Raw genomic sequence first — 57671 nt, forward strand, 5'->3', positions numbered from 1 at the left:
TCAAGGTAAGGTTTACAGAGCTGTTGCACACTATGAGTAAACATGCTCTAACAAACAATTGTAGTCGCCCGCAAGCGGGCTGGGACCTCCGCTGCTACGCAGCTCCGACCCCTAAATTGGGCGTTATGTGCCCGAGTTACCCACGAACAGTAGACACCTTCTATAGTTAGGTTTACGCCTGACGGGGAGGTGTAAGATGGCCAGGAAAAAGTATCAGCACTATACGGAAGAGTTCCGGCGCGAGGCGGTCAAACGTGCGGACCAACCCGGAAATAATCAGAGCGTCGCCAATCAGTTATTTCGTACACGTCGAGACGTCGACGCGCCGTTGCGAGGTGAATTGCTTGAACCAGCTGTAGCCGTAACCTTTGATTACAAGAGGTACAGCGCCGTGATCTCAAGGATCGTGCAAGGGCTACACTGGATAGAGCACGGAACAGCGTTAGGTGACGAGATCGATGTTCGGGTAATCCAGCCCAAGGTATGGATAGAAAGCTGTTTCTGTCTATGAATAATCTTATGGATTGCTTGCCGCCGAAATATCTGAACAACTAAACGTTTGCGTATAAGTTCCACAAGTCGGATGAAGGAGACACCGTATGGGGCATGCAATTTTTCAAAAGGCACACGGTCTTCGCGTATGTTGACGCGCCGGAAACATATCAAGTGCAGCCAGAAGGAGCGCCTACTCGCCGCTTCGCTCTGTTCCGGCGTCTTCTGCTGCATACTTATGTAAATTAATGAATCCTACTATTGAAGTTTCATGGCTAGCTAAACTATTTCGCCGGCGGATTTATTGGACATGGGCAACATTGCAAACAACTCTTTGCCGCGAATCATTTGCTCAGCGTTGCTCGTAATCACCGCTATGGCCGCACACGGCGGTGAACTCGTCAAACCCAACCCAGAGAAGTGGCTTATGGAGGCCGAGGCCGCCTACGACAGGGTTGAAACTTACACCGCCATTTTTCATAAACAGCAACGGATTTCGGGCACTCTTCTTGACGAAGAGAACATATTCCTCAAGTTCAGAAAAAAACCATATTCCCTGTACATGAAATGGGTGACAGAACCCCACAAGGGGAGCGAGTTACTGTACGTAGAGGGCTGGAATAAAGGCCGCATCAGGGCACACAGGGGCGGTTTTTTCAGCTTGATCGTTCGCAATCTCGATCCAAATGACCCGATGCTCATGGACAATAACCTTCGCCCGGTCACCAGCACAGGGGTTGGTTTCCTACTGAAGACTGTTGCAACAAACATGCGCAAGGCGATCAAGGCTGGTGTACTCACGTTCACTGATCGCGGACAAGAAAAGGTCTACGGCAGGGACACGCAGGTTATGGAAATGGACATACCTTCCGAGAAAGCGAAGGACTTCGATGGTGCGCACTTTGTTATCAACCAGGATATCGAGACCAAGATCCTGTTAAGGATCAGAGTCTATGACTTGGGCGGCCAACTCATCGAGAACTACGGGTACGAGAACCTGAACCTTGATGCGCATCTGTCGGACGCCGACTTCGACCCAAAGAATCTTGACTATGACTTCTGAGTTTTACCCATTAAGGTCAGAAAGAGGACCTTTGTCGGCATAGCGTCTCTATGGGGAATTTGCACATAACAGTCGTTTTCAGCCGACGCGTTTGCCGTCGCTCCGCTCTGTCAAACCCACAGCTGAAGTGGGTCGTTAGCATACCGAGTTACCCACGAATAGTAGACGCCTTCTATATTTAGGTTTACGCCAGACATTTTAGACTCGCTTCATCGATATATTAGCGCTGCTTGAGTGATTTTATCAGCGTATATCCACTCTCCAGTAGCTTATGCTATTTGTAACTGCTATGTGTCTTTTATTTAAAAATCATCCTGTTGTGGGTGTGCTAAAATTATAAGAGTTGCTCTCTTAATGAAGGCTATGAATCCTGTAGGTCCATTAGCAGTTTGGTTGAGATAAAAAATAAGGGGTTTTCGATAAATTTTTTAAAAACTGGCGGAGGATGTTTCGATTATCGATGCTGGTTTAAAGGAGGAAAAGTATGAGTAGGAAAGAGGCGTATCAAAAGAAGCTCCAAGCGCAGCTAGATGAGTGGGATGCGGAAATTAACAAGCTCAAGGCGAAGGCAGATGCTGCCGAAGCTGATACACGACTTGAATATTACAAACATATCGATGAGTTACGGTCTATGCAAGAGTCGGTTAGGAATAGACTCGCCGAGCTAAAGGCTTCCAGTGACGATGCGTGGGACGATATTAAAGCCGGCATTGACAGCGCATGGGACTCTCTTAGTAACGCATTGAAATCAGCTGCGTCGAGATTTAAGAAATAACTATTTTTGATTTATGTAACCTATTACGGAGGTTTAAAATGCATTTGCATATATCGACATTGATGCTGCTAGGCATACTCGGTGCTGTTCAGCCCTGCTATGCTCAAGCTGAAAAAGACAGCACGACAATAGAAGAGGTTAAGAAAGAGACTCAGGATTTACTTCAGTCTATCGGCTCATTTACTGCTGACAAAAAGGATCAGGCAGTCGAGCAGGCGAAGGACAGCTTGAACAAGTTGGATCAACGTATCGATGCGTTAGAGGCGAAAATCGATAAAAACTTTGACGAAATGAATGATGCTGCCCGTGAGGAGGCGCGTGAAAACATGAAAACCCTTCGCAAACTGCGAAATAAAGCCGCCGAATGGTATGGCAGCATGAAAGCCAGCTCGGCGGATGCATGGGAGCAGATGAAAAAAGGGTTCTCCGATGCCTATAAAGATCTTACGGAAGCCTGGGAAAAGTCTGAAAAAGAGCTTGGCTCCGGTAAATAGAAATGTCCAACAATGGTATTAATGTGAACGATACGGAAGAGTCTGGACGATAGGCGGTTAGACCTGCATGGCTGAGCTGACTCCCGCTATGCCTTTGAGCCGTTGGCAGGCTTGGGGCCGTTGAGAGTGTCACATGAGGAAGCCATGTCGGATTTCACATCGAGATCCAAGATTAGCTGCGAGATTCGTTGTGTGGACCTGGACGGGGTCGAGACTGTCATGAAACGGCTGCCCCCAGCGGGTGCTGAGTGGATGGCATATACATGCACAATCTCCGGCAAGACAGAAGCGATTCTTCTGATCGGTGACGCTATGGCATCCCGGCTGACCGGATCCTTGCCGGCGGCCGGAGATGCCAATGGGTTTTCGCGCTTGGCAGGGCTCTATTCTGCGGCGCTTTACGAGTGTGACATTTAGGCTTTGATGAGGCTGCCATTTGAGCAGGTCATCCGTCAGTTGGAGCGATTTTTTGCGCTGGGTTGGTGCAGGCTGTTATTACAGCTGTTGAGAAACCACTGATTTTGTGATGTGGTTTAGTTATTGCAGCATACCCGGTTCGCTAGCAGTTTTGTCGTTTGAATAGCATATTGTTTGGCAATAACTTCAATACCGGCTGTGCCAGTGAAGTTGCCAATGTCGCATAAGACCCCCAAATCTTCTGTTTTAATGGGGGTAATATCTTCTATGTGTTGCCTTCGGCTTAGTGAGATTTAGGTTAGTACCTTTTTGTTTTCTTCACGACATGGGCTATTTATGACAAACGATTCTGAGCACACGTGGCAAGAAAAGCCGTTCAGCGATGCCTTAAAACGCGAAGATAACCCCCACTGGCTTCAGATGTGGCGTGACGATCGCATAGAAGATTTTCACCAGAAAGCCGTTAACCCTCTACTCGTCCAGTATTGGCACAGCCAGAACCCCAAAAAACATAGCCGGATACTGGTGCCGTTGTGCGGTAAGAGCCTGGATATGTTATGGCTGGCAGAGCAGGGGCATAGTGTTGTGGGCATTGAGCTTAGTCCCATAGCGGTTAAAGCATTTTTTAGCGAAAACCATTTGAAGGTCAAAAAAACACGCAAAGGCAACTTTACCTGCTGGAAGTCGGGTCCAATTGTAATTCTGTGCGGCGATTTTTTCTCATTACAAAAACATCATCTCGGGCGCATCGATCGAGTGTTGGATCGGGCGGCGATGACTGCATTACCTGAAGGTGTCCGTGGACAATATGTCGAACAGCTTCGAACGCTGATCGATGATGATGTGGGGATATTTCTGTTGACCGTGGAGGATGTTGCAAAAAATAGTGGGCTGCAGTTAAACCATATCGACAACGAATTGGCCGAGCTATACCGCGAGTACTTTGAAGTTGAGCTCACCTATGCGCAGCGTCAGGATGCGGTGCAAGATGGTTCCTCGGCACCTGGTTTTTATATCGATAATAAGGTTTATCAAATGCGTCAACATCCGTGAATTCGGGTAAGTTTTTATGACATGACGAGGATTTACAGCAAGATGGCGCAGTGGTCATGAAATCGGGTCATGAAGGCGGGTAACTTGCTGCGTGTCAGGGGCGGCGAATGACCGGCTTGCCAGGGTCATCGGCGCATCGGATACTGCACGAAGTGGTGGCGAGATCAACGCCGATAGTTGAAACAGAGATGAAACTCCTGCGATTGATCGCTGCTTATGCCCGCAGGTAAGCGCGGCACCTCAACCCAGGGCGGGGGAGTCCATTTCAGTCGTTACACGCCCGGCAAAGATAGGATAGTAAAATGTCAGATTGCGGCTGTGGAGCAGAACAGGCAGAGGGATTAGAACGAAAAGTGCTAATAGTTCTTCTGTCGATCAATGCGTTTATGTTCGTCACGGAACTGACTTTGGGTTGGTTCGCGCAATCTACGGGGCTTATAGCGGATTCACTCGATATGCTGGCGGACGCGTCGGTCTATGGCCTGTCGCTTTATGCGGTTGGCAAAGGGATCGTAAAGCAGGCAGGGGCGGCAAGGGTCAGCGGCTATCTACAGATTATATTAGGGCTTGGCGTGTTGCTTGAAGCGCTGAGGCGGTTGCTGTTTGGTAGCGAGCCTCAGAGCACCCTCATCGTTGCTGTCGGTGCTGCTGCGTTGATAGCGAATGTGCTCTGCCTCGTGCTTATCTCCAAGCACAGAGAGGGTGGGGTACACATGAGGGCGTCTTGGATCTTCTCGACAAATGATGTCATCGCCAATCTGGGGGTTATTGTATCCGGTGTACTCGTTGGAGTTATAGGGAGTCGGTATCCAGACTTGGTGGTCGGTACGGTAATCTCGGTCATCGTGATCCGTGGCGGTTTGAAAATTCTGCAGGAAGCCAAGGAGTCTCTGGACCCTCCCAGATGTGCCTGACGAACAGTGGCAGGGTGCCTGAGTTCATGGCAGGTGGTAATGCAAAGGGCTCTGACGTGGCAGTAGAAGAGGGGAGATATTCCTATGAACGGGTTGTTGCGCTTCATCCCCGCAGTCGTTGTGATCATGACGCTGTGCGGTTTCTCGCTCGAGGCGAACGCTGAGGGAGTTCCAGAGGCACCGCCGTTGCGACAGATACCGGGCATTATTGCACCGGATCAGTTTCCACAGGGCTGCGTTGATTGCCACGTGAACCGTCCCGACTTGAAGAGGGACGTGCGGCTGAGCACCGTCATGCGGCATTGGCAGGATAAGGTCGACCCGATGTTCCTTGCCAGGATCAGGCCATTCGTTCCGGTGAACATGGAGCTGGCGGGGAAGCATCCGGCCTTTGAGGCAGAGTCTGCCGATATACCGCAGGCCTGCTTGCAATGCCACGAGAATACGTCGGAGCCCGCACCACCCCTGGGGCCGTTGCTGCACGGACTGCACCTTGTCGGCGGCGAAGAAAACCATTTCCTGTCAAAGTTTCAGGGCGAGTGCACGCTTTGCCACAAGCTGAACGCGCAGACGGGAGAATGGTCGCTTGGGAGCGGCAGGGAAGGTGAGTAAAAGTCGACTCGACTTCAGTGCAAGCCGGCAAGGCGTGCTTCATCGGTTGGGGGCGCCACATGCCGTCAGGGTAAGTACTGGTACTGCGGTGCAACACGCCCCTTATGTTTTCTATTCCAGCAGGGTATCGATCGTTGCGCGGGCACTATTGCTAGATGACCTTGTTGCAATAGGCGTGAATGATACCAAACCGAACTGGTTGAAGACTGATACCTTTATTCGTGCCGAGGTACCGCGGGGAGTCGTGGATATTTCCGCTGGCCCAGCTGCGCACCTGCTAGTGTCGAAAAAGCAGTGGCGTTGCGTGCCGGATGACGTTGGTTATTTTGGGGGTTGGGGTTCGTTTTCCGGGCAGGATCCTATCAATGAGCTCGACGAATCCACCGGATAAATTGAAATAGACAGGCGTCGGTTGTTACTTCCTAATTAGCCTCAGGGTATAGCGGCGTGGTAACGAGACGTCATCACGAAAGGAGGCTCCATTGGCGAAGAAGATTCAAGGTTCATGTCTTTGTGAAAGCGTTCGGTTTGAACTGGAAGGTGAGTTCAGTGCTTTTTATCTCTGTTACTGCAAGCGCTGCCAGAAAGGCACTGGTTCCGCTCATGCCGCAAATCTATTTTCACAATCGGCGAAATTGAGGTGGTTGCAGGGAGAAAACGTCATCAGCACCTACCTGCTGCCAAAGAGTCGACATGCCAGGAGCTTTTGCCAGAACTGTGGCTCGCCTGTGCCCACGATTTCAGAAGAACCGGGAATGGTGGTTGTACCGGCAGGTAGTCTTGATGAACCGGTAACGATTGCTCCGACTGCCAAGATATTTGTAGCCAGCGCTGCCGGCTGGTCAACAGATTTGAGTGCTGTAACAAGCTTCGAGCTGCTGCCGGATCAGGTGAACAAGTAAACACATTTGAACTTCTGCCGGCATCGCGAGATTGCTGCTTTTAGTGACAGGAAACTACCCCTCGAAACAGGTCAGCGATGAAATGAAAAAGTTACTCCTCATTATTCTTGCTGGCTTTGCGCTGTTCAGCGTTCTGGAAAACAATCCCAGCTTCTTTCAGTCCTACAGGCAACAGAGCAGCGGTACTGATCAGGCCATTGCCGATGCCTATGACAAGCAGCAAAGCGATATTCAGGTGTCGGGTGCCGGTGTCGTCATTCGCATCCTGCCCGATGACAACGATGGCAGTCGGCATCAAAGGTTTATTCTTCGCTTGGCCTCCGGCCAGACGCTGCTGATCGCCCACAATATCGATCTTGCGCCCCGTATCGATGCTTTGCGTGAGGGCGACAGGGTCGAGTTTTACGGTGAGTATGAGTGGAACGCTAAAGGTGGTGTGGTGCATTGGACTCATCATGACCCGGCAGGGCGTCATCTGTCTGGCTGGCTTAAGCACGATGGCGAGATCTATCAATAGGTGCATCAATCAAGAGGTATCCCGGCAGCCTGCCCGGTTATCGAATAATTGCCGTTTGTGCCGCCTGGCGGAACAGCAAGGCGGGTGACCACGCCGGACAAGACCATCGTGATCTCCGGCGATACCACCTACAGAGAAAAGGTGGCCAAGATATCAAAGGGCGCGGATATTCTGGTGCATGAGCTGATCGAGGCAACAAGGAGTGAGCGCCCCAAGGGATGACTGACGTGGGATTAACCCCTTGAGCGAGCAGATTAGGCAACAGGGTACGCTACCGGTGAGAGCCGTGCAGATGACGGTATTAGCGCCATCTGCCTGCGTTAGAGTAGGCGGCCCACGAGATTGCGTGTCGCTTTGCCGGCTCTCGGACCGACACTGCTATGCCTTCTTATACGGATTAGGTAGCTTGATGTTGAAGCGTATGGCCAGCGCTCTGAGCACGAAGGCGACGCTGAATCCGCCAATCAGGTCATAGCTGTAAGGGACATTCAGGCTGTTTAGCGTCAGATAGACCACAGAGCCTGCCAGCGCCGTGGTGATATAAAGCTCCTCATTCATCAGCGTCAGGTTACTGCTGCAGAGCACGTCACGGGCGATACCGCCAAAGGAGGCGGTCATCACGCCCATGCAGACGGCGATCAGCGGCGCGGTGCCGAAGTTGAGTGCCACCTCGGTACCGACCACCGCGAAAAGGGCCAGACCCACTGCGTCCATCCACAGCAGGGCACGTGACAGCGATGCCAGTTTCGGCGCGATGAAGTAGGTGGCGGCGGAGGCTATCAGGCAGACGCTGATCCAGATAGGCTCGCGGATCCAGAACACCGGCAGATTTCCCAACAGCAGGTCGCGCAGGGTGCCACCACCGATACCGGTAACTGTACCGATCAGCATGAAGCCCAGTATGTCCATTCGGTGACGGGCGGCATCCAGCGCGCCGGAGATGGCGAATACGGCGACCGCCGCTAAGCCCATGAGGTTGACTGCAGCGGTGATATCGAAGGGCATGCTGATCCTTAATAGTTATTGAGTCGTCGATTGTTTTTTAATTGTTCTGGTTTTCTCAATGGCGGGCTCTGAACAAGCGCTCCTCCGGGCCCATCTCATTGCGTACCGCCTGGCGGATCGACAGGTCGATGCTGGCATCTTCGCAGTCATACAATCCGCACAGCGCCAGCGCCTTGCGGATCCGCACCTCCTGCCCCAGATATTCGTACACCACCCTAGCACAGCAGGGCATCCGTTCACTGTTGTCCGATACGCCGATCTTAATCCCGGTCAGTCGGGAAATGCGGTTGCGAAAGCTGGGGAAGAGGATGGTCTGGGTGATTTCGTGATGGTTCAGGGTCTCGTGATCGATAAGGAACAGCCGGTCGCTGAGCAGGCAGGCGACACCCTGGTAGCGGTTATGGCAGGCGGGCTCACCGGCCTGGGCCTGCATCCGCTCGGTGCGCTGGAACACTACCTGACCCTCCCGCTCCTCCAGGCAGACCAGGTTCCGCAGCAGTTTGCCGGGGGTAGACATCGACAGGTAGTACTCGAAGTAGTAGCCGAGGTAGCGTTCCAGGCCGGCACTGTAGGCGTGGGTCAACTCCTCGATACGCTGAGAGACTTCAGACGTCGACGACTCCGTAACGGCAGAACTCTGCGGGCGCACCTGCACCATACGCTCGAATTGGCCGTGGGGCAGCATAATTTCGTGCACCTCGACGCCGAAGAATTCGCAGATCCGACGCAGGGTGCCGGCCGAGGGCTTGTACTGACCACTCAGATATCGGTTGAACTGCGGGCGGTTGATGTTCAGCCGTCGGCACACTTCGGCGATCGATTTGTAGTAGGTACACAGCAGGCGGAGATTCTGTGCCAGATCTTCGTGGATACCCGGTTGGTTCATGCTCGCTCCCGCATCTAAAACTGCGCCAGACTGCGTCTGTAGCTTTCTGGTGCTGTAAAAGCGCTAATGTGCGTCAATCTGTAGTCAGAGTGTCAAATTTTATCAGTGCCATACCGTTGTTTAAATGGGCATCTTCCTACAACAGCTTCCTATAACAAAAAACAGCGGAGATTCTCGATGTTGGACTTTCTCAACGACATACTCTGGGGCAAGGTGCTGATTGCACTGCTGATTACCGTGGGTGTCGGATTTACCCTGGCTTCCCGATTCGTACAGTTCCGGTACTTCGGGCGCATGTTCCGGATTCTCAGCGCCAGTCAGGCGTTCAAGAAAGACAAGCACGGGCATCTGAGCTCGTTTCAGGCGCTGCTGCTCTCCGTTGCCGGCCGTGTCGGCGGCGGTAATATCGCCGGTGTCGCAGTGGCCATCACCCTAGGTGGCCCTGGCGCCGTGTTCTGGATGTGGGTGGTTGGCCTGATGGGGATGGCCACCAGCTTCCTCGAGTGTACCCTGGCTCAGACCTACAAACAGGCTGAGCCGGACGGTACCTATCGTGGCGGTCCGGCGCACTATATTGCCCGCGGTATGGGCAGCAAGTGGAAGTGGCTGGCGGGACTCTATTCGGTCTTGCTGCTATTGACCTTCGGCTTCGGCTTTACGGCCTTGCAGTCCTACGCGGTGGCGACCTCTTTCGGCGACGCCTTCGGTGTGCCGGTTTTCTACACCGGTATCGGTCTGGCGATGATTGTCGGCCTGATCATCTTTGGTGGCGTCAAGCGTATCGCCAAGGTTGCCGAGGTTCTGGTGCCGGTGATGGCGTTGGGCTACCTCCTGGTCGCAGGTGCGGTATTGGCGCTCAATGTCGAGCGTATCCCCGATGTGGTAATGCTGATCGTCAACAGCGCTTTCGGGCTTGAGCCTGTGGTCGGCGGCGGTATTGGCGCAGCGATCCTGATGGGCGTCAAGCGCGGTCTGTTCTCCAACGAAGCGGGCCTGGGAAGTGCGCCGAACGTGGCGGCCGTTGCCTACGTGCCGCACCCGGCCAACCAGGGTGTGGTGCAGTCGTTCTCCGTATTCATCGATACCCTGATCATCTGCTCGGCCACGGCGTTCATCATCCTGCTCAGCGGCGTGTATGACCCGGCAGGTGCCAACGATATCGGTGGTGTGGCGCTGACTCAGGCTGCCCTGGCCGAGCATGTGGGCGAGTGGGGTCGCAGCTTTGTCAGCATCGCGCTGCTGCTGTTCGGTTTCAGCACCGTGCTCTACAACTACTACCTGGGCGAGAACAGCATCAACTTCTTCAGCACCGAGAACCAGAACCTGTTCAACGGATTCCGTGTCGCCATCATCGGCCTGGTGTGCTGGGGCGCGACCACCGATCTGGGCACCGTGTTCGCCTTTGCCGATGTGACCATGGGCTTCCTGGCGCTGGTCAACCTGATTGCGTTGATCGCGCTGGTCAAACCGGGGCTGCGCATCATGCGTGATTTCGACGAGCAGATCGCCGACGGCATCGAGCAGCCGGTATTCGATGTGTCTCGCTTTGCCGATATGAATATCGATGCCGCTGCCTGGGAGATCGAGCCGGAGGATCTGGAGCGCATCAACCAGCGTCGCAGTGCCCCGGTTCCGGCCAGCGGCGAGACCACGGCCTGATCCATTCACTGAACCTATCCGGCCCGGCACCCTGTCGGGCCTTACTGAAATCCCTTATCTCTTTCCATGGTGAATACCACTATGAACACACGCATCGAGCACGATCTACTGGGTGATATGGCGGTTCCCGCAGAAGCCTGGTACGGCATCCAGACCCAGCGGGCGCTGGATAACTTCTCTATCACCGGTGTTCCGATCAGCCACTTCCCGGCGTTCATCAAGGCGCTGGCGATGGTGAAGTCGGCGGCGGCCAAGGCCAACCGCGACCTGGGAAGCCTCGATGCGCACAAGGCGGAGGCGATCATCGTCGCCTGCGATGAGATTATCGCTGGCGAGCTGCATGACCAGTTCGTTGTTGACCTGATTCAGGGCGGCGCCGGTACCTCCACCAACATGAACGCCAACGAGGTGATCGCCAACCTGGCGCTGGCCAAGATGGGGCACGCCAAGGGGGAGTACCAGTACCTTCATCCCAATGATGATGTGAACCGCTCCCAGTCCACCAACGATGCCTATCCGACCGCGGTCTGCCTGGCGATCCAGTTTGCCGCCGAGCCGCTGGAGCAGGCGATCATCCGTCTCAAGGAGAGCCTGGAAGCGAAGGGGCGGGAGTTCGCCGACATCGTCAAGATGGGGCGTACCCAGATGCAGGACGCGGTGCCGATGACGCTGGGGCAGGAGTTCGAGGCCTTTGCGGTAAACCTGGGCGAGGATATCGACCGCCTGCACGAGGCCAGCAAGCTGTTGTGCGAGGTGAACCTGGGCGGTACCGCCATCGGTACCGGCATCAACACCCACTCCCGCTACCGGGCCTTGGCGGTGAGCTATCTGGCGGAGATCTCCGGCAAGCCGATCGTGTCGGCCAGCAACCTGGTGGAAGCCACCTCCGATATGGGCGCCTTCGTGCTGTTCTCCGGCATCCTCAAGCGCTTTGCGATCAAGCTGGGCAAAATGTGCAACGACCTGCGTCTGCTCTCCAGCGGTCCGCGCACCGGTTTTGCCGAGATCATGCTGCCACCTATGCAGCCGGGCTCGTCGATCATGCCGGGTAAGGTCAACCCGGTGATTCCGGAGGTGGTCAATCAGACCGCCTACCAGGTGATCGCCAGCGATCTGGCGGTAACGCTGGCCGCTGAAGCGGGGCAGTTGCAGCTCAACGCCATGGAGCCGCTGATCGTCTACAACCTGCTTAACTCGATGAAGATGCTGGGCTCCGCCTGCAACACGCTGAACGAGCGTTGCATCCAGGGCATCCGCGCCAACGAGGAGCAGTGTGCCCGTCACGTGGACAACAGCATCGGTATCATCACCGCGCTGGTGCCGCATATCGGCTATGCCAACTCCACCCGCATCGCCGCACAGGCGCTAAACTCCGGTTCCACGGTGCGTGAACTGGTACTGAGTGAGGGCCTGCTAAGCGAAGCACAGCTGGACCGTCTGCTCAGCCCACGCTCCATGCTGGCCCCGTTTACAGAAGGGTAAGGATATGAAGATTCTGGTTGTCTACACCGGCGGTACCATCGGTATGCTGCCCTCGGAGCAGGGCTACGTACCGGTGGCGGGTTTTGCCGAACGCCTGCAGGCGCAGCTTGGCGAGTCTGCTGACCAGCTGCCGCAGTTCGATCTGGTTGAGCTGGAGCGGCTGATCGACAGCGCCAATGTGCTGCCGGAGGACTGGCGTCAGATCGCGCTACTGCTGGAGCGGAGTTGGGCGGACTATGACGGCTTTGTTGTGCTCCACGGCACCGACACCATGGCCTATACCGCCTCGGCGCTGTCGTTCATGCTGCAGGGCTGCGACAAGCCGGTGATCCTGACCGGCTCGCAGATACCGCTGGCGGAGCTACGCAACGATGCGCTGGACAACCTGGTTACGTCGCTGCTACTGGCGGCCAGCGGCGAGATTCACGAAGTATGCGTCTACTTCAATGGTCGCCTGCTGCGTGGCAACCGGACCCGTAAGGTGCGCAGCACAGGCTTTGACGCCTTCGATTCTCCCAACTGCCCCTGGCTGGGGCAGGTGGGGATCGATATCGAGCTGCGCCGCGACCTGCTGCTGGAGCCTGCAATACCGCGTTTCCAGATACCGCAGTTTGACCCGGCAGCCGTGGTATCCCTATTCGTCTATCCCGGTATGCCGGCGCGTTTGATTGATGCCGCACTTGACGATCTGCGCGTGCGCGGACTGGTGCTGCATACCTATGGCGTTGGTAACCCACCGGATGCGGATGTGGCGCTGATCGCGGCACTGGAGAGGGCGGCGTCGCGTGGCGTAGTGGTGCTTAATATCACCCAATGTCATCAGGGCGCGGTCAGCCAGGGGGCTTATGCCACTGGCGCGACGCTCAACCGCATCGGGGTGATTCCCGGCAGCGATCTGACCCCGGAAGCGGCATTTACCAAGCTGCATCTGTTGCTGGCGCTGGATCTAAACGGCGATCAGCTGCGTAAAGCGCTGATCGAGCCTATCTGTGGAGAGTGTTCAGCCTAAGGGGACATCAGATCGGCTGATGTGCCCGCACCCGCTCGCGGAACTCTGACGGGGTCAGCCCGGTCTGCTTGCGGAAAAAGCGTGAGAAGTAGGCGGCATCGTCGTAACCCAGGGAATAGGCGACCTGCTGGATGGTCATGGTGGAGTAGGCGATATCCCGTTGTGCGGCATGGATGATGCGCGCGTTGATAATACTCAGTGGCGACTGCCCCAGTACTTCATGGCAGATACGGCGCAGCTGACCCGCGGTGATACCCAGCTGTTCGGCGTACTCATCCACCGTTTTCAGTGCCCCCAAATTGTTGTTCAGCAGTGCGCGGAAGCGCTCCACCTGTTCCGCCTTGCGTGAGCCCAGCGCGGGATTGAGCGCGTGTTGAGACTGGTCGACGCGACGGATCTGCAGCAGCAGCGCTACCAGCAACATATTGGCGCCACTCAGCTCGGTAGCGCTGGTCAGCAGCGTTTCCTGTTCGACCAGCTTGAACAGGGTCGCAAGCGTCTTATGCAGCCTGGCCGTTTCGGGTAGTGCCAGCACCATCGGCTTGTCGAAAATATCCGCCAGCGCCGGTACTGCTGTCGTAATCACCGTTTCCAGTGGCCGCTGCGCGGCGGTCACCACCGAGCCGTCTATACCCGCGCCCATATCGAAACCGTGCACTGTTTGCGCGGGAATCAGGATAAAGCAGGGTGCCTTGAACTCGACACTGCTGCCGTCGAGATGCACCACCCCACGCTCCTTCTGCACATAGAGTATCTGCACCAGCCCTTCATGCTGATGTGGATCGATCTTCCATTCGTAGTGTTTGGCGCGCCTGGATATCGGCTCGTAATGGATCGATTCGAACCAGCGCTGTTCCGGCGTTTCGCCATAGAGGGCGTAGTTGGGGATGCTGCTCATAGCTCTGTCTTGCAAGAGGCCGATGCACGAAATGTCCTATCAGTAGCCTGTTTTGTCAATTCGGATTCGCGCCTGTTTTGATTATTGTTGATATCAAGGTCGTACAGGTTATTAACCCTTTGCCGATCAAAATTAAGCCTAATATAAATCTATAATAAGTAAAGGTATTAAAATGAAGAATAAGACCCGTCTTTTATCGTTGGTGGCTGCTGCAGGTTTTTCTATTTCAGGTGCAGTAAATGCCGCTGAAGTTGATCTCCGTTTTGCTCACTTCTGGCCAGCCAATTCAGGTATAGCCAAAACCCTGGCGACCTGGGGCGAGACTGTTGAGGCCGAATCCAACGGTCGCATCAATGTGGAGATCTACCCCTCGCAAACGCTGGCCAAGGCGACCCAGACCTACGACTCGGTTGTGCGGGGTATTGCCGACGTTGGTGCGATCATCCAGGGCTATACCGCCAACCGCTTCCCGTTGTCACAGATCGTAGAGCTGCCCGGCATCGTGCAGACCGGCGAGCAGGGCTCCTGTGTGCTGCAGAAACTCTATGACGAGGGTGAGCTGGACAGTGAGTATCAGGATGCTCACGTGCTGTTCATGTTCACCCACGGCCCGGGCCATATCCATACCAAGGGCAAGGCGGTGGCGAAGCCGGAGGATCTGGCGGGTCTGATGATTCGACGGCCGACGGTGGTGGTGGGCGATCTGCTGGAAGGATTGGGCGGTGAGCCTGTCGGTTTGCCTGCGCCGGATATGTACAGCGCCATGCAGCGCGGCACCATCAATGGCGTGACGCTGCCTTGGGAGGCAATGGCCTCTTTCCGGCTCAATGAGCTGGCCGACCAGCATACCCAGGTCGGGCTGTACTCGCTGGCCTTCGTGGTGACGATGAATAAAAGCACCTACGCGCGTATGCCGGAAGACCTGAAGAAGATCATCGATGACAACACCGGCATGCGCTGGGCGGAGAAGCTTGGCAAGGCGTATGACGAGCTGGATCTGGTTGGTGTTCAACAGGCGAAAGAGATGGGGCATAGCATCACCGTCATCGAAAACGGCGCCGACAATCCGGCCTGGAAGCCGACGTTGGACCGCGTCACCGAGCAGTATGTCAGCGGGCTTTCCGCACAGGGACTGCCGGCGGGGCAGGTATTTGAGCGCGCGCAGGTGCTGTCCAAGGCCTGCGGCGCCTGACCGGATTTTGATTCAGGCTCAAGCTCAAAAACAGGCTCAGCCTCACCATTCGGCTCTGTGGCGCTGAGTCCTCACCTTCGCCGGTAATCGTTTTATCGCAGAAATCTTCGATTACCGGCTTTTTTACGTTGTTTTTTATTGTGGCTTTTAAATAGGCCAGGAAGGCCTTTGTTTCTAAAAAATACAGGTCGTATTTTAAAGCTATTTAAGCGTTGCTTGAAAAGTTATTTAACGAGGTGAATTGGTATGTCGGTGGAAAATGGCGGCAATGACTGGCTCGGAATTTCGGGTCGTAAATACGTGGTGACCGGCGCCGGTAGTGGTATTGGCTACGCCATTGCCGAAACGCTGATCGGTCTGGGTGCCCAGGTCGCGATGCTGGATCGCAATACCGCCGGTTGTGAGGCGCTGTCGGCCCGGTTCAACGCAGCTGGCGCACAGCATCTGGTGTTGGCCTGCGATATCGGCAGTGAAGCCAGTGTCGAGCAGGCCGCCACGACTGTGCGCGAGACCTTCGGTCTTATCGATGGATTGGTCAACTGTGCGGGCATGTTGCGTGCTGCACCGATTAAATCGGTGACGCTGGATGACTGGGATGCGGTGCTGCGCACCAACCTGACCGGTTACATGCTGTGCAGTCGCCATTTCGCCCGTCATACGGTGGAGGGCGAGGGCGCCATGGTGCATATCGCTTCAGTGGCCGCACACCATCCGCAAACCTATAGCGGTGCCTATAGCGCCAGTAAGGCGGGGATAACCTTGCTGTCCCGGCAGATCGCCGCGGAGTATGGCGCGGAGGGCGTACGCAGCAATGTGATCTGCCCGGGCATGATCCGTACCGCACTGTCAGAACCCTTTTATCAATATCCCGGCATCAAGGAGCGGCGCGAGGCGATGACCGCCAGTCGTCGCATCGGCGCCCCCCAGGATATCGCCAATGCCGCGATCTTCCTGCTCAGCCCGCGTGCAGCCTATATCAACGGTGCCGAGATCAGCGTCGATGGCGGTATGGAAACGATGTTGATGGATCTGATTCCGCGACCGGGGTTCTCCGCCGTGAACAGTCCCGAACAGCAAAACGCCTGATCTGAATCGGGTGGGAGAGTTAGCTATGCATACTAAAACCTCTATAGAAACACTTAGCTGCGACCTGCTGGTTGTCGGTTCGGGTGCGGGTGGATTATCTACTGCCGTGACCGCCAAAAAGAACGGTCTCGACGTGATCGTGATCGAAAAGGATCAGGTGTTTGGCGGTACCACTGCCTTCTCCGGTGGCGTGCTCTGGATTCCGGGCAATCACCACGGCCAGAAGCAGAATCCGCGGGATACGCGTGATGCGGCCGTTGAGTATATCCGTAATGAAACCGGTGATTTCTTTGACGAGGAGGGCGTTAACGCTTTCCTCGACAAAGGACCGGAGATGGTCGATTTCTTCGAGCGGGAGACGGCGGTCAAGTTCATCCCGACCCTCTATCCCGACTACCACCCGACTTTGGGTGGTGGGGTCGATATTGGTCGCTCCATTCTCGCCGCGCCCTTCGATATCCGCCAGCTGGGTCAGGATATCAAGCGGATGCGCCCGCCGCTGAAGACGATCACCTTCATCGGCATGATGTTCAATTCATCCAATGCCGACCTGAAGCACTTCTTCAACGCCACCAAGTCGCTGACCTCGTTTCTGTATGTCTGCAAGCGTCTGGCGATCCATATAAAGGAGCTGGCGCTGTACCGTCGCGGCGTCAATGTCACCAGCGGTAATGCCCTGGCCTCTCGACTGGCCAAGAGTGCGCTGGACCTGAATATCCCGATCCATACCTCGGCACCGGCCAAGGAGCTGTTGCAGCAGGATGGGCGCGTTACCGGCGTACACACGCATATCGATGGTCGTGAAGTGGTGATCGAGGCACGCAAGGGGGTGGTGTTGGCCTGCGGCGGCTTTGCCCATGACGTGAAACGGATCGCCGAAGCCTATCCCCACGTCCGGCGGGGAGGCGAACACCACTCGCCGGTACCGGAGAGCAATACCGGTGATGGACTGGCGCTGGTGGAACAGATCGGTGTGCCGGTGAAGTGCGAGTTTGCGGACACCTCGGCCTGGATGCCCACCTCGCTGGTGCCCAACAAGGATGGCAGCTTCGGCAAGTTTCCCCATCTGCTGGACCGTTACAAGCCCGGCGTGATCGGCATCAACCCGATGGGCAAGCGCTTCTGTAACGAGTCCGAGTCCTACCACGATGTGGGTGCGGCGATGATGCGGACCTGCGAAAACAGCAGCAAGACCTACATGTGGCTTATCTGCGACCAGACCTGCTTGAGCAAGTACGGCCTGGGTTATGTGAAGCCCTCGCCGATGCCGATCGGCGGCTTCCTGCGTAACGGCTACCTGAAGCGTGGCAATACGCTGGAGGAGTTGGCAACGGTCATCGGTGTCGATGTCTATCAGCTCAAGAGGACGGTGGCCGAGTATAACGAGGGCGCCGTACACGGCGAGGACCGCCAGTTCGGACGCGGCAGCACCGCATTCAACCGCTACCTGGCCGACCCGGAGAACAAGCCCAACCCCTGTGTGGCGCCGGTGCAGAAAGGGCCCTTCTACGCGGTCAAGGTATTCATGGGCGATCTGGGCACCTTCGATGGCATCAAGACCGACGTCTACGGCCAGGTACTGGATGCCGAAGGTGTCGGTGTTGAAGGCCTGTATGCCGTGGGCAATGACCGCCGCAGCATCATGGGTGGCAACTATCCCGGCGCCGGTATCACCCTTGGGCCGATCATGACCTTCGGCTACATCACGGCGCGTCGCATCGCCGGTATCGATGATGCTCTCGAACTGCCGCAACTGGAGGAGGTGAGCGATGGCCGTAAAGCCGCTGGTTGATTACAGGGTCTACACCATCACGCCGCGCAAGATGGGCGAGTTTGTCGAGGTGTTCAATCGACTGGCGATGCCGATCCTGAAGGAGACCCTAGGCACGCCTTTGGGTTTCTACACCACCCTGGTCGGCAAGCAAAACCAGTTCGTCCATCTCTGGGGCTACGACTCGCTGGAGGATTACGAACGGCGCAGCGCGGCACGGGATACCCACCCGGAGTTCCCCAACTATCTGGCCGCCTCGGCCCATCTGATCGTGGCGCAGGAGACCAGCCTGGTGCGCGGCATTGATCTGCTCAACGAGTGGGTCGAGGCGTGAACGCAAAGGCGATTGTGTTGGTGACCGGTGCTGCCGTGGGGTAGGGCTGGCCGCAGAGTGGATTGCGTGGAGAGCATTTCCAACGGCGCGCTTTTTCAACGACCCGAACGTTGCAGTTCAGGTCGTTTTCGTATTCGAGCCAATCCAATAGAGCTGCCCAGCTATCACCCGAGAAAATAAGTTCGGCCAGGGTTACAGCAATAACACCTCTTTCCGTTATTATCGGTATCTGGTTGCAGACAGTTTTGTCTGCATCGTTGCATATTGAAACGCGACGATATCGCTCAAAGACGGCCGCGACACGCGGATTGTCTTAAGCACCACAGATCAGGTACACGGCCCCACATGAAAGACGAAACAGGCGAAAGGAAACTCTCCCCACCCGGTACTACTTCGGTCGGCTGGTCGGGCGCAGCTCTCAGGATCTCATTGATCTACGGTTTCTTTTCGCTGCTCTGGATCTTCCTGTCCGACACTGTGCTACAGATGCTGGTGTCCGATATCCAGATTTTAAGCTTCCTGCAAACGATCAAGGGCTTTGGGTTCGTTGTGATTTCCACGCTGCTGATCTTTGGGCTGGTCAGTTATTACGCTAAACGGATGCTGGCGGCGCAGCATCATCTGCGCGCATTGATCGATACCCTGCCGGATCTGGTCTGGCTCAAGGATGAAAAGGGGGTATACCTCAGCTGTAACCGCAAGTTCGAGAGTCTTTTCGGCGCCAGTGAAAGCGAAATCGTTGGTAAGACCGACTACGATTTTGTGGATGCCGAACTGGCTGACTTTTTTCGCAAGCATGATCTGATCGCCATGCATGCCGACCGTTCAAGTGTTAACGAGGAGCAGCTGACGTTTGCCGATGACGGGCATACCGAGATACTGGAAACGATCAAAACGCCGATGAAAGATGAAACCGGCAAGTTGATCGGTATTCTGGGCATAGGGCGTGATATCACCAGGCGCAAGCAACGGGAAACCGAGATCAGGGTTCTGACCCAGGCGGTTGAACAGAGTCCAGTGGCGGTGGTTCTGGCCGATCCATCCCGGCGGGTCACCTTCGTCAATCGGGCGTTCGAGCGCATCAGCGGTTACCCATCCGAAGAGGTGGTAGGGCGGGCGTTCGAGCTGGTCGACCTTGAGCTGAACGAAGCGGAGCTGGTGGCTGAGATCTGGCACAGTATCAGTGCCGGAGAGCCCTGGCAGGGAGAGTTGAGAAGCAGGCGAAAGGGCGGTGAACAGTACTGGGAGCACGCCTATCTGTCTCCGGTCCTTGGCGGCTCAGGTGAAGTCAGTCATTACCTGGCGCTGAAAGAGGACATCAGTCTGCGTAAGCGGCAGGAGGAGCGGCTGCAGTATCAGGCGCATTACGATCCGTTGACGGCACTGCCGAACCGGGTGTTGATCATGGACCGGCTGCAGCAGTTGATCCGCGACGCCAGGCGTAACAACGAGTATGTTGCGGTGATGTTTCTCGATCTCGATGACTTCAAGAAGATCAACGACAGCATGGGACACGATGTTGGTGACCAGGCGCTGGTACAGGCGGCATCGCGTCTGGTCGACTCCGTGCGTGAAGGTGACAGCGTCGGTCGGCTCGGCGGCGATGAGTTTATCGTGCTTGCCGGTCACTTTTCCCAGAAAGAGTCGGTTCAGGTCGTGGCGGCAAATATCCTTGAGAGTTTCTGGGATACCTTCGATTTGGGTGGGCGCGAGATCATGCTCACTGCCAGTATCGGCATCGCGATCTACCCCTTCGATGGTGATAGCCTGAGTGAGCTGCTGAAAAGCGCAGATACCGCCATGTACCTATCTAAGGCGCAGGGACGCAACCGTTACGCTTTCTTTACCAATGAGCTGAATCAGAGCATCAGTCGGCGACTGCAGATCGAGGAGCATCTGCGAGCCGCCATCGACAACGGCGAGCTGAGGGTGGCGTACCAGCCCCAGTATGAGGTCAAGAGCCGGAGTATGATCGGTGTCGAGGCGTTGTTGCGCTGGAATAGTTCGGCACTCGGGCAGGTTGGGCCGGACGAGTTTATCCCCATCGCCGAACAGAGCGGATTGATCGTGCCGATCGGCCGATTCGTAATGCAGCAGGCACTGTCGGACGCGATGCAGTGGGTCGCGCAGGAACCGCAGTTCAAGCTGGCGGTGAACATATCGCCGGTACAGTTTCGGGATGAGGAACTAGCCGACTTTTTGCGTCAGGAGTTGGAGCGCAGTGGTTTCCCGGCGTCGCGGCTCGAACTGGAGATTACCGAGGGGATCCTGATGCGTGGTGGCCCCATGGTGGAAAATACCCTGGCGACACTGCATGAGATGGGGATCTGCCTGTCGATGGATGATTTCGGTACCGGTTACTCCTCGCTCAGTTATCTGCGCCGCTATCCGGTCGATGAACTCAAGATCGATCGCAGTTTCGTACAGGAGATGACCGTTGACGAGGCTGATCGGGAGTTGGTCAGCGCTGCCATCTCATTATCGCGCGGGCTGGGCCTTCGAGTGGTTGCCGAAGGCGTTGAGAGCAAAGAGCAGTTGGAAGCGCTCAGCGAGATGGAGTGTGCGGTGGTGCAAGGCTTCCTGTTGAGTAAACCGGTCTGCGCCAAGGAGATCGATGCATTGCTGATGCAGCGAGAATGGGAGCTTAGTTAATCAACCTGTTCTAAAAGTACAAGCCAAGCGGTCTATACTCCATTCATAAAACAACCTCAGTGTTAGACGATTACCAGCGTTGAGTGACAGTCTGAAATTAGAGAGACGTTTTATGAAAACTATAAAAACCCAAGTAGCCATCATCGGTGCCGGTCCGTCCGGCCTCCTGCTCGGTCAACTGCTGCACAAGCAGGGGATCGACAACATCATTATTGAGCGTGTAACCGGAGATTATGTGCTGGGCCGCATTCGAGCCGGCATCTTGGAGCAGGGCTTTGTCGATCTGGTACGTGAGGCGGGCGTCGCCGAGCGTATGGATGCCGAAGGCCATGTCCACGAAGGTGTGGTGATCTCCGTCAATGGACAGGATCATCGCATCAATCTGAAAGAGTTGACCGGTGGTGATGTGGTCGTGTGCTACGGCCAGGTCGAGATCACCCGTGACCTGATGGAGGCGCGTGCTGCTGCAGGCCTGGAAACCCTGTATGAAGCCAGCGAAGTTCAGCCGCATGACGTCAAATCCGATAGTCCTTACGTGACCTTCAGCCATGCCGGTGAAGAGTTCCGGCTGGAGTGCGACTACATCGCCGGTTGCGACGGTTTCCACGGTGTTTCCCGTCAGACCATTCCGGCCGAAATTCGTACCGAGCACGAGCGTGTCTACCCCTTCGGTTGGCTCGGCCTGCTGGCCGACACGCCGCCGTGCCATGAAGAGCTGATTTACGCCAAGAGCGAGCGAGGCTTTGCCCTGGCCAGCCAGCGCTCTGCGACCCGGTCTCGTTACTACATCCAGGTGCCGCTGACCGACAAGGTCGAGGACTGGTCCGATGAGGCGTTCTGGGATGAACTGAAGAAGCGTCTGCCGCCGGAAGCTGCCGCCAATATGGTCACTGGCCCGAGCCTGGAGAAGAGTATCGCTCCGCTGCGCTCCTTCGTCTGCGAGCCGATGCAGTACGGCAATCTGTTCCTGGTCGGCGATGCCGCGCATATCGTGCCGCCCACCGGTGCCAAGGGCCTCAACCTGGCCGCGTCCGATGTGGCCACGCTGTACAAGATCCTGACCCGTGTCTACAAGCAGGGCGACAAGGATTGCACCAGTCAGTACTCCGAGATTGCCCTGCGCCGGGTATGGCACGGCGAGCGCTTCTCCTGGTGGATGACCAATATGCTGCATAACTTCGGCGAAGAGATCGGCGGTAACGGGCTTGATGGTCAAACCTTCACCCGTTTCATGGAGTCCGAGCTGGACTACTTCCTCAACCACGAAAACGGTCGCCGTGTGATCGCCGAGCAGTATGTAGGCCTGCCCTACGAAGATCCGAAGTAAGGGCCGCAGCAGCGGAATGGAATAGAGTAAAAAGAGTACGAGCAACCACTAAAATACCCGCCGATGTGCGGGTATTTTCTTTTTCGCCATCGCCCCTTGGTCATCGACAGCAGACAATCGCAGACAGTCAGGCTAAGCTGGATCCCGTTTCTCCTGAATGCGATGGACCGATGCCTGAATTCCTGAATTTCCTGACCCAAAACTGGCTTAACCTTGTTGCGCTGATCTGGTTCCTGATCTGCTTCAAGGGCTACATGCTTTATGCCGAACGCAAGGCGCGCACCACGGCCTGCCTGTCGAGCATCATGCACCTGTATCGGACCGAGTGGATGCGACGGATGCTGGATCGGGATATGCGCATGGCCGATACCGCCGCCATCGCCAACCTGGAGCGCAGCGTCTCCTTCTTCGCGTCGACCACGATTCTGGTACTGGCCGGTCTGATGACCCTGCTCAGCTACACCGAACGGGCGATTACGCTGGTGGAACACCTGCCGCTGGTGCGTCCGGCCACGCCGCTGGAGTGGGAACTCAAGCTGCTGGTACTGCTGACACTGTTCATCTACGCCTTTTTCAAGTTCACCTGGAGCCTGCGCCAGTATGGTTTCGTGTCGGTGATGGTCGGATCCGCGCCAGGACCAGCCGATGACCTGGACGAAAAACACCTGCAGGCGCATGCAGCCCGCATTGCCAAGATGAGCTCCATCGCGGCGAACAACTCCAACGTAGGGCTGCGTACCTACTACTTCAGCCTGGCGGTGCTGGCCTGGTTGATCAACCCCTGGCTGTTCATGGCGATGTCGGCGGGCATCGTCTATGTGCTATACCAGCGTGAGTTCACGTCACCGACGCTGAAGACGCTGCTGATGAGCACCGAGATATAAAACCTGGCCTCTATCCTTGAAATGGCGTTCGTTGACCCCATCTTTGCTTGGGACAATAAACCTAAGCGGAGTTGGGTAAACGAGCTATGAGCACCGAAACACAGAAAGAGACCCTTGGTTTTCAGACGGAAGTGAAGCAGCTGCTGAAGCTGATGATTCACTCTCTCTACTCCAATAAGGAGATCTTCCTGCGCGAGCTGATCTCGAACGCGTCAGATGCGTCGGAGAAGCTGCGCTTCGAGGCGCTGTCCAATGCGGACCTGTACGAAAACGACGGCGATCTGAAGATCCGCGTCGAGTTCGACGAAGAGGCCAAGACCGTTTCCATCATCGATAACGGCATCGGCATGAGCCGTCAGGATGTGGTCGATCATCTGGGCACCATCGCCAAATCCGGCACCGCCAGTTTCTTCTCCAGCCTCACCGGCGATCAGGCCAAGGACAGCCAGCTGATCGGCCAGTTCGGCGTTGGCTTCTATTCCGCCTTCATCGTCGCCAAGCAGGTAGATGTCTACACCCGTCGTGCCGGCCTCGATGCCAGCGAGGGTGTGCACTGGTCATCCGCGGGCGAAGGTGAGTTCAGCATCGAAAACGTTGAGCTGCCGCAGCGTGGTACCCGTATCGTGCTGAGCCTGAAAGAGGGGGACGAGGAGTTCGCCAACGCGTTCCGCCTGCGTACTCTGGTACGCAAGTACTCCGACCATATCGCCATCCCCGTGCTGATGGAGAAGCAGGAGATGCCGTCTGACGAGGAGGAGGGTGAGGAGAAGAAGGCGGACAAGGCGCCTGAACTGGAAACCGTCAACTCCGCTACCGCCCTCTGGTCACGCAGCAAGAGCGAGTTGACCGACGAAGAGTACAAAGAGTTCTACAAGCACGTCTCCCACGACTTCGCCGAACCGCTGGCCTGGGCGCACAACCAGGTTGAAGGTAACCTGGAGTACACCAGCCTGCTCTACCTGCCGGAGCGCGCGCCGTTTGATCTGTGGAACCGCGATGCGCCGAAGGGCTTGAAGCTGTACATCCAGCGTGTATTCATCATGGATCAGGCGGACGAGTTCCTGCCGCTCTACCTGCGTTTCATCAAGGGTGTGGTCGACTCCAAGAACCTGTCGCTGAACGTATCCCGCGAGATCCTGCAGAAGGATCCCAACGTGGACAAGCTGCGCACCGCGCTGACCAAGCGTGCGCTGGATATGCTGGCGAAACTGGCGAAGAACGAGCCAGAGAAGTACAACGCGTTCTGGAAAGAGTTCGGTCAGGTACTGAAAGAGGGGCCGGCGGAGGACTACGCCAACCGCGAGAAGGTGCTCAAGCTGCTGCGCTTCGCGTCTACCCATAACGACAATGCAGAGCAGACAGTGGGTCTGGACGACTACATCAGCCGCATGAAGGAAGGGCAGGAGAAGATCTACTACGTGGTCGCCGACTCCTACAACGCTGCCAAGAGCAGCCCGCACCTGGAGATATTCCGCAAGAAGGGTATCGAGGTTCTGCTGCTGTCCGATCGGATCGACGAGTGGATGATGAGTCAGCTGTTCGACTTCGACGGCAAGTCGTTCCAGGATGTCAGCAAAGGTGAGCTGAACCTGGGCGAGGTAGAGTCCGAAGAGGAGAAGAAACAGCAGGAGGAGGTCGCCAAGCAGATGGAGGGCCTCACCGAGCGTCTGACCGGTGCGCTGGGCGAACGGATCAAGGAGGCGCGGGTTACCCATCGTCTGACCGACTCCCCGGCCTGTCTGGTCGTCGGCGATTACGATATGGGTGCCCAGATGCGCAAGATCATGGAAGCGGCGGGTCAGGCTGTGCCGGAGGTGAAACCGATCTTTGAGTACAACCCGGAGCATCCGCTGATCGCCAAGCTGGACAAGGAGCCGGACGAAGACCGCTTCAAGGATCTGGCGCTGGTACTGTTTGACCAGGCGGAACTGGCTGCCGGCGGGCAGCTTGACGATCCTGCCGCTTACATCGGCCGTCTCAACAAGCTGCTGCTCGAACTGAGCGCCTGATAGCGCCCGGAAGCTACACTCTAAACACCCCGGCCTTGGCCGGGGTGTTTCGTTTATGTACAGGAGGTACGCTCCCTGTCGTTTGCTCCTGCAACGACAGGATTCCTGTCATCCATGACAGTCATGCCGCGGGCGCATGGATGCGCAGGAGCGGCGATGTACAGGCGGTTGACTGGTAAAAGCCCGAACGCCCTCTATGCTGAGAGTAAAAAAGCAGGGAGGTCCGGGTGCGGTCGGTCTGGCGCAATCTATTTGGTGCTCAACGCGGCCTGGCGCTACAGCTGCCGCCCCATCTGCTCTCGCCGCTGGAACGGGCGCTGGAGCAGCTCGGACCCGATACCAGCCTGGCACAAGCGAAGGCCTGGCAGCCGCGACTGGTTGAAGCGCTGCAGCAACTTGAGCTGCCTGCCTGGCTCATTTCGGAACTGATCAGCGACCACAATGATCTGCTCTATCGGGTCGCCATCGAGCGTGCGATAGAAAGGATGCGCGCTGCCGGCTGGGGCGCGCCGCCGGTGGATTTCTGTGTGCTGGCGATGGGCTCGAGTGGACGTCATGAGAGCCTGTTGCACCCGGATCAGGACAATGCGCTGGTGCTCGAGAGCTACCCGGATGAGCGCCATAACGAGATCGACAGTTGGTTCAGAACCCTGGCCAGCCAGTTTACCGCGCTGCTCGACGAGGCCGGGATACCTTTCTGCAAAGGCCACGTCATGGCGTCGATGCCACTCTGGCGCAAGCCGATCCATGCCTGGCAGGAGCAGATGCAGTTGTGGATGGCGACGCGGCGGGTAAAGGTCGTCCAGCAGTGCAATATCCTGTTCGATTTTGCGCCGGTGTTCGGTGATGAAGCCCTGGCCGACCAACTGCGTGACTCGATTCTGGAACAGGTGCCCTCGGCTGGTCTGTTTCTACACGAGATGGCCGAGTTGATCGATGAGTCCCCGGTGGCGCTGGATCGCTTTGACCGCCTGCACGGAGATGGCCGCGACGCGCCACACCCTGATGCAGTCAATCTGAAACGCCAGGGCTTGTTACCGTTGACCGGTGCGCTACGCCTGCTGGCGCTGCTCAACGGCTGTCGCGAGGTGGGAACACGGGCGCGCGCGATCTGGTTGGAACAGGCCGCTATACTGTCGCCCGGTCAGGGGCGGGGCCTGTGTCAGGCGGCAGAGCATCTGATGCGTCTGTTGCTGGATGCCCAGATGAACAACTGGCGGCAGGGCGGCCAGCCGGATAACTGGATCGATCTACGCCAGCTGAGCGACCCGCAGCTGCGTGAGCTGCAGCAGGACCTGAAACAGGTTCGTCAGCTGCAGCGGCAGGCGCAGCACAGTCTATGAAACCTCCTGTTAACTGGCTTGTTGTTAACCGGCTTGGCTTTCGACGGCTTCGCGCTGGACCTGTTCGGGCGCCTGCGGCAGCTCCAGTATGAAACAGGCACCTCCCCACTGCTCACCGCGATCGGCCCAGAGCCTGCCGCCCAGATGGTTGATGATGCCGCGGCTGATCGGCAGGCCGAGCCCGGTGCCGCGAGGGTGGCTGGCCGGGGTGCGGTGCTGTTGCTCCCGTGCCTGTTCGATCTGGTGAAACTTCTCGAACACCCTTTCCCGTTCCGCTTCGGCGATACCGGGGCCATTGTCCTCGACCGCAAGTCTATAGGAGCGCTTGTAGGGGGTCAGTGTCAGCAAAACGCGTGGCTGATCATGGGCGGCAAACTTGTTGGCGTTGCCCAGTAAATTGATCAGTACCTGCTGCAAGCGATCCGGGTCGGCCACTATCCAACAAGGCTGCGCCGGCAGTTTAAGTTCCAGCTCAACGCCGCGCTCTTCATTGAGCCGGGTAACCGCTTCCACCGAGTGGTGTATCACCTCGTTGAAGTTGCAACGGGTTGGCTTAAGCGTCATCCGTCCCGACTCAAGTCGCGCCATATCCAGAATCTCCTCGATCAGGCGGGAGAGGCGCTCGCTCTCGCGGACGATTATGTCGATGAAATGGGCGCGCTTCTCGTCCGGAATCTGTCCCGTGTCGCGCAGTATTTCAGCAAAAGCACGAATCGAGGTGAGCGGCGTGCGCAGCTCGTGACTGACCATGGCGACGAACTCGTCCTTGAGACGGTCCAGCTCGCGCAGTCGCTCATTGGCGCTGCGCAGCTCCTCGCCGATGCGTGCAAGCTCGGACGACTTCTGCTCCAGCCGGCGATTGTATTCCAGCGCCTGGGAGGTGGTGTCGAGAATGCTCAGAATAGACGACATCTCCAGCGCTTCGCCGCGTACCACCGAGTTGATCAGGATGCGTGCCGTAGCGCTGCCCAATGCCCCGGTCAGGCCATGTTCGGCGGCGGCGATCATCTCCGGCGTGGCCGGGCTGTCATCGTCCTGCTTCGGCCGCGTGTGCCCGAGCAAACGGATGCTGGCGCCGTCACCCAGGTAGCGACTGAGCAGCATGAACAGCTCATAACGACTGGCATGGCCCTGCCAGATAGCGGCTTGTGCCGCTTCCGGTCTGAGCGCGTTGGTGAACAGCGCCGCCTGGGTCTGCTCCAGGCCGCTCTGCCGGCTGAATAGGGATAAACCGACCAGTAAGCCCAGATTGAGCAGCAGACTCCAGAACAGAGCGTGGGTGTAGATGTCCCAGCCCTCCAGCCCGAACAGTGCATAGGGGCGTAGCCAGCCCAGATCGAACGGACCCTTATCGATAAATCCGGTATCCAGCCAGCCGGACAACGCGAAGCCCGGGATCAACAGGGTCCAGCCCCAGACCAGAATGCCCGCAATCATGCCCGCTGCGGCGCCCGAGCGGCAGGCGCCCTTCCAGTAAAGGCCGAGCAGCAGTGACGGCGCGAACTGGGCGGCAGCGGCGAAGGATACCAGGCCAATGGTTACCAGGCTGTAGGCCTCACCAATCAGTGCGTGATAGAGGTAGCCTAGGATCAGAATCAGAATGATCGCGATACGGCGGATGCCGAGCAGCCAGCCCGACAGGTCGTGGCGTTTGTCCAGATGCAGGCTGGGCAGACGGATCAGCAGCGGCATCACCAGCTGGTTGCTGACCATGGTCGACAGCGCAATGGTCTCGACGATCATCATACTGGTGGCAGCTGACAGGCCGCCGATGAACACCAGCAGCGGCAGCCAGTCGAGCCCTGCGGCCAGGGGCAGTGTCAGCACGAAGTTGTCGGGTTCTCCAGTCGAGGTTCCGCCCATCAGCCCGGCCAGGGCGATGGGGATCACGAACAGGTTGATCAGCAGCAGATAGAGCGGGAACAACCAGCTGGCGCGTCGCAGATGCTGCTCGTTGACATTCTCTACCACCAGTACCTGAAACTGCCGGGGCAGGGTGATGAACGCGAGCAGCGCCAGGATCAGCGTGCCAAACCAGCCCAGCGCGCCGCCTGGTACCTGGTCCAGACCGAATCTGTGACTGATGTCGGGTATCAGCAGGGCCGCCTGGGTGACCAGGTCCATGGGGCCGTCGTACAGGATAAAGGTGGCGAAAGCGCCCACCGCCAGAAACGCGCAGAGCTTGACGATCGACTCGAAGGCGATCGCCGTCACCATCCCTTCGTGCCGCTCACTGGCGTCCAGATGCCGGGTGCCGAACAGGATGATAAATACCGATAGTACCAGTGCGACCCAGAACGCCTTGTCCTGCAGAAAACCGCTGAGCGAGAGCTGAGGTTGGCTCTGATCCGGGTACTGGGTAAGGATGGCATAGCTGACCGTGATCGCCTTAAGCTGCAGGGCGATGTAGGGCATGATCGCAATGATCGCGATCAATGCCACCAGTGCCCCGATAGCGCCGCTCTTGCCGTAGCGTGCACTGATGAAGTCGGCGATCGAGGTGATGCGTTGCGCCCGGGCGATGCGGATCATCTTGCGGATCAGCATCCAGCCGCACAGCATTGCCAGTGTCGGGCCCAGGTAGATCAGCAGGAAACTGGGTCCGGTGGTGGCGGCTCGACCGACGCTGCCGTAGAAGGTCCAGGCGGTGCAGTATACGGCGATGGATAACGAATAGATTGTCGGTGAGTTGACCAGGGAGCGACGCTGCTCCGCGCGTCGGTCGCCCCAGGCCGCTATTACGAACAGCAGCGCCAGGTAGCTGAACGCGACAATCAGGACGATTGCGCTACTCCTCATGGTGACGCTCCAGTATCAGTGCGGCGCAGAGGATCAACAGTGCCCAGATCAGGAAAATGATCCCGGACAGGGTTGAGAAGTTGGCGATGCCAGGTTGGTCGAACAGCAGCAGTAATGGCGGTGAGAACAGCACTAGCCCAAGCAGGCTCAGGGCGAGGAGGCGGCCCTGTTCCGGTGTTTTCATCTTTTGTTCTCCAGTTCTACCCTGAGTTGCAGTGCCAGAGCGTCCTCGAGAGTATTCACCCCCCGAGCCCGCAGCCTGGGCAAAAGGGCAAGCAGCAACTCTGCGGTTACCCGGGCATCACCGAGAGCGGTATGCCGGGTGCCGGGGGGGAAGATGAGCTGAAATCGCTCGGCCAGTGCATCCAGTCCGTGGCCTTCAAACGTTGGGTCCAGAGCGCGTGAGAGCAGCAGGGTATCCAGCACCGGCATGTCGAACGTCAAACCGCATTCGTCTCCGGCCATACGCACCGCGAGCAGGTCGAAGGCAGCATTGTGCGCCACCAGGACTCCGGAGCCCACATATTGGTTAAATCTCGGCAGGACAATATCGATCGGTGGCGCGTTCGCGACATCCTCGTTGCGCAAGCCGTGGATGCTGGTGCTGGTGGCTGGAATGTCTCGCTGAGGATTGACCAGCTGATCGAAGCTATCCTGGGCCAGCAGGCGGCCATTGATGATTCGGCACGCGGCGATGCTGATGATACGGTCGCCACCGCGCAGGTTCAGTCCCGTGGTTTCGGTATCAAATACGATCATCTCGAGCTGGGTGAGCGGGGTGCCGGCCTGGACGGTATCTGGAGGCGGAAGGTCGGCAATGCTGAAATCATGGAATTCGGGCCGCTCCAGTTCAGCGTCTGTCGATCTTGGTGCCGAGCCGCGCAACGAGGATGGCACCGGCAGGCGCAGGCAGGCGCGCGCCTCCGGTTTGCGCATAAGCGACCAGAGGTCGGCGTCGTGCTGGTTAAGCACATCCGAGACCTTGGGGGAGAGCGCGTCGTCGAACAGCGGCAGTGTTCGCCACTGGTTCAGCAGCTGTTCGCTCACGGGGGAGCCGGCCCAGATAAGGTCAAGGTACACCCGGTGGTTACCCAGCAGCACCTCCACGTCCAGACTGTGTGTGTTGAGTGATGCGGACAGACGCAGGATCAGCAGTTCCAACATCGCCAATAGCGCAGGGCCATCGACGCGAATCCACACCGGAATCCCGATGGCGGTGAGCTTGATCGACTGCGTCGCCAGGCGTTCCTGCAGCGCTTGGAACAGATCGTTGGACCAGGTGTCCTCCAGTGCTGACTGACTCAGTTGCTGAGACTCTACCAACCGGGTCAGCTCGCCGACCCTCTGTGCCAAGTTTCTACTCTCTTCGCTGATCGCCTGAACCAGTCGGTGCTTGAGCTCCACGTTGTCTTCTGCCTGCAGAAGCGCCTCGACTGCGCTGTGCATCGAGCCGGTATGGCCACGCAGTCGCGGTAAGAGCTCGGCCAGGGCCCGGCGCCAGCGCTGTCCTGCTTCCAGTTCATGGGTTGTGTCATGCAAAACGATCAGGGCACCACCATGTCGAGCGTCAAGCCTCCGCAGCTCGCATCTGAGCCAACGGGTGTCGCCCGGTAGCAGAAGTTGACGCGGAGTGCCGTCCGTCGGCAAATGGTGCAATGCTTCGGACAGGCTGGTGTGTGGCAGCAGTTGGCTGACTTGCCGCCCCAGCCCTAGCGCGGGCTGATCGTGGAACAGCGTGCGTGCCGCCGGGTTAAACAGCAACAGACGCTGGTGTTCATCGCAGATCAACAGCGGCAGATCCAATATCTGCAGCAGGCCTTCGAGCTCCTGCTGGATATAGGCGGCGTGCGCGGCGCCTTCATCGTGGGCGATGCGTGTGCGCTCGCGATCGCCACGCCAGCCTTCGCGTATCTGGTCCAGATCAGGTTGCAGGGGCGACAGCCAGCCATCAAGGGGAAAGTCGGACTGGGCATCGGGGGCCGCAACGAGACGGGCAAGCAGTACCTGGAACTGTCTTAGGGGGCGAAACAGGCGTTTCTCCAGCAGCATGCCGATGACCAGTGCCAGCACACCAGGCAGCAAACACAGCAACCATATTGTCGTGCGCTGTGCGGCAGCGAGCTTGAGTGCGGAGTCCAGCCAGAGCAACACCCCAACTCCGGAAAACAGCAGAACGCCGGTCAGCAGCAGCCAAAGCCCAAGTAGGTGCTGACGAGGTGGCATGAGATTACTCCAGCCGGTTGTTGTTACCCAACAGGGCTTCTATGCGGGCGACCAGCTCCTGGGTTGAGAAGGGCTTGGTAATGTAGTCGTTGGCACCCAGTGCGATCCCTTTCTCCTTTTCCACTTCACGGCCATGGGCGGTAAGCATTACCACAGGTAGCTGCCGGGTGGCGGGCTGCTCGCGCAGGCGTTCCAATACATCGAAGCCGCTGATTCCGGGGAGGCTTATGTCGAGCAGCAGCAGGTCGGGAGGGTTAGCGTCGATCTTGGCTAGCGCGCTTTCTCCCGTCTCGGCGGTATCCACCTCCAGCCCTGCCTGCTGCATCAAAAATTCGAGCGACAGCAGTATGTTGGGCTCATCATCCACGATCAGTACCCGGGCCATAGCGTCTCCTGGAGTGGCAGCTCATCCACCAAGTGGATGAAATCCTTATTAAAGAGTCTGATTTGAGTCTAGTGCGCCTCATGGAAAAGGGAAGCATAGGGCATATCTAACTGTATGCACGGGGGAACATTCGCGGATAAAAAATGTCTCTTTGCCTTTTTATAGCAGGTGCAACAGAGGTAGAATGCGCAGAATTCGATTTTCGTAAAAAAAGGAATTGTAATGCTGGTCAAAACGCTGCGTCAGGGAACCGTATGCACAGTGATGGCTTTACTGCTGGCGGCACCTGTCAACGCTGAAACAACTGAGCAGAAAGATCCATGGCAGGGTCTTAATCGTGCGGTGTTCACCTTTAACGAGCAGGTGGACCGCTTTGCCCTGAAGCCGCTAGCACAGGGCTATCGCTATGTTATGCCGGATATTGCCGAACGTGGGGTCAGTAATTTTTTTAGTAACCTCGGTGATATCCGTTCAGCTGTGAATAATCTTCTGCAGGGTAAGATTAATGACGCATTGACCAGCGCGTCGCGTGTAGTGTTCAACTCCACCTTCGGTTTGGCCGGGTTTATCGATGTTGCCACGCCGATTGGGCTTGAGGAGAAACACGAAGATTTCGGCCAGACGTTGGGACGCTGGGGTCTGGGTTCGGGACCCTATCTGGTGCTGCCGTTGTTCGGGCCGAGTTCCGTACGTGACGGCATAGGCCTGATTCCGGACATTGCGCTGGATCCGGTGGGCGATGTGGACCATGTGCCGACGCGGAACTCGCTGTATGGACTGAGAATGATCGACGTTCGCGCAAATCTGCTTCGAGCGGAGCAGATGATATCCGGCGACAAGTACCTGTTTGTACGAGACGCCTATCTGCAGCGTCGGGAGTATCTGGTCAACGATGGTGAAGTTCAGGTCAAGTACGACAACGACTTCTGATATCAGGTTGCAAGGCACGGGCTGAGCCGATACCTTGAAATCCACTATGTCAGCTAAATCGAGCGACTGATTAATGGGTCATCGAGAGCAGGCGATACTGATGGTATCGGCCTCAACCGCTGTAATCGATTTGGTATTCGATCTGTGCGAGCAGTGCCAGAATACGCATTTGCGCATTATCGTTGCTCACGGCGCCGATGATGTTGATCGACTGCTGGAGCACCGAGCCATTTCGCTGGTGATCGTGGATCGCAGCTCCATCGGCGATATTGCGTATCTAAATCAGATCGCCGCCAGTATCAGCCCCATGCCGACCGTGGTACTGCTGTCGGAAGGTACGGCTGAAGAGATGGTGGTGGCGCTGCGTAACGGCGCCGATGATGTTTTCTCGCTGGGTGAGCTGAATCAGCACCCGCAGCTGTTTATCAGCTCCATCGAGCGACAGCTGAGCCGCGTCAGGATGATTGAGGAGGCGCGTTTTCTGCGCGAAAGCCTGGAACGCAGCCTTGACGAGCTTAAGGCCGATCAGCATGCGGCGCAGCAGTTACAACAAAAGCTCCTGCCGCCACCGGTTCGCGAGCTGAATCAGATTATCTTTGAATACGTGTTGCAGCCGAGTTTGCTGCTAAGTGGCGATTTTGTCGACTCCATCGCCATCAACGAGTACCAAACGATCTTCTATCTTGCCGATGTTTCCGGGCATGGCGCTTCATCCGCACTGGTGACCGTGCTGCTGAAAAATATGACCTACAGGCTGGTGCGAAACTATAACCGCGGTTCCAGTTTCGATATCCAGTCTCCGATGGCGACGCTACACCGGGTGAATCGAGAGCTGTTGCTGACCGGGCTGGGCAAGCATTTGACCATGTTTATCGGCCTGATCGATGCGCGGGATTCAACGCTGACCTATGCTGTGGGTGGACACCACCCGATGCCGATCCTGGCGCAAGGCGGGGAGGTGGCTTTTCTGGAAGGTCGTGGCATGCCGATAGGCCTTTTTGAGCAGCCGGTATTCGATGAAAGGCGTATTGCATTACAACCCGAGTATTCGATTACCCTGTTCTCTGACGGCATTCTAGAAGTGGCTGAGGGCGGGACTTTGGAAGAGAAAGAAAATACACTACTCCGTGCGTGTATGAGCAAAAATCTATCGCCTCAGTCAATTTCTGACAGTATTATTCCGGCCGGGCGCATGAATCCGGATGATGTAGCGATCATGACAGTATCACGAGTTAAACCATGAGCGAGGGCGCTATTTTTTACGCTTGTCGCGAAGGGCATTACGTATTGAAGTTCGTGGGGGAGGTGCGTCTGACGCTCTGTTCGACCATCGATCTTCACTTGGAGGCGGTACTCGGTCGTAGCGAGATCCGCGATACGCTAATCGATCTGACCGAAACCACGACAATCGACAGTACGTCGCTCGGCTTGATTGCCAAACTTGCGATCAAGGCCGAAGAGAAGGGCTTGCCCCGCCCGGCACTGGTTTCAACCAATCCCGATATCACCCGTATCCTGTACTCCATGGGGTTCGATCAGGTATTCCTGCTGCTCGACACTATGCCGACCAGCGAATCGGATCTGGAACAGGTGCCGTTTGTGCTCGAGTCGGAGGATCAGGTGCGTGCTCGCATCATTGGTGCTCATCGGGTACTGATCGATCTGAACGAATCCAATCGCAATGCGTTCAAGGATCTGGTCGCGACACTTGAGAGCTGCGGCTAACGCGAGATCGGTTTTGAATAATGAAAAAGGGCGCCGTGCGGCGCCCTTTTTCATTGCTTTAGGCCTGCCGATCAGAAATCGAACTTGCGTTCGGTGTAGATCCGGAATGCGGCTTCCCAGACGGGGCCGACCTCGCCATTGCCAACGGGGTTGCCGTCCAGCTTGACCACCGGTGCGATCTCCTTGGATGAGCTGGTGATCCAGATCTCATCTGCGCTGCGCACTTCGTCCATGGTCACGGTGCGCTCTTCGACCTTGATGGAGCCGTCGGCCTTGAGGCTGTCGATGATGATGCGGCGCGTGATACCCGGCAGGATCTGGTTGTCTTCGATCGGTGTAACCACCACACCATCCTTCACGATGAAGGCGTTGCAGGAGCTGCCTTCGGTCAGTTCGTTCCTTTCGTTGTACAGCAGGATTTCGTTGTTGCCTGCGGCATAGCCCTGCTGGAAATGCATGACGTTACCGAGCAGTGCAGTGGACTTGATGTTGCAGCGCTTCCAGCGCAGATCCTGAGTGCTGGAAACCGTGTATGGGTGTACCTTGGCACGGTCGACCGGCTCCGGCTCTTTGATGCTGAAGGCAAAGGCAAAGATGGTCGGCTCGACATTGTCCGGATAAGCGTGGAAGCGCTTGGTGTCGGCCCCGCGCGATACGTGCACGTACACACCGAAGTTGTCGCCTTCGTTTTGGCTGATCAGAGTGTCGAGCAGATCGCGCCACTCCTCGACGCTCTTGTTGCACTTGATCTCCAGTGCCGCCAGGCCGTTGATCATGCGCTGCATGTGGGGTGCGAAACCGACAGGTTTACGGTTGTAGTAGGGTATGACCTCGTATATTCCGTCGCCAAACAGGAAGCCGCGGTCCAGCGGCGAAATGCGGGCTGCTTCCAGCGGAAGGAAAGCGCCGTTCAAATAAGCGATACTCATCGATCTGACCTCTCTAAACTCGAACACAGTCGGCACCGGTGCAATGGGCGCCAAGGTTCCTGAACCAGGGTTATGCTACGAGTTTTATAAAAGTGTTTATCTATTTCAATACGCTATAAAAGAAAAAGATATTTTTACAAATATAGCAAAATACTCGTAAATTAAACTGATTTACTGTGTAAAAATAATCGATTGTTCTGTTGAAATTGGGGCGTCAATCATGTTCCGCGCTGTCTCGGCCAGCAGCCTTGGCAGTATACGATCGTCATCAAGGCGCCAAGCACAACAGAAGTTTAGCGCAGGAGCCTTGGGTAGGCTTTCAATGGAGAACAGTTGTCCCGCTGCTATCTCTGCCGCAACCAGGGGTTCGGGTAAAAAGGCGATACCAACGCCCTGTTTTACAAGGGTCAGCAGACTGGCGACAGAGCTGCAGGTGTGAATCACGGGCGCGGAATCGCCCATTGATTCGAACAGATTGGTCAGGTAACGCCAGGGGCGGCTGCCGCGAGGGAAGGAGAGTATCGCCTGTTCAGTCAGGTCATGAATATTGCCGATATTCGATGCGCCCGCCAGATTCGGGCTTGCCACCCAGCATTGCGGGTAGCTGCACAGGGGTTCGCTGACAAACGCCGGCATCGGTTGCTCATCCGCCACCATCAGCACCAGGTCAAGGTCTGCCGCTTTGAGCTGAGCCATCAGCGATGAGGTGACGTCACTGATCAGCTCGAACGCGATGAGTGGATGCTCCGTATGCCAGCAAGTCAGGAGCCGGGAGAGCCAAAGGTGAGTGAGCGTATCGACGATGCCGATGCGTACGGTACCGCGTTCTGGTGCATCATCGGCTAGCTGAGCCTTCATCTCCCGGCTGATCGCGATCAACTTCTCTGCATAGGGAAGAAGCTGGACTCCCCGGGGCGTGAGTTGGGTTCCGCGTTTATCACGCGCGAAGAGTTGGACGTTGAGTTCATCCTCCAGTGCGCTGATTCTTGCGGATATGGCCGGCTGGGAGGCGTGCAGCTGCGACGCTGCCGCATGAAAGCTGCCTAGGCGGGCTACGGTCAAAAAGGTGTAAAGGTTGCGTAGGCGCACGGTTAGCCTGCCTCCAGCCGCATTTGGCTCAGTCGATGAATCCTGTCAGCCGTCTCAGTTCAGCGATGATCGCTTCGCCCTCGCTCGACGGCAGCCCGTCTTCGGTCAGCTCGTTGAGGCGGGTGACGCCGTCGACGCTGCCGCGCTCCGACAGGTAGCGCAGGATCGCCTGCGGGTCGATGCGTTCCAGCAGGTCTTCGCCTTTCCAGTAGCCGAGCAGGGCGATGATACCGTAGGCGCCCCAGTTGGATACATCGGCGATCAGCAGTTCGTCGACACGGGTAGCACTGGGCACGATGTTCAGCTTGCTGATCGCTTCGACGATATTACCCATGCCGATCTCGTTGCCGCCATCGCCTATGCCGATGGTGGGGCAGTTCGCGGCTTTGACGAAAGTATCGAAACAGGCGGTGCGGGCGCTGATGCTCTCGCCGCGCATATTGTAGTAACCGCCATCTGCGGCCTGGCCCGGTCGCTCAATGGAGAGTACGACCTCGGGGCGGTAACGGGCGAGCGCCTCGAGTGCTTCCAGCTCGCGGGTGTCGTGCTCGCCGACCTGGATTTCGTGAACCTTGTAGTCTGGTGCGAGCATGGTGGAGATCGGCTTGCCGCAGACGATGATCGGTTCCGCGCCCAGATATTTCAGGGTCTGATAGAGCGCGATCGCCCCGACCGGGCCGTCGGTTTCAAAGGTGTCGACGACCGGGAAGCCGGTGCCGATCAGCACGACGCCCTTGCAGCTTTCCAAGTGGCGGGCTGCGCGAGCATAGTAACCGCTGGACAGTGCTGGCTGCACATCTTTCATCCCACGCAGGTTCTTTTGAACCAGGAGATCTTCTATCTGTTTATTCAGCTGAGCATTATTCTCTGTCATAGCCTTAGGTGTCCTGATATCAAGGCGTTACGGCGATCGGTTCGATCATGCTGTAGTAGCGCTGATTAAGTAGCAGTTGGTTGTGGGCTTCATCCTGAGTAAAGGGCGTGAAGCTGATTTCGGTACCCGGCAGCATCTGGGCAAGACGGGCCAGATCTTGGGAGAACAGGCTGCCGATCTTGGGGTAGCCGCCTATCGTCTGGCGGTCGTTGAGTAGCACAATCGGCTGTCCATCGGACGGCACCTGGATTGCGCCCAGGCAGATACCCTCGGAGAGGATACCGTTAATCGACGGCGGGATAGCGGGTCCTTCGAGGCGGTAGCCCATGCGGTCGGCGCGGTCGCTTATACGGTAGGTGCTGGTAAAGAACAGCTGTTTTTGTACCGCACTGAACGCGTCCTGCTGGTAGCCGAGAATGACGCGCAGCGGCGCCGCGTCGCGATAATTCGGCTGATAGCGCTTGGGCAGGCGAAAACCACTGCCGTCAGTGGCTGGGGCGCAGGGCAGCAGGTCACCGCTTTGCAATTTCTGGCCGTTAAGCCCGCCCAGCTTTTCACGCTGTACTGTCGCGGTGCTGCCGAACATCGGCTGGATGTCGAAACCGCCGCTGACCGCAAGATAGCCGCGTGCGCCCATCTGGCTGAAGCCGGCTTCGATACGGTCTCCGGCTTTTACCCGGTGCGCATGCCAGCGCTCCACCTCTTGGCCATTGATCTTCAATGGCAGCTCGCCACCGGTCAGAACCAGCCAGGTATCAACTTCCGCTTCGAGCACCAAACCGCCGATGCTGACCTCCAGGGCGGTCGCAGTCGGGTCATTGCCGAGCAGGCGGTTAGCCCAGGCAAACGCCGTCGGATCCAGTGGGCCGCCGGTGGTCAGGCCAATACGGTGATGACCAATGCGGCCGCCGTCGGTAATCAGGGTCATCAGGCCTGGTTGGCGTACTTTAAAACCGCTCATAGCTCGCCTCCCAGCTCCAGATAGCGCTCTTTGCTGATCGGTTCGAAGCCCACGCGGTCACCCACCTGTACCGGCATGCAGGGATCGCTATCCGGATCGAACATGCGGGTGGGACAGCGCCCGATCAGGTTCCAGCCGCCGGGCGAGGCGGAGGGGTAGATCGCGGTCTGGCGGTCGGCGATGGCGATCGAGCCGCGGGGCACTGTCTGGCGAGGGGTGGACAGGCGCGGTGCGGCGATGCGCTCGTCCACCTGGCCCAGGTAGGCAAAGCCGGGCGCAAAGCCGATGGCGTAGACGCGATATTCGGTGCTGGAGTGCAGTGCAATCACCTCATCTACGCTCAGGTCGGCCTTCTGTGCCAACGCTTCCAGGTCGGGCCCCGACTCGGTCGAGTACCAGACCGGCAGTTTAATCAGTGCGCCCTCTGTCACCTCTCCCGCAGTGGTGTAGTTGGTCAGGCTTTGCAGGCGTTTACGAACCTCCAGATGGTCGATCACGAACGGGTTATAGATCACCAGCAGTGATGCGTAGGAGGGCACGAGGTCGATCAGCGCATCACCCAGCAGTCGCTCGGTGTCGCTGACAGCCTGTTGAACTTGTGCCGAGATGCGCGGATCGGTGGTGTCGCCGAAATAGAGAATCAGTGAGTTTTCACCGGCTACGTCGACTCTCATGACGCCAGCATCTCCCGGATCTCGCGAATCGCCTCTATCCCTTCGGCGTTGTCGCCGTGCACGCAGATGGTATCCACCTCCAGCTTGAGTATGTGGCCGTTGATGGTGGTCACGCTGCTCTCTTCGGACAGTTGGCGTACCTGATCGAGCATCTTCTCGCGGCTGTGCACGGCGCCGGGCTTGGTGCGTGACAGCAGCTTGCCATCGTCGTCATAGCAGCGGTCGGCAAAGGCTTCGAACAGCAGTTCGATGCCGTAGTGTTCAGCCTCAATACGGTGGCTCTCCGCCTCCGGGGTGGCTTGCAGCATCAGTTTGATCGGACGGTAGTAATCAGCCACCGATTTCATGATCGCCTGACGCACGGATGGCTTGGCCATCATGTCGTTGTACAGCGCACCGTGCGGCTTCACATAGGCGAGTTCGAGACCGGCACATGCGGCCATGCCGTCGAGTGCGGAGACCTGGTAATGGATCAGCGCGTGGATCTCGTTGGCGCTGGCGTGGATGGAGCGTCTACCGAAGCCCATCAGGTCGGGGTAGGCAGGGTGCGCGCCGACAGAGACGCCGTTCTCGCGAGCCATGCGCAGGGTGTTTTGGATCACCAGCGGGTCGCCGGCATGAAAGCCGCAGGCGACGTTGGCCTGGTCGATATGGGGCATGACCATCTCGTCCATGCCCATCGACCAGGCGCCGAAGCTCTCGCCGAGATCGCAATTGAGTAGTACGGACATCTCTCCTCCTGGCAAATTTCGGTGATCAGATAATCGCGAGCCGGCTGTTGGGCAGGTCGGTCACCAGCATATGGCCCGGGCTGTGGGTGATGCAGATCGGCGGACGCGCCGATTCGATCGCTACCTGGGGGGTCACGCCGCAGGCCCAGAACACGGGCACTTCACCCTCCCTGATGCTTACCGCATCGCCGAAGTCGGGTGTGCTGATGTCGCCTATACCGATTGCTGACGGGTCGCCAAAGTGCAGGGGCGCACCATGCACCGAGGGGAAGCGTGAGCAGATCTGGATGGCGCGAATGGCATCGGCGGGTTTCATCGGACGCATGCTGACCACCGTGGTACCACTGAACCGTCCCGCGCTCTTGCAGGGGATGTTGGTACGGTACATCGGTACGTTGACCTTCTCGGTGATGTTGCGGATCTCGAGCCCGTCGGCGATCAGCGCTTCCTCGAAGGAGAAGGAGCAGCCGAGTAAAAACGCGACCATGTCGTCCTGCCAATATTCGACGATATCGGTAACCTCGGACTTAAGTTCGCCATCTTGGTAAATGCGGTAGCGCGGGATATCGCGCCGGATATCGATATCTTTGCCCAGATCCGGCAGCATGAACTCCCCCGGATTAGCCGACATGCCGATGATCGGGCAGGGCTTGGGATTGAGCTGGCAGAACATCAGGAACTCATCGGCGTAGGCTTTGGGGAGAATGGCCAGATTGCCCTGTACAAAGCCTGCGCAGTAACCGGAGGTGTTGCTGGCGAAGCTGCCGCTGCGTATCTGCTGGCGCAGCTCATAGGGTGAGAGTGTTGTTGCCATCTATACAAAGCCCTCTTTATCAAGAACGTTGGATTTCAACTGATAAACAGAGTTTATAACGTGGAAATGCTTTGTCTAATCGATATTGGTTTGCGGTGTTGATAAAATAAAGTTATCAGAAAGGGGCAAAAAAAGGCGACCGCTGAGTGCGATCGCCTGATTACGGTTCAGCCTGCGAGAAGCTGCTCCAGTGTTTCCTGATCCTTGGCGAAGTTACGGATCCCCTCCGCCAGCTTTTCGGTGGCCATGGCGTCGTCGTTGAGTGACCAGCGGAAGGAGGACTCGATCAGCGCCTCTTTGGTGTCGGCCGAATCGCCGTTTTCGGGGCTCAGTTTTCGTGCCAGCGGTTGTTCCAGGCTTGCCAGTTCCTGCAGCAGGGCCGGCGCAATGGTCAGGCGATCGCAGCCGGCCAGTGACTGGATCTCGCCAATATTGCGGAAGCTTGCACCCATGACGATGGTGTCGTAACCGTGCGTCTTGTAGTAGCGGTAGATACGGCTAACAGACTGTACGCCGGGGTCGTTGTCGCCATTGAAGTCGGCGTCGGGCTGGCGCGCCTTGTGCCAGTCCAGAATACGGCCGACAAAGGGGGAGATGAGGAACACGCCGGCGTCGGCGCAAGCCTGGGCCTGGCTGAAGCCGAACAGCAGGGTCAGGTTGCACTGTATGCCCGCCTTTTCCAGTTGGCGCGCCGCTTCAATCCCCTCCCAGGTGGAGGCGATCTTGATCAGGACGCGGGATGGGTCGACACCCTGTTGCTGATACAGTTCGATCAAGCGTTGGGCTTTGGCGATGGTGGCCTGAGTGTCGAACGAAAGGCGCGCGTCCACCTCGGTGGAGATGCGACCGGGGATGATCTCCAGTATCTCCCGCCCTATCAGCGTCGCCAGATAGTCGCTCATGTTCGCCAGCTGCTCTCGATCGCTACCGCCCTGGGCTTTGGCATACTGCCGAGCCTTGTCAAGCAGCGGGGCGTACTTGGCATCCTGACTCGCTTTCAACAGCAACGAGGGGTTGGTGGTGGCATCCACCGGCTGAAAGGCGCGGATCGCGTCGATATCGCCGGTATCTGCGACGACGGTGGTGATCTTTTTAAGCTGCTCAAGCTGGTCCATCTGATCTTCAGTCCTCATCGGGCATTGAATTCGGTGTGACGAAGCGCAGTGCTTCGCGGAATGTGGCGACGCCGGCTTCACGTTGGTGTCCGTTTTCGCTCAGGTGGCGCCGGAACTGGCGTCCGCCACGCTGGCCATGAAACAGTCCCAGCAGATGCTTGACCACCGCGTACAGCGGGGCGCCCTCTGCAATGCGCCGTTCCAGATAGGGGATGAACTGTTCGGCGATCGCCAAACGGTCGGCGATGGCGTGGTTGTCGCCAAAGATGACGGCGTCGGCTTGGCTAAGGATCGGGTAGGGGTTCTGATAGGCTTCCCGGCCGATCATCACGCCATCGACATGTTTAAGGTGTGCTTGCGCCTCATCCAGCGTTTTAATGCCGCCGTTGATGATCACCTCCAGCTCCGGGAAAAGCGCTTTGATCCTGTAGACGCGCTCATAGATCAGCGGTGGGATCTCCCGGTTCTCCTTTGGACTCAGGCCGTCGAGAATCGCCTTGCGGGCATGAATGGTAAAGCTGTGGCAGCCACTCTGTTTGACAGTTTCGACAAACCGGTGAAGGTGTTCAAAGCTGTCCAGATCGTCGATGCCCAAGCGATGTTTGATCGTCACCGGCAGTCGGGTTGCCGCTTGCATCTCGCTCAGGCATTCCGCCACCAGTTGGGGATGCGCCATCAGGCAGGCGCCGATCATATTATTCTGAACCCGGTCCGAGGGGCAGCCGACATTGAGGTTGACCTCATCGTAGCCCCAGTCCTCCGCCATGCGGGCGCACTCGGCCAGTTCCCTGGGATTGCTGCCGCCGAGCTGCAGTGCGATCGGATGCTCGCTGGTGTCGTAGCGCAAAAAACGCTCGCGGTCGCCGTGGATCAGTGCGCCGGTGGTGACCATCTCGGTATAGAGCAGCGTATGGCGCGACATCAGCCGGTGAAACACGCGGGCATCGGAGGTAGTCCAGTCCATCATCGGTGCGACGGACAGTCTGCGATTGATGAGGTCCCGGGGACGCGCAGAGTTGGAAACGGTAGAAACAGAGTCGGGCAGGGGCGCGAGAATCGTCATCGGTTACTTCAGCTGTCGAGCAGTTTTCGAGCCAGTTCAAGCTCTGAATGGGTTGGGTCCCGGAATTCTACCACACCGCCGTTGACAACCCTATGCCGTCAAGGGTTGCGTGCCGCTATCCGTGTCGCCCGTCCCTGGCGCAGCAACTGGAGTTCCAGTACCTCGAATCCGCACAGTGTCAGCAGATTGCTGATATCCTCTGCGCTGTAGCGATTGTGTTCGAAGTAGTCACGAAAACAGTCGTTCATCTCCGGCGCATCCAGCTCGGCGTTGGCGAAGTCGGTGTCGGGGAATTTGTGCTGCAGGAAAGTGTCCAGTGGCTGACGGACCATATCGGTCAATATCAGCACGCCGCCCGGCCTGAGCCAGTGACGCAGTGCGCGGAACAGCATAACGGGCTGAAACAACTCGTGAATCAGCATGTTGGCCAGGCAAGCGTCCAATGAATGGTGAGGGAAGACCATATCGCCGGGCGCGTTGAGGTCGGAGACCCGAATCTCCAGGTTGTCAGGCTTTGCTTCAATGCTGGCCAGCATGTATGGCGCGATTTCGATGCCGGTGAGTCGATAGTCCGGGTGCTGGTCTGCCAGCTCCTTGAGGAAAAGTGCCGGTCCGCAGCCCAGGTCGGCAATGTTCAGGCTGTCGGCGGCCGGGACGTGAGTACGCCAAAATGCCCAGAAGTCCGTATCATGATTACGCTCGTGGGTGCTGACCGTCTTTGCTGCTGCCTTGGCGCCATTGCCGCCATGATGCTGCGCCAGGAAGCGTCGCGTTTCATTCAGCTTGTCACTCACCGGGCATCTCCTTGATCCAGCCTTGGCTCCACGCCAGGCGTTACGGCACGTCGGCTCAGGTTGCATCTGCGTAGTTGCATCTGCTTAGTTGCGTGTGCTTAAGAGTATAATGCGATAAAAGGCAGGAGCGAGAATGGCGTGACTGTTTTAGAAAGCGAAGGGGTATTCGGACAATAGGGCGCCGCAGTTTAGTTGGTCGCCGCTAGATTAAAGAGGTGAAAGAGTGATCGTAACCAAATCCAAGGGATTGGCGCGGTTTTACCACGCTACTCGTTATTCCATTAAGGGTATCCGGGCCGCCTATGCCAGTGAGCCGGCGTTCCGCTACGAGGTTTGGATCGCGACGCCGATGATACCGCTTGCCTTTTTGGTGGCTGAAACCGGACTGCAGCTGGGGGTGTTGATTTCGGCGCTGCTCATGGTGCTGATGATGGAGCTGCTGAATACCGCTATAGAGGCGATAGTGGATCGTGCGGGTACCGAGTTCCACCAGTTGGCAGGCTTGGCCAAGGATCTCGGGTCAGCCACCGTATTCCTCTCGCTGCTGATAACGGCTGCGGTATGGGGTGGTGTGATCTGGGATAATTTTTTCCGCTAATCCAGCAGGAGCGTCTGTTCCCGGCAAAAAAAAAACGCCGCTATCCTTACGGATGCGGCGGGTTCGCAGTGCCCCTCGTGTGCGAAAAAGTTGGTTCGGCGGCCGTTGCTTAGCGTCTGGCTCACCAACCTGATCTGTATAAAGCATTCTCCGTGCCAACTAAGTAGAAACACTGGTTTTCGGCAGATAGCAGGGAATTCCTGCTGCAAAGAGGGTGAAAATGAGTGTATTGATGCACCATCTCGGTGCTGGCGTGCTCTCATCGAGTGCTTTTTGCCAAATTCGGTTATGGCGGGCTACCGTTCCCTCACTCTAATGGCGAAGGGGCGCCCGCAAGGGCTATAATCGCCTTTTTTTCACGATTGGATCAAAACAGGACATCATGACTGTTCGTACTCGTATTGCACCTTCTCCAACCGGTGATCCTCACGTAGGGACCGCTTATATTGCGCTGTTTAACCTCGCTTTTGCCCGTCAGCACGGCGGACAATTCATTTTGCGCATTGAAGATACCGATCAGACCCGCAGTACACCCGAGTCGGAGCAGGCGATTCTCGATTCCCTGCGTTGGTTGGGGCTCGAGTGGGATGAAGGACCTGACGTCGGGGGTGAACACGGTCCCTATCGCCAGAGTGAGCGCAAGGCGATGTACAAGGACTTCGCCATGCGTCTGGTCGAGGAAGATAAAGCCTTCCTCTGCTTCCGCACCGCGGATGAACTGAATGATCTGCGTGAGCAGTTAAAAGCCTCGGGTGCGCAGCGTGCACTCAAGCAGCAGGACCTGGAGCTGCCGGCCGATGAGGTTGAACGTCGCATGGCGGCTGGAGAACCCTACGTGGTTCGGATGAAGGTGCCGACCGAGGGTGTTTGCGAAATCGATGACATGTTGCGTGGCACCATGGAGCTGGACTGGGCTCAGGTCGATGCGCAGATTCTGCTCAAGTCCGATGGCATGCCGACCTATCACCTGGCCAATATCGTTGACGACCATTTGATGAAGATCACCCATGTCATTCGCGGCGAGGAGTGGATCAACTCGGCACCCAAACACAAACTGTTGTACGAGTATTTCGGTTGGGACATGCCGAAGCTGTGTCACATGCCGTTGTTGCGCAACCCGGATAAATCCAAGCTGTCCAAGCGTAAGAATCCGACCAGCATCCTGTATTACCAGCGCATGGGCTATATGCCTGAGGCGCTGCTGAACTATCTGGGTCGCATGGGTTGGTCGATGCCGGATGAGCGGGAGAAGTTCAGCCGGGAGGAGATGTTCGCTGCGTTCGATATCCAGCGCGTTTCCCTGGGTGGCCCCGTGTTCGACCAGGAAAAGCTGAGCTGGCTCAACGGCCTGTGGATTCGCGAAAACCTGTCGCCGGAGCAGTTTGCGGCCCGTGTCCAGGAGTGGGCGCTCAATTCTGCCTACCTGTCGCAGATCATTCCGCTGATTCAGCCCCGGGTGGAGAAGTTTTCCGACGTTGCGCCGCTGGCCGGCTTCTTCCTGTCCGGCATGATGCCGGTGAGTGAGGCGAGCTTCGAGCACAAGAAGTTGAGCATCGATGATGTGCGCCGCATCCTTCAGTTCGCCTCCTGGTATCTGGACGAGCTGCGCCACTGGGATCGTGATCAGCTGTTTGAGGGATTGAAGGCGGTCGGCGAGGCGATCGACTTCAAGATACGAGACTTCCTGTTCCCGCTGTTTGTTGCGATCTCCGGTACTTCGCAGAGCGTATCGGTTGTCGATGCGATGGCTATCCTGGGCCCGGATATCAGCCGCGCTCGTGTGCGTCATGCGCTTGAGGTTATTGGCGGACCGTCCAAGAAACAGGCGAAGAGCTGGGAAAAAGAGTATAGGGCGCTGAATCCCGGTTGATCCGACTCTGATTCACTGCGGCCGTCACGCCGGTCACCGGTGTTGACGGCCGTTTTTGTATAAAAACTAACCTGTTGATCGTAAAAGAAAAAATCATTCAGTCTGTTGGGAAAAACGCTTGACACTTAAATGGGCTATAAGTAGTATACGCCCGGTCTTTACGGAGGGGCCTTAGCTCAGCTGGGAGAGCGCAACACTGGCAGTGTTGAGGTCAGCGGTTCGATCCCGCTAGGCTCCACCAAATCCGTAAACGTCACTGCGTCCCATTCGTCTAGTGGCCTAGGACACCGCCCTTTCACGGCGGTAACAGGGGTTCGAACCCCCTATGGGACGCCATCTAAAGCAGGTATTATACCTGTGTGTGGGGCCTTAGCTCAGCTGGGAGAGCGCAACACTGGCAGTGTTGAGGTCAGCGGTTCGATCCCGCTAGGCTCCACCAATCTCAAAGTTCAAACAGCATCCTCTTGAACGTGTATTCGCTAGCTCTGTGGCAGTTCGCTGCTCATCGCGTGAGAAACGGCTCGCTTTTGTGTGCTCGTATGGTGCTGTACTGGGCTAAGTGCTGGCAAAGTCGCACGAGCGAGAGATGAAAGAGCGGGACTACTATCGCAATGGGCCGGATCATCGGGCGGGGCGGGAGATCGACTTTGCGCTCATCCGTCGGCACTTTGATTTCAAGACGATCCGTATTGGCCGCTGGGTTACTGCTCAGGAGCAGCGGCGGGCGGCAAACCATTTTTTTGAAGCCCTGTGCGACCTGATGGCAATCCTGCGCGTGCCGGAAGCGGTAATATCGCTGCGCGGTACCCTGGGGTTGCACTATGGCACCGGAGGCCGGCCAGGCGTAGCGGCGCACTATGATGCCGGACAGCGGGTATTTGCGCTGGCGAAAAACGCAGGGCCTGGCAGCATTGCGCATGAATGGTTTCATGCTTTTGACCATTACATAGCTTGCCAGGCTTTCTCTGGTCAGGCTTCAGGCGTATTTGGATCTCGCGCCTGGTTGCACGATTGCCAGCAGATCTCCCACCCACTGAATCAGCGCCTCTATGCCTGTTACCACCGGATTATGCTCAACGAGGATGGCAGTGCGCCAAGTGAGCTGGTACAGCGCTCGTTGGCGATGGATAGGCAGCGCGGTTCTCGTTACTACAGCTTGCCGGAAGAGGTGTGTGCCAGAGCCTTCGAGGCCTGGGTGCAGGATGCCGTGCTGAAGAACCAATTTTTGGTCAAGGGTACGCGCCAGTCTCCGGAAGCCTTATCCGGGCTCTATCCGCAAGGGGAGATCAGGAAACGGATCAATGAGGCCTTCAGCGGTTACTTTTATACCCTGGGTTACGCACTCAGTCGCTGATCAGCGGCTACACTTGGCGTTATAATGCTGCTCAAATGTTTTCAATTAGCGACAAATACATACAGATAGTGTGTGTTTGTCGGCTTCAAGGTTAAGGGGACCGGGATGTCGGAGCTGATCTACCTTTGCGTGAGCGAAGAGATGCTCGAATCACTATCTGGATGTCTGTGCGACGACTACTCGCTTACTGTGATTCATACGCCCGCTGAACTGGTTGACCGACTTCAGGAGAGCGATGGTGCGGGCAGTGCTGAGCGCCTGTTTCTGCTCGACGCCCAGGCTTTGGATCACCTCGGAACCGATCGTTGCGCGGGTGCTATCGCTGTCGCTCATGCGAACTCGGTACCGACGATTATGTTGTGTGAGTCTGGTGAGCAGAAGGAGAGGTCCGTTGCGCTGGGGTGTGAGGACTACCTGTGCCGACCGCTGTCGCTGCCGATAACACAAAGCAAGCTGGGTACGCACCTGCGGATGAATGCGTTGCGACAGCAGGTTGGTGATCAGCATGATGCCATGGAGCACATACTCTCCGAGCTTGCCGTGGTGCAGGATGCCGCGATTCTCTGCCTGGCGTCGATAGCGCGTGTACGCGATCACTCCACCGGTAACCATATTCTGCGCACTCAGCACTATGTCAAAGCACTGGCCGAGCATTTGTGCCACCATCCGCGCTTTGCTGAGGAGTTGGACCGTGACACCATCGAGCTGTTGTATAAAACGGCTGCATTGCACGATATCGGCAAAGTGGCGATTCCAGACGCTATATTGCAAAAGCCTACTAAACTTACCGACGATGAGTTCGAGCTGATGAAGCGCCATACGATCTTCGGGTATCAGGCGATGCACACGGCGGAACAGTTGATGGAGCGTAACGTCGGAGTCCAGGCCGCCAAGTTCCTGCGTATAGGCCAGCAGGTGACCTTGAGCCATCATGAGCGCTGGGATGGTACTGGTTACCCCCAGGGGTTGAAGGGCGAAGCGATACCGCTGGTGGCACGGCTGATGGCCGTGGCCGATGTGTATGATGCGGTCTGTTCGCGACGGCCGTACAAGGATGCATTGAGCCATGAAACGGCTTCGAGGACGATCATCGAGGGACGGGGCACCCATTTCGATCCTGATGTGGTGGATGCGTTCGAGGACCTGAAAGACACCTTTGAGTATGTCTCCGCTATCCTGGAGGACCGCTTTCCTTCGCTTAGCGATCTGACGTTGCATTCGCTCGAAGGACTCGAGCAGGCGATCCAGTGACGGGTTAAGGATGAGCAGTCTGCAGAATGTGGGGCATAGCGAAGCGGGATAAATTGAACCGGGATGCAAAACCTGGGATAGGGGCAGGAGCTGCAAACACGGGCGTTGTTCCCGAGAGCAGGAAGCTGTCTATCTTTGATGTCATCAGTCGAGGCTATATAAAAAGCGCGCTGATACCGATCATCCTGATAGAGTTGGCGCTGATTGCCGCTTATCTCCTGACCAACTACCTCATCCATAGCGAACATGTCCGGATGATGCGTGAGAATGCCAACACCAGTCTGCGGGAAACTGCTCTACTGGAGGCGAGCACCGTCGATCATCGGTTGCAGGCGGTCACTCAAATGGCGGCTGTCTACGCCGCGATGACGGCGGAGGCTCTCGACTCCGATTTCGAACCCGGCCCTGACGAGCGGCAGCGTTATACCTTCAGCCCTGAAGGTGCCTGGTATACCAGCTCAGATACCGGCGGCGCGGCGCTGTTCTACTCATCCATCGCGACTATAGGGGTGGCGCAGCAGCAGAAGGCCTGGCGGCTTGCGCAGCTGGACCCACTGATGAAGCAGGTTGTCGACGGCAGTGATTTGATCGCCCAGGCCTATTTCAACTCCTACGATTCGATGAATCGTATCTATCCCTATTTCGATGTACTCGAGCAGTATCCGGTTGATATCGATATCCCCACCTACAACTTTTACTACGAGGCGGATGCGGAGCATAACCCGGAACGCGGGGTGGTCTGGACCGATGTGTATGTGGATCCGGCGGGGCAGGGCTGGATGGTATCGGCAATCGCCCCGGTATATGCTCGGCAGAGCAGCTTCCTGGAGGGGGTGGTGGGGCTCGATGTCCAGGTGTCCGCGGTTATCGACCAGATTCTGTCGTTGAAGCTGCCCTGGGAAAGTTATGCGATGCTGCTGGACAGCGGCGGTACCATCATGGCGATGCCGCAGAGTGCCGAGCTGGACTGGGGGCTGAAGGAGCTGACCAGTCACAGCTATGATCAGGCCATACGGCAGGATATGTTCAAGCCGGAGCGGTTCAATATCTTCAAGCGTCCGGATACCGAGCCTCTGGCCGCGCAATTGGTCTCTCCCGAGGGTATTGTCACGCTTTCACTGAACGGCAGGTCCAAACTGGCCACCTGGGCTACTATCCCCAATACCGGCTGGCGTCTATTGATTATCGTCGACGAGGCTGAGCTCTATGCTGACACCCATGCCGTGAAGCAGCGTTTCGACGTGGTCGGCTATGCCATGCTCGCACTTTTAATCCTGTTTTATCTGCTGTTTCTCGGTTTCCTATACCGCAAGGCCGTGCGTATGAGTGGGGCGATCTCCCGCCCTCTGGCTGAGCTGGAGAGCAGGATGTTGGCGATTGGGGAGGGGTATTATCAGCAGCCCCGTACCGGATATGTGATACGAGAGGTGCAGAATATATCCGATGGGTTGGTGGTGATGGGACAGGAGCTTGAGTCGGCGCAGAATAGCTTGATGCAGTTGAACCGCGAATTGGAACAGAGGGTTGAACTGCGTACGGCCGATCTGGCCGACGCCAACCGCGCATTGATTGAGGAGCAGCGCACGCAGTCGCGACTGATCGACCAGCTGCATGTGGCTCAGTCTCAGTTGGTGCAGTCTGAAAAGATGGCCTCTCTGGGGCAGCTGTCTGCCGGTGTTGCGCACGAGATCAATAATCCGCTCTCCTTTGTCAGCTCCAATATCCAGTGCCTTCAGGAGTATGTGTCAGCGTTGATGGAGATTCATCAGGCATATGACGATTTGCTGACCGAGCCGCAACTGCAATCACGGATTCGCCAGCTCAAGCAGCGGTACCGGGTGGCGCTTATTGCAGAGGAGATTCCGGAGATACTGTCCGATACGGTAGAGGGCACCCGCCGAATCAAGGTGATCGTCGATAACCTGCTCAACTTTTCTCATATATCCAATACGGAGTGGCAGGCGGCGAACCTCAACCAGTGTGTTGACGCGACACTGGTCATTGCGCGCAACGAACTGAAACAGAAGGCCAAGGTGGTAAAAGATTTCGCGGAGCTACCGGAGATCCAGTGTGTGCCATCACAAATCAATCAGGTGATCCTGACGCTGTTGATCAATGCTGCGCATGCCATTGAGGGAAAGGGAGAGATTCGGATTCAGACCTGCGTGTATGGTGACGGCGTCAAGATAAGGGTTAAAGACAACGGGTGTGGTATTGCGCGGGACAAGCTGAGCAGGATCTTCGATCCCTTTTTCACCACCAAGGAGGTTGGCAAGGGCACGGGGCTTGGGTTGTCCGTTGCCTACGGGATAGTGCGCGCGCATCAAGGCTGTATTACGGTCGAAAGCGAGCCCGGTGAGGGGAGCTGTTTCGAGGTCTGGTTGCCGTTGATCCCAAGTATAAAAGAGCGGCCCGAAGAGTATGACGGGGCATTGGGAAATACTCGTTAAGGTGGAGTTTGGATCCCGGTGAGGGTAACCTTGCCCGATTTCTGGAGTTTGAATGTCCAGCGCGAGTCGCGAGCTATTTCGTGAATATGATCAATACGGCGTTGTCAGGGTGCTTGAGGAGGGCGATCGGCGAATCCTGAGCTTTGGTGACGACGACGAGCAGAGCAGTGTTTTGAAGAGCGATTCAACTGCCCTGCAGCATGAATATACGCGTGCGATGCTGCTGGTTCTGGCGTTTATCGAGCCGAAGCAGGTGCTCAGTCTGGGGCTTGGTGCCGGAGGGCTTAATACCTGCCTGCATGAGCGGTTTCCCAATATCAGCCAGCAGGTGGTTGAGCTGCGGCCTGCGGTTATTACGGCCGCGCAGCGGTTTTTTCGTCTACCGCGGGGTCGCAGGCTTGAGCTGCACCAGATGGATGCAGGGGTGTTTCTGGGTGGGCCCTCTCAAGGGCGGTTCGATCTGATCTTCAGCGATATTTATGGACCTGAGGGGATGGATGAGCAGCAGATCGACCCCGTGTTTCTTCAGCGTTGCGCTGGGCGTCTGAAAGCAAAGGGTTGGCTGGTATTAAATTGCTGGCGAGAGCATGAGGGAAGTGAGCTGATCAACCTGTTATCGGGGTTGTTCAGCGATATCCGCGGCGTTACCACCAGTGAGGGTAACTGGGTTATTTATGCCGGCATGGAGGGTTGCTCGCACAGCACTAGCCAGCTGAAGCGCAGTCTTAAAACTCTGGAAAAACAGCTGGGGTTTTCGCTTAGCCCGAGTTTCAAACGTTTGCGCACCTATCTGTAATCTCCTGCCGAACGCAACAGCATTACCTTCTGGCCTGATCTATGCTTCTCTTAATTAGCGTCAGCTGGCGATTATGGTGTTGATATCGGGGCTTGGAGCCTCGGATTGGATGGAAGAATGGGAAGGATCTTCGCGAACATTGGCCAGAAAGCGGTGCAGACCTGGCGTGGCTCCAGTACGCGCCTGGCACTGCTGGCGGTGATTCTTTTCCTGTTTTTTGACTTTGCTGCACTGGCACTGAACTTCTGGCTGTCGCTTAGGATTGAGCAGCAGGCGGTCCATATCAACCTGGCCGGACGTCAGCGAATGCTGACGCAGCGCATGGTCAAGACGCTATTGCAGCTTGAGGAGTCCATGCCTGGCGGGGGGGATTATGCGAGAGTTCTTGATGAGCTGGCCGATACCTTCGACCTGTTCGATAAGACGATGACCGGGTTCGTTGTCGGTGGCCTGACTCGCGACGGTTTGGGTCACCAGATCCACCTGTCTCCGTTGCAGAACAGCCGAACCCGGGCGTTGGCACTGGGTGCGCAATCGCTCTGGCAACCGTATCGGGAAAAGGTTCTGGCGGTGATTGAGGGGGAGGGGCGCTCCGGTAATCTGCAGGAGGCGGTGCAGTTGGCGGAGCGTGACAATCTGCATCTACTGGAGCTGATGAACTCTCTGACCTCTGAGCTGGAGGCGGAGACACGGCAGGAAGCGCGCTATATTCGCAGTTTCCAAGGCCTGGCATTCCTGCTGGCCATCTTCAATTTCGCTGTGGCCATCGCTATCTATCTTAAGCGGCTGCACATCGTGCATCAGGAGCGCGACCTGATCGATAAGATCATCAATCGTATAGCCTCAGGCGTTCTCGTGGTGGGTTCGCATAACCGCATATTACGCGCCAACGAGGCGATGGAGCTGCTGACCGGATATGGGGAGGCTGAGCTGGTTGGCTTGTCGGTCGATCAAGTATTGCGGCAGCGTGACAAGGGAATGGTGGTTGAACATCGTGATGGTCAGCTCTACTTCTGCTCGGTCGATGTCAGCCTTGCCCAGCTATCGGGAAAGCTGGTCGAGGTATACACGGTGAACGATGTCACCGATCAGAAGCGCACCGAGAATGAGCTGTCGATCCTGGCATATCACGACCAATTGACGGGCCTGCCCAATCGACTGCTGTTTGATGATCGCCTGAAATTGGAGCTGAATCACTGCCGGCGTCATCAGGTGGGTCTGGCCGTAATCTTCATCGATCTGGATGGCTTCAAACCGGTTAACGATACCTATGGACATGATGTTGGCGATATTCTGCTACGGCAGATAGCGCATCGCCTGGATAACGCTTTGCGCAGCAGTGATACGGTCTCGCGTCGAGGTGGCGACGAGTTCACCCTGATCCTGACCGATCTGCCCGAGCGTAAGGTGCTTGATAGACTGGTATCGGATCTGCTCGAACTGTTGATGCGGAGCTATTCCATAGATGGCGTAGAGGTCGACATCAGCGCCAGTATCGGCATCGCAACCTTTCCCGACAGCGGCCAGAGTGCTGAGGAGTTGCTGCGGCGTGCCGATGAAGCGATGTACTGGGCGAAGCGGGGCGCGCGGCGTATCGCATTCTGGTCCGATATAGAGCCGGAGCTATCTGCTACCCGGTGAAGTGTGTTGGAGTCATAGAGAAAAAATGGAATGAATCAAACTCTGTGGATGCAGCGGAGCATTAGCCTGAAGCCGAGGCGACGTGGTTTTCATCTGATTACCGACGAGATAGAGCGAGCCCTGCCGGAGCTCGGTCAATTGAAGTACGGGCTGTTGCACCTGTTTCTGCAACATACCTCGGCAGCGCTGACGTTGACCGAAAATGCGGACCCGACGGTGCGCCAGGATCTGGAGAGTCACTTCAATCGCGCCGTACCCGAGCGGGAGGGGTTATACCGGCATGACTACGAGGGGATGGACGATATGCCGGCACATATCAAAAGCAGCCTGTTGGGTGTCGATCTGACGTTGCCGGTCACCGATGGCGCCCTCAACCTGGGTACCTGGCAGGGGATCTGTTTGTGCGAGCATCGGGATTGCGCGGGTGTGCGCCGGATCCTTGCTACACTTCAGGGAAGTGCAGGCACCAAGGCTTGACCTCTGGGGCTTGTAGCTCTTTCAGCTACCACTTGTAACGGGGCGGCCGAGGCGCTGTTGGCCTGGGCTTTGCTTACCGATCAGGCGTTGTTTAAGAGGTGAGTATGTCTGATCAGCTGTTTCCTTGGTTTCAACCTATCGTTGACGTTGCCAGTGGCCGTATTGTCGGCTACGAGTCTCTTGCGCGCATGAAGGGGCGCGATGGCAGGGTGATCTCAGCGGCGCCGTTGCTGAATTCCGAACAGGCCGATCCAACCGTTCGACTTCAGCAGGATCGTGCTCTTAGGCGGGAGGCTCTGCGCCAATTCGCGGAGATGGCAGAGCCTGGACAGACGCTGTCGTTGAATATGTCGCCAGAGTGGATAGATTCACTCGATTCCTTCGACCTGTTGCCTACGTTGGAGATGATCCGGGATGCAGGGGTTAGCCCTGATCAGGTGATTATCGAGATCACCGAGGTTAATGGCGATATCGGGCGCATCTGTGAGCTGGCGAGGCGGTATCGGGAGGCGGGCGTGCGTATCGCCTTTGACGATTTCGGTTCTGGCTTTCAGCAGCTTGATCGTCTGCTCGCTTTTACCCCTGACTTCATCAAGATCGATATGCGCATGTTCAGCACCGCTAAGGTCTCGCACCAAAAGAAAGCGCTGCTACAGATGATGGGTGATCTTGGTGCGCGGCTTGGAAGCAAGGTGGTGTTTGAAGGGGTTGAAACGGAGGATGAGCTGTTTCTGGCGCTGCATTGCAATGCCAGTCATATACAGGGATTCATCTTCTCCCCGGCGCAGCCAGAGTTCCTGCCGCCGGAGAGTTTTAAGGAGCAGATGCAGGATCTGCTGTCCCTGCATCTGGACCTGGCCATAGAGGAAACTGCGCGCAGGCAGTGGCATGCGGAGGGTATACACTCGGAGCTGCTGGCGTTGCGAGAACTACTGCTCGCCGGCGGTGCAGAGATCGGCACCAATCTTGACAGCTTCACGCCGGACCCCGATATCCTGCGGTTGTTCATCTGTAACCGTCAGGGGGAGCAGATCTCGGCCAACTGGTGCTTTAATAACGGTCACTGGCAGGCGGATTCCAGCGTAATCGGTTCCAACTGGAGTTGGCGTCCGTACTTCTATCAGTTGGTCGGGTCCAGCGACTACCAGCGCCGGGTGTTGCGATCGTCCGTCTATATCGACATCGCCACAGGTAGCCAATGCCATACATTGACCCTGGCGTTGGACGAACATCGAGTGTTGTTGGTCGATGTGCTGGAGCGCGCTCAGAGCCCACGGCCGATGTCGGCGCTGATCTCATGCCAGAGTGACCTGATACCCAGCTTGTCCTGATCGCTTAGCTTGTCGACTCCAAAGGCTTTATCCAGCGCCAGTTCCAGGCGCTGCGAGAGATGCTGGGTATCGTCTCCACTTTCGCTGCCGATCAGGCCGAGGTGGCCCAGCAGATAGCTGGCATAGAAACGCCGGTCGGCATCATCAATCGCTTGAGCTTCCAGATTGAGAAGGGATTGGTAGGCCTTGTCTGCGGCCTGAGTGTAGCGGGTCATCGTTGCTCCAGATGGTTGAGCAGGAGTCCATACTCCCTGCCGTCGGATTCGGTCTGGTAGAGTTTGACGATCAAATATCCCAGTGCCGGGGCAAACCAGATATGGGTGGTGCGACCGGAGCTTTCGTCACGGATCCGCTCCACCTTGATCGCGTCGTAGTCGCCATCCGGTGTCGTGACCCGCTCCTCGCCCAATACCTTGAATCGGTATTCGGATAGCAGGCCGCCGTCGGCTACGCTGTAGCTGAGCTCGGTTCTACCTGCTGCCAGATCCTTGCGCAGTTGCAGCTGATAACTGAGCTTGTCCTGGGTGTTGCCCGGTATCCGCATATGCCAGGGCTTGTCTTCCACCGTGGTCTTGACCCTTTGTCGTGGCCAGTCGAACTCAAGCTCCACACGCCGCTCCTTGCCGAGTACTTCCCGTCGATACAGGTAGCTCAGCGGACGGATCTGCTCATCGCTATAGGTGAAGTGAGACTCCTCGTGCTGTTTGGCCAGTACGGCGTCTGCCGAGGAGTTGAATATCCAGCTACCATCCTCGAGCTGCTTCAGTTCGCGAACCGCATCGGCGGATATCGCAACGCTGCCGTCCAGTGTGGCGGAGTAGGTGGCGCGGAAGGATTGTAATGAAGCGGCCTGGGCGAGTCCGGACTGAGACAGCGCCAGTGATATCAGCAGTGTACTCAGTCCTTTTCTCATCTTGACTACTCGTCCGTATAGCGGAAACCGTTGGCTGGCAGAGGCGTGCCGTCGAACAGCACGCCCGTGGCGGTCAGTTCAAGGCGTCCGGCGCAGAACCAGGCGACGGCCAGTGGATAGATCTTGTGCTCCAGTATGTGCACCCGCTGCTGCAGGCTTTCGGCGTCATCGCCTGGCAGTACTGGAATGGGTGCCTGTACGACCAGCGGGCCGCCATCAAGTTCCTCGGTGACGAAGTGCACGGTGCAACCGTGTTCAGGGTCGCCCGCTTCGAGCGCGCGCTGATGAGTATGCAAGCCCTTGTGCAGCGGCAGTAGCGACGGGTGGATGTTGAACAGGCGTCCGGCATAGTGGCGCACGAAATCGGGCGTCAGGATGCGCATGAAACCAGCCAGTACCACCAGGTCGGGCTGGTAGCCGTCGATAGTCTCCTGCAGCGCGTTGTCAAACGCGGCGCGGTCCGGGTACTGCTTGTGGTCCATGACCTGAGTATCGATACCGGCGTTGCTGGCGCGGGTCAAGCCGTAGGCATCGGCACGATTGGATATGACAGCGGCAATACGGCCGGCAATACTGCCGGCCGCTATGCTGTCGATGATCGCCTGCAGGTTTGATCCGCTGCCGGAGATCAGGACGACAATCCGTTTTTCACTCATTTCAAGCGTCCAGGCCGCGCAGCTCTACCTGTTCTTCGCCCGCTGAGGCTTGTTCAATGCTGCCGATCACCCAGGCTTTTTCGCCTTCGGCGGCCAGCAGGCTGAGGGCGTCGTCGGCCTTGTCGGCCGGCACACAGATCACCATGCCAACGCCGCAGTTCAGGGTGCGATACATTTCGCGCTGATCCACGTTGCCCTGCTCCTGCAGCCACTTGAATACCGGCGGAATCTCCCAGGAGCTGGTGTCGATCACCGCCTTGGCGCTCTCCGGGAGTACGCGGGGAATGTTTTCCAGCAGTCCGCCACCGGTGATGTGCGACAGCGCGTTGACCTGGCTCTCACGAATCAGCTTGAGCAGTGGTTTGACATAGATACGGGTCGGCTCGAGCAGCGCCTTCGCCAGGTTGGTATCGCCCATCGGCATCCCCAGGTCGGCGCTGCTGATCTCGAGG

At 57.1% G+C, this 57671-nt stretch carries 55 protein-coding genes and 3 tRNA genes (1 of these 58 running past the window's edge); 37 read left to right on the forward strand and 21 right to left on the reverse strand.

The genetic code is table 11. The features are described from left to right. Positions 1–196: 196 nt before the first annotated feature. The 10 genes from IEX40_RS07050 to IEX40_RS07095 all read left to right on the forward strand — a co-directional run bounded on the left by IEX40_RS07050 (position 197) and on the right by IEX40_RS07095 (position 7461). Positions 197–511 (forward strand): hypothetical protein, encoded by a 315-nt coding sequence (locus IEX40_RS07050; RefSeq protein ID WP_188746719.1) that lies wholly within the window; start codon positions 197–199, stop codon positions 509–511. 291 nt (positions 512–802) lie between these two features. After that, positions 803–1555, forward strand: a complete 753-nt coding sequence (locus IEX40_RS07055) for a DUF1571 domain-containing protein (protein WP_188746721.1) — start codon at positions 803–805, stop codon at positions 1553–1555. A 484-nt stretch (positions 1556–2039) separates the two neighbouring features. Further along, entirely contained in the window at positions 2040–2330 is a 291-nt protein-coding gene (locus IEX40_RS07060; protein WP_188746722.1) for a sll1863 family stress response protein, read from the forward strand. Positions 2331–2368: 38 nt separating this feature from the next. Then, a complete protein-coding gene (locus IEX40_RS07065) occupies positions 2369–2824 on the forward strand; it encodes a sll1863 family stress response protein (protein ID WP_188746724.1) in 456 nt (151 codons plus the stop codon). 753 nt (positions 2825–3577) lie between these two features. Continuing rightward, on the forward strand, positions 3578–4294 hold the full coding sequence (locus IEX40_RS07070; protein WP_188746726.1) for a thiopurine S-methyltransferase: 717 nt from the start codon (positions 3578–3580) through the stop codon (positions 4292–4294). Positions 4295–4596: 302 nt separating this feature from the next. Further along, on the forward strand, positions 4597–5208 hold the full coding sequence (locus IEX40_RS07075; RefSeq protein WP_188746727.1) for a cation efflux transmembrane domain-containing protein: 612 nt from the start codon (positions 4597–4599) through the stop codon (positions 5206–5208). An 84-nt stretch (positions 5209–5292) separates the two neighbouring features. Beyond that, complete coding sequence (locus IEX40_RS07080) at positions 5293–5820, forward strand: hypothetical protein (protein ID WP_188746729.1); 528 nt, start codon at positions 5293–5295, stop codon at positions 5818–5820. 482 nt (positions 5821–6302) lie between these two features. Beyond that, positions 6303–6722 carry a GFA family protein gene (locus IEX40_RS07085; protein WP_188746731.1) on the forward strand — a complete coding sequence of 140 codons (420 nt, stop codon included), beginning with the start codon at positions 6303–6305 and terminating at the stop codon, positions 6720–6722. Between the two features lie 82 nt (positions 6723–6804). Then, positions 6805–7239, forward strand: a complete 435-nt coding sequence (locus IEX40_RS07090) for a DUF3465 domain-containing protein (RefSeq protein WP_188746733.1) — start codon at positions 6805–6807, stop codon at positions 7237–7239. Positions 7240–7323: 84 nt separating this feature from the next. Further along, entirely contained in the window at positions 7324–7461 is a 138-nt protein-coding gene (locus tag IEX40_RS07095) for a hypothetical protein (RefSeq protein ID WP_188746735.1), read from the forward strand. Positions 7462–7617: 156 nt separating this feature from the next. Here IEX40_RS07095 and IEX40_RS07100 read toward each other — a convergent pair whose 3' ends face one another. Then, positions 7618–8244, reverse strand: coding sequence for a trimeric intracellular cation channel family protein (locus IEX40_RS07100; RefSeq protein WP_188746736.1), 627 nt, complete (start codon positions 8242–8244; stop codon positions 7618–7620). Between the two features lie 55 nt (positions 8245–8299). Next, entirely contained in the window at positions 8300–9130 is an 831-nt protein-coding gene (locus IEX40_RS07105; RefSeq protein WP_229680635.1) for a helix-turn-helix domain-containing protein, read from the reverse strand. 177 nt (positions 9131–9307) lie between these two features. On the opposite strand from IEX40_RS07105, the gene IEX40_RS07110 reads away from it, so the two are divergent. The 3 genes from IEX40_RS07110 to IEX40_RS07120 all read left to right on the forward strand — a co-directional run bounded on the left by IEX40_RS07110 (position 9308) and on the right by IEX40_RS07120 (position 13280). Continuing rightward, positions 9308–10789 carry an alanine/glycine:cation symporter family protein gene (locus IEX40_RS07110; protein WP_188746739.1) on the forward strand — a complete coding sequence of 494 codons (1482 nt, stop codon included), beginning with the start codon at positions 9308–9310 and terminating at the stop codon, positions 10787–10789. 81 nt (positions 10790–10870) lie between these two features. Continuing rightward, a complete protein-coding gene (locus IEX40_RS07115) occupies positions 10871–12271 on the forward strand; it encodes an aspartate ammonia-lyase (protein WP_188746741.1) in 1401 nt (466 codons plus the stop codon). Positions 12272–12275: 4 nt separating this feature from the next. Next, complete coding sequence (locus IEX40_RS07120) at positions 12276–13280, forward strand: type I asparaginase (protein WP_188746743.1); 1005 nt, start codon at positions 12276–12278, stop codon at positions 13278–13280. Between the two features lie 7 nt (positions 13281–13287). Here IEX40_RS07120 and IEX40_RS07125 read toward each other — a convergent pair whose 3' ends face one another. Beyond that, positions 13288–14178 (reverse strand): helix-turn-helix domain-containing protein, encoded by an 891-nt coding sequence (locus IEX40_RS07125; protein WP_188746745.1) that lies wholly within the window; start codon positions 14176–14178, stop codon positions 13288–13290. 172 nt (positions 14179–14350) lie between these two features. Here IEX40_RS07125 and IEX40_RS07130 point away from each other — a divergent pair, with 172 nt between their 5' ends. From IEX40_RS07130 to IEX40_RS07170, 9 genes are all read left to right on the forward strand, one after another. Next, positions 14351–15370, forward strand: a complete 1020-nt coding sequence (locus tag IEX40_RS07130; RefSeq protein ID WP_188746747.1) for a TRAP transporter substrate-binding protein — start codon at positions 14351–14353, stop codon at positions 15368–15370. A gap of 246 nt (positions 15371–15616) precedes the next feature. Then, on the forward strand, positions 15617–16456 hold the full coding sequence (locus IEX40_RS07135; protein WP_188746749.1) for an SDR family NAD(P)-dependent oxidoreductase: 840 nt from the start codon (positions 15617–15619) through the stop codon (positions 16454–16456). 25 nt (positions 16457–16481) lie between these two features. Further along, a complete protein-coding gene (locus IEX40_RS07140) occupies positions 16482–18248 on the forward strand; it encodes an FAD-dependent oxidoreductase (protein ID WP_188746751.1) in 1767 nt (588 codons plus the stop codon). Further along, positions 18226–18561: an NIPSNAP family protein gene (locus IEX40_RS07145; RefSeq protein WP_188746752.1), complete on the forward strand. Its 336-nt coding sequence runs from the start codon at positions 18226–18228 to the stop codon at positions 18559–18561. Before IEX40_RS07140 ends, IEX40_RS07145 begins: the two co-directional genes overlap by 23 nt. Before the next feature lie 345 nt (positions 18562–18906). Beyond that, positions 18907–21213: a sensor domain-containing protein gene (locus IEX40_RS07150; protein WP_188746754.1), complete on the forward strand. Its 2307-nt coding sequence runs from the start codon at positions 18907–18909 to the stop codon at positions 21211–21213. 121 nt (positions 21214–21334) lie between these two features. After that, positions 21335–22540: a 4-hydroxybenzoate 3-monooxygenase gene (pobA, locus tag IEX40_RS07155; protein ID WP_229680677.1), complete on the forward strand. Its 1206-nt coding sequence runs from the start codon at positions 21335–21337 to the stop codon at positions 22538–22540. A gap of 170 nt (positions 22541–22710) precedes the next feature. After that, a complete protein-coding gene (locus tag IEX40_RS07160) occupies positions 22711–23424 on the forward strand; it encodes a DUF599 domain-containing protein (RefSeq protein WP_188746758.1) in 714 nt (237 codons plus the stop codon). Between the two features lie 86 nt (positions 23425–23510). Continuing rightward, the gene (htpG, locus tag IEX40_RS07165; RefSeq protein ID WP_188746760.1) at positions 23511–25433 is read left to right on the forward strand and encodes a molecular chaperone HtpG; all 1923 of its coding nucleotides are present in this window, start codon (positions 23511–23513) and stop codon (positions 25431–25433) included. Between the two features lie 227 nt (positions 25434–25660). Further along, a complete protein-coding gene (locus IEX40_RS07170; protein ID WP_188746762.1) occupies positions 25661–26776 on the forward strand; it encodes a DUF294 nucleotidyltransferase-like domain-containing protein in 1116 nt (371 codons plus the stop codon). A gap of 24 nt (positions 26777–26800) precedes the next feature. Here the strand turns inward: IEX40_RS07170 and IEX40_RS07175 are convergent, their stop codons facing one another. Genes IEX40_RS07175 through IEX40_RS07190 form a run of 4 tightly spaced genes read right to left on the reverse strand, consistent with a single transcriptional unit; the run spans position 26801 to position 32183 of the window. Next, on the reverse strand, positions 26801–29575 hold the full coding sequence (locus IEX40_RS07175) for an ATP-binding protein (protein WP_188746764.1): 2775 nt from the start codon (positions 29573–29575) through the stop codon (positions 26801–26803). Then, positions 29565–29759, reverse strand: coding sequence for a hypothetical protein (locus tag IEX40_RS07180; protein ID WP_188746765.1), 195 nt, complete (start codon positions 29757–29759; stop codon positions 29565–29567). Before IEX40_RS07180 ends, IEX40_RS07175 begins: the two co-directional genes overlap by 11 nt. Beyond that, positions 29756–31798: a 3'-5' exonuclease gene (locus tag IEX40_RS07185; protein WP_188746767.1), complete on the reverse strand. Its 2043-nt coding sequence runs from the start codon at positions 31796–31798 to the stop codon at positions 29756–29758. Before IEX40_RS07185 ends, IEX40_RS07180 begins: the two co-directional genes overlap by 4 nt. Before the next feature lie 4 nt (positions 31799–31802). Continuing rightward, positions 31803–32183: a response regulator transcription factor gene (locus IEX40_RS07190; protein WP_188746769.1), complete on the reverse strand. Its 381-nt coding sequence runs from the start codon at positions 32181–32183 to the stop codon at positions 31803–31805. Positions 32184–32405: 222 nt separating this feature from the next. Here IEX40_RS07190 and IEX40_RS07195 point away from each other — a divergent pair, with 222 nt between their 5' ends. From IEX40_RS07195 to IEX40_RS07205, 3 genes are all read left to right on the forward strand, one after another. Next, positions 32406–33113, forward strand: coding sequence for an MlaA family lipoprotein (locus IEX40_RS07195; RefSeq protein WP_188746771.1), 708 nt, complete (start codon positions 32406–32408; stop codon positions 33111–33113). A 73-nt stretch (positions 33114–33186) separates the two neighbouring features. Beyond that, entirely contained in the window at positions 33187–34356 is a 1170-nt protein-coding gene (locus tag IEX40_RS07200; RefSeq protein ID WP_188746773.1) for a PP2C family protein-serine/threonine phosphatase, read from the forward strand. Next, positions 34353–34838, forward strand: coding sequence for an STAS domain-containing protein (locus tag IEX40_RS07205; RefSeq protein WP_188746775.1), 486 nt, complete (start codon positions 34353–34355; stop codon positions 34836–34838). The genes IEX40_RS07200 and IEX40_RS07205 overlap by 4 nt, the downstream gene beginning before the upstream one ends. A 71-nt stretch (positions 34839–34909) precedes the next feature. On the opposite strand, the gene IEX40_RS07210 is transcribed toward IEX40_RS07205, so the two are convergent. From IEX40_RS07210 to IEX40_RS07255, 10 genes are all read right to left on the reverse strand, one after another. Then, a complete protein-coding gene (locus IEX40_RS07210) occupies positions 34910–35767 on the reverse strand; it encodes an aminotransferase class IV (protein ID WP_188746777.1) in 858 nt (285 codons plus the stop codon). Positions 35768–35938: 171 nt separating this feature from the next. Then, positions 35939–36856 carry a LysR family transcriptional regulator gene (locus IEX40_RS07215; protein WP_188746779.1) on the reverse strand — a complete coding sequence of 306 codons (918 nt, stop codon included), beginning with the start codon at positions 36854–36856 and terminating at the stop codon, positions 35939–35941. A gap of 28 nt (positions 36857–36884) precedes the next feature. After that, the gene (locus IEX40_RS07220) at positions 36885–37730 is read right to left on the reverse strand and encodes a DUF4392 domain-containing protein (RefSeq protein ID WP_188746794.1); all 846 of its coding nucleotides are present in this window, start codon (positions 37728–37730) and stop codon (positions 36885–36887) included. A 19-nt stretch (positions 37731–37749) separates the two neighbouring features. Further along, complete coding sequence (locus IEX40_RS07225; protein WP_188746796.1) at positions 37750–38691, reverse strand: 5-oxoprolinase subunit C family protein; 942 nt, start codon at positions 38689–38691, stop codon at positions 37750–37752. Beyond that, positions 38688–39365, reverse strand: a complete 678-nt coding sequence (pxpB, locus tag IEX40_RS07230; protein WP_188746805.1) for a 5-oxoprolinase subunit PxpB — start codon at positions 39363–39365, stop codon at positions 38688–38690. The genes IEX40_RS07225 and pxpB overlap by 4 nt, the downstream gene beginning before the upstream one ends. Next, positions 39362–40096 carry a 5-oxoprolinase subunit PxpA gene (locus IEX40_RS07235; RefSeq protein ID WP_188746807.1) on the reverse strand — a complete coding sequence of 245 codons (735 nt, stop codon included), beginning with the start codon at positions 40094–40096 and terminating at the stop codon, positions 39362–39364. Before IEX40_RS07235 ends, pxpB begins: the two co-directional genes overlap by 4 nt. Before the next feature lie 25 nt (positions 40097–40121). Next, positions 40122–40910 (reverse strand): putative hydro-lyase, encoded by a 789-nt coding sequence (locus IEX40_RS07240; RefSeq protein ID WP_188746810.1) that lies wholly within the window; start codon positions 40908–40910, stop codon positions 40122–40124. Positions 40911–41077: 167 nt separating this feature from the next. Beyond that, positions 41078–42025, reverse strand: a complete 948-nt coding sequence (gene tal / locus IEX40_RS07245; protein ID WP_188746812.1) for a transaldolase — start codon at positions 42023–42025, stop codon at positions 41078–41080. Between the two features lie 7 nt (positions 42026–42032). After that, positions 42033–43088 (reverse strand): tRNA dihydrouridine(20/20a) synthase DusA, encoded by a 1056-nt coding sequence (dusA, locus tag IEX40_RS07250; protein WP_188746814.1) that lies wholly within the window; start codon positions 43086–43088, stop codon positions 42033–42035. A 98-nt stretch (positions 43089–43186) separates the two neighbouring features. Further along, entirely contained in the window at positions 43187–43882 is a 696-nt protein-coding gene (locus IEX40_RS07255; RefSeq protein ID WP_188746815.1) for a class I SAM-dependent methyltransferase, read from the reverse strand. Positions 43883–44105: 223 nt separating this feature from the next. On the opposite strand from IEX40_RS07255, the gene IEX40_RS07260 reads away from it, so the two are divergent. From IEX40_RS07260 to IEX40_RS07315, 12 genes are all read left to right on the forward strand, one after another. Next, positions 44106–44480: a diacylglycerol kinase gene (locus IEX40_RS07260; protein WP_188746817.1), complete on the forward strand. Its 375-nt coding sequence runs from the start codon at positions 44106–44108 to the stop codon at positions 44478–44480. 382 nt (positions 44481–44862) lie between these two features. Next, positions 44863–46350: a glutamate--tRNA ligase gene (gltX, locus tag IEX40_RS07265; RefSeq protein WP_188746818.1), complete on the forward strand. Its 1488-nt coding sequence runs from the start codon at positions 44863–44865 to the stop codon at positions 46348–46350. Between the two features lie 165 nt (positions 46351–46515). Beyond that, a tRNA-Ala gene (locus tag IEX40_RS07270) sits at positions 46516–46591 on the forward strand. A gap of 19 nt (positions 46592–46610) precedes the next feature. Next, positions 46611–46686, forward strand: a tRNA-Glu gene (locus IEX40_RS07275). A 27-nt stretch (positions 46687–46713) separates the two neighbouring features. Continuing rightward, positions 46714–46789, forward strand: a tRNA-Ala gene (locus IEX40_RS07280). Between the two features lie 147 nt (positions 46790–46936). After that, a complete protein-coding gene (locus IEX40_RS07285; RefSeq protein ID WP_188746820.1) occupies positions 46937–47704 on the forward strand; it encodes a CLCA_X family protein in 768 nt (255 codons plus the stop codon). A 105-nt stretch (positions 47705–47809) separates the two neighbouring features. Next, complete coding sequence (locus tag IEX40_RS07290) at positions 47810–48955, forward strand: HD-GYP domain-containing protein (RefSeq protein WP_188746823.1); 1146 nt, start codon at positions 47810–47812, stop codon at positions 48953–48955. Between the two features lie 194 nt (positions 48956–49149). Then, positions 49150–51405 (forward strand): sensor histidine kinase, encoded by a 2256-nt coding sequence (locus IEX40_RS07295; RefSeq protein ID WP_188746825.1) that lies wholly within the window; start codon positions 49150–49152, stop codon positions 51403–51405. A 52-nt stretch (positions 51406–51457) separates the two neighbouring features. After that, positions 51458–52201, forward strand: a complete 744-nt coding sequence (locus tag IEX40_RS07300; protein WP_188746827.1) for a spermidine synthase — start codon at positions 51458–51460, stop codon at positions 52199–52201. Between the two features lie 117 nt (positions 52202–52318). Then, on the forward strand, positions 52319–53842 hold the full coding sequence (locus IEX40_RS07305; RefSeq protein ID WP_188746836.1) for a diguanylate cyclase domain-containing protein: 1524 nt from the start codon (positions 52319–52321) through the stop codon (positions 53840–53842). A 30-nt stretch (positions 53843–53872) separates the two neighbouring features. After that, the gene (locus IEX40_RS07310) at positions 53873–54319 is read left to right on the forward strand and encodes a secondary thiamine-phosphate synthase enzyme YjbQ (RefSeq protein ID WP_188746838.1); all 447 of its coding nucleotides are present in this window, start codon (positions 53873–53875) and stop codon (positions 54317–54319) included. 104 nt (positions 54320–54423) lie between these two features. Continuing rightward, positions 54424–55650 carry an EAL domain-containing protein gene (locus IEX40_RS07315; protein WP_188746839.1) on the forward strand — a complete coding sequence of 409 codons (1227 nt, stop codon included), beginning with the start codon at positions 54424–54426 and terminating at the stop codon, positions 55648–55650. On the opposite strand, the gene IEX40_RS07320 is transcribed toward IEX40_RS07315, so the two are convergent. The 4 genes in view from IEX40_RS07320 to purM are tightly spaced (at most 5 nt apart) and all read right to left on the reverse strand, a layout consistent with a single transcriptional unit that may run on beyond the window. Continuing rightward, positions 55584–55865 carry a YfcL family protein gene (locus IEX40_RS07320; protein WP_188746841.1) on the reverse strand — a complete coding sequence of 94 codons (282 nt, stop codon included), beginning with the start codon at positions 55863–55865 and terminating at the stop codon, positions 55584–55586. The genes IEX40_RS07315 and IEX40_RS07320 overlap by 67 nt on opposite strands. Continuing rightward, a complete protein-coding gene (locus IEX40_RS07325; protein WP_188746843.1) occupies positions 55862–56563 on the reverse strand; it encodes a DUF3108 domain-containing protein in 702 nt (233 codons plus the stop codon). Before IEX40_RS07325 ends, IEX40_RS07320 begins: the two co-directional genes overlap by 4 nt. A gap of 5 nt (positions 56564–56568) precedes the next feature. Next, positions 56569–57219, reverse strand: coding sequence for a phosphoribosylglycinamide formyltransferase (gene purN / locus IEX40_RS07330; RefSeq protein ID WP_188746845.1), 651 nt, complete (start codon positions 57217–57219; stop codon positions 56569–56571). A 1-nt stretch (position 57220) separates the two neighbouring features. Then, positions 57221–57671, reverse strand: the end of a protein-coding gene (gene purM / locus IEX40_RS07335) for a phosphoribosylformylglycinamidine cyclo-ligase (RefSeq protein WP_188746847.1). It continues 608 nt past the right edge of the window; the window shows 451 of its 1059 coding nt (coding positions 609–1059); its start codon lies off the right edge, out of view; it ends in the stop codon at positions 57221–57223.

It is taken from the genome of Marinobacterium zhoushanense (assembly GCF_014641945.1).
GTDB lineage: Bacteria > Pseudomonadota > Gammaproteobacteria > Pseudomonadales > Balneatricaceae > Marinobacterium_D > Marinobacterium_D zhoushanense.

Bases quoted from the DNA above. Each gene is read 5' to 3' on its own strand.
- IEX40_RS07100 (WP_188746736.1), bottom strand. From the start codon at position 8,244: ATGCCCTTCGATATCACCGCTGCAGTCAACCTCATGGGCTTAGCGGCG.
- IEX40_RS07320 (WP_188746841.1), bottom strand. From the start codon at position 55,865: ATGACCCGCTACACTCAGGCCGCAGACAAGGCCTACCAATCCCTTCTC.
- IEX40_RS07075 (WP_188746727.1), top strand. From the start codon at position 4,597: ATGTCAGATTGCGGCTGTGGAGCAGAACAGGCAGAGGGATTAGAACGA.
- IEX40_RS07110 (WP_188746739.1), top strand. From the start codon at position 9,308: ATGTTGGACTTTCTCAACGACATACTCTGGGGCAAGGTGCTGATTGCA.
- IEX40_RS07130 (WP_188746747.1), top strand. From the start codon at position 14,351: ATGAAGAATAAGACCCGTCTTTTATCGTTGGTGGCTGCTGCAGGTTTT.
- IEX40_RS07135 (WP_188746749.1), top strand. From the start codon at position 15,617: ATGTCGGTGGAAAATGGCGGCAATGACTGGCTCGGAATTTCGGGTCGT.
- IEX40_RS07315 (WP_188746839.1), top strand. From the start codon at position 54,424: ATGTCTGATCAGCTGTTTCCTTGGTTTCAACCTATCGTTGACGTTGCC.
- IEX40_RS07210 (WP_188746777.1), bottom strand. From the start codon at position 35,767: ATGAGTATCGCTTATTTGAACGGCGCTTTCCTTCCGCTGGAAGCAGCC.
- IEX40_RS07180 (WP_188746765.1), bottom strand. From the start codon at position 29,759: ATGAAAACACCGGAACAGGGCCGCCTCCTCGCCCTGAGCCTGCTTGGG.
- IEX40_RS07220 (WP_188746794.1), bottom strand. From the start codon at position 37,730: ATGACAGAGAATAATGCTCAGCTGAATAAACAGATAGAAGATCTCCTG.
- IEX40_RS07195 (WP_188746771.1), top strand. From the start codon at position 32,406: ATGCTGGTCAAAACGCTGCGTCAGGGAACCGTATGCACAGTGATGGCT.
- IEX40_RS07205 (WP_188746775.1), top strand. From the start codon at position 34,353: ATGAGCGAGGGCGCTATTTTTTACGCTTGTCGCGAAGGGCATTACGTA.
- IEX40_RS07055 (WP_188746721.1), top strand. From the start codon at position 803: ATGGGCAACATTGCAAACAACTCTTTGCCGCGAATCATTTGCTCAGCG.
- IEX40_RS07225 (WP_188746796.1), bottom strand. From the start codon at position 38,691: ATGAGCGGTTTTAAAGTACGCCAACCAGGCCTGATGACCCTGATTACC.
- IEX40_RS07060 (WP_188746722.1), top strand. From the start codon at position 2,040: ATGAGTAGGAAAGAGGCGTATCAAAAGAAGCTCCAAGCGCAGCTAGAT.
- IEX40_RS07070 (WP_188746726.1), top strand. From the start codon at position 3,578: ATGACAAACGATTCTGAGCACACGTGGCAAGAAAAGCCGTTCAGCGAT.
- IEX40_RS07050 (WP_188746719.1), top strand. From the start codon at position 197: ATGGCCAGGAAAAAGTATCAGCACTATACGGAAGAGTTCCGGCGCGAG.
- IEX40_RS07290 (WP_188746823.1), top strand. From the start codon at position 47,810: ATGTCGGAGCTGATCTACCTTTGCGTGAGCGAAGAGATGCTCGAATCA.
- tal (WP_188746812.1), bottom strand. From the start codon at position 42,025: ATGGACCAGCTTGAGCAGCTTAAAAAGATCACCACCGTCGTCGCAGAT.
- IEX40_RS07305 (WP_188746836.1), top strand. From the start codon at position 52,319: ATGGGAAGGATCTTCGCGAACATTGGCCAGAAAGCGGTGCAGACCTGG.
- IEX40_RS07150 (WP_188746754.1), top strand. From the start codon at position 18,907: ATGAAAGACGAAACAGGCGAAAGGAAACTCTCCCCACCCGGTACTACT.
- IEX40_RS07185 (WP_188746767.1), bottom strand. From the start codon at position 31,798: ATGCCACCTCGTCAGCACCTACTTGGGCTTTGGCTGCTGCTGACCGGC.
- IEX40_RS07300 (WP_188746827.1), top strand. From the start codon at position 51,458: ATGTCCAGCGCGAGTCGCGAGCTATTTCGTGAATATGATCAATACGGC.
- IEX40_RS07235 (WP_188746807.1), bottom strand. From the start codon at position 40,096: ATGTCCGTACTACTCAATTGCGATCTCGGCGAGAGCTTCGGCGCCTGG.
- IEX40_RS07240 (WP_188746810.1), bottom strand. From the start codon at position 40,910: ATGGCAACAACACTCTCACCCTATGAGCTGCGCCAGCAGATACGCAGC.
- IEX40_RS07325 (WP_188746843.1), bottom strand. From the start codon at position 56,563: ATGAGAAAAGGACTGAGTACACTGCTGATATCACTGGCGCTGTCTCAG.
- IEX40_RS07175 (WP_188746764.1), bottom strand. From the start codon at position 29,575: ATGAGGAGTAGCGCAATCGTCCTGATTGTCGCGTTCAGCTACCTGGCG.
- htpG (WP_188746760.1), top strand. From the start codon at position 23,511: ATGAGCACCGAAACACAGAAAGAGACCCTTGGTTTTCAGACGGAAGTG.
- IEX40_RS07200 (WP_188746773.1), top strand. From the start codon at position 33,187: ATGGGTCATCGAGAGCAGGCGATACTGATGGTATCGGCCTCAACCGCT.
- gltX (WP_188746818.1), top strand. From the start codon at position 44,863: ATGACTGTTCGTACTCGTATTGCACCTTCTCCAACCGGTGATCCTCAC.
- IEX40_RS07160 (WP_188746758.1), top strand. From the start codon at position 22,711: ATGCCTGAATTCCTGAATTTCCTGACCCAAAACTGGCTTAACCTTGTT.
- IEX40_RS07065 (WP_188746724.1), top strand. From the start codon at position 2,369: ATGCATTTGCATATATCGACATTGATGCTGCTAGGCATACTCGGTGCT.
- dusA (WP_188746814.1), bottom strand. From the start codon at position 43,088: ATGACGATTCTCGCGCCCCTGCCCGACTCTGTTTCTACCGTTTCCAAC.
- IEX40_RS07105 (WP_229680635.1), bottom strand. From the start codon at position 9,130: ATGAACCAACCGGGTATCCACGAAGATCTGGCACAGAATCTCCGCCTG.
- IEX40_RS07140 (WP_188746751.1), top strand. From the start codon at position 16,482: ATGCATACTAAAACCTCTATAGAAACACTTAGCTGCGACCTGCTGGTT.
- IEX40_RS07285 (WP_188746820.1), top strand. From the start codon at position 46,937: ATGAAAGAGCGGGACTACTATCGCAATGGGCCGGATCATCGGGCGGGG.
- IEX40_RS07145 (WP_188746752.1), top strand. From the start codon at position 18,226: ATGGCCGTAAAGCCGCTGGTTGATTACAGGGTCTACACCATCACGCCG.
- IEX40_RS07190 (WP_188746769.1), bottom strand. From the start codon at position 32,183: ATGGCCCGGGTACTGATCGTGGATGATGAGCCCAACATACTGCTGTCG.
- purN (WP_188746845.1), bottom strand. From the start codon at position 57,219: ATGAGTGAAAAACGGATTGTCGTCCTGATCTCCGGCAGCGGATCAAAC.
- pxpB (WP_188746805.1), bottom strand. From the start codon at position 39,365: ATGAGAGTCGACGTAGCCGGTGAAAACTCACTGATTCTCTATTTCGGC.
- IEX40_RS07310 (WP_188746838.1), top strand. From the start codon at position 53,873: ATGAATCAAACTCTGTGGATGCAGCGGAGCATTAGCCTGAAGCCGAGG.
- IEX40_RS07120 (WP_188746743.1), top strand. From the start codon at position 12,276: ATGAAGATTCTGGTTGTCTACACCGGCGGTACCATCGGTATGCTGCCC.
- IEX40_RS07115 (WP_188746741.1), top strand. From the start codon at position 10,871: ATGAACACACGCATCGAGCACGATCTACTGGGTGATATGGCGGTTCCC.
- IEX40_RS07125 (WP_188746745.1), bottom strand. From the start codon at position 14,178: ATGAGCAGCATCCCCAACTACGCCCTCTATGGCGAAACGCCGGAACAG.
- IEX40_RS07080 (WP_188746729.1), top strand. From the start codon at position 5,293: ATGAACGGGTTGTTGCGCTTCATCCCCGCAGTCGTTGTGATCATGACG.
- IEX40_RS07090 (WP_188746733.1), top strand. From the start codon at position 6,805: ATGAAAAAGTTACTCCTCATTATTCTTGCTGGCTTTGCGCTGTTCAGC.